This is a genomic window from Catellatospora sp. NPDC049133, from assembly GCF_040648455.1.
GTDB lineage: Bacteria > Actinomycetota > Actinomycetes > Mycobacteriales > Micromonosporaceae > Catellatospora > Catellatospora aurea.
The window spans coordinates 1-54,890 of record NZ_JBEZDT010000027.1 but is presented as its reverse complement, the minus strand read 5'-3'; the positions used below and the strand labels follow the sequence as shown (position 1 = coordinate 54,890).

General features: G+C 71.6%; 56 protein-coding genes and 1 pseudogene (1 of these 57 running past the window's edge). 26 read left to right on the top strand and 31 right to left on the bottom strand.

The window, feature by feature from the left end; translation table 11 throughout:
- A protein-coding gene (locus AB0B35_RS27930; protein ID WP_361050556.1) for a Clp protease N-terminal domain-containing protein crosses the window boundary here: on the top strand, positions 1-90 show its end. It extends 1,164 nt beyond the left edge of the window; only the last 90 of its 1,254 coding nucleotides appear in the window; its start codon lies beyond the left edge, outside the window; the stop codon is at positions 88-90.
- Between the two features lie 24 nt (positions 91-114).
- On the opposite strand, the gene AB0B35_RS27925 is transcribed toward AB0B35_RS27930, so the two are convergent.
- Together AB0B35_RS27925 and AB0B35_RS27920 are read right to left on the bottom strand one after the other, a co-directional pair.
- Positions 115-432, bottom strand: coding sequence for a hypothetical protein (locus tag AB0B35_RS27925; protein WP_361050553.1), 318 nt, complete (start codon positions 430-432; stop codon positions 115-117).
- Positions 433-524: 92 nt separating this feature from the next.
- Positions 525-635, bottom strand: a complete 111-nt coding sequence (locus tag AB0B35_RS27920) for an SHOCT domain-containing protein (protein ID WP_361050550.1) — start codon at positions 633-635, stop codon at positions 525-527.
- 170 nt (positions 636-805) lie between these two features.
- Here AB0B35_RS27920 and AB0B35_RS27915 point away from each other — a divergent pair, with 170 nt between their 5' ends.
- Positions 806-1,972 (top strand): endonuclease, encoded by a 1,167-nt coding sequence (locus AB0B35_RS27915; RefSeq protein WP_361050547.1) that lies wholly within the window; start codon positions 806-808, stop codon positions 1,970-1,972.
- Positions 1,973-1,984: 12 nt separating this feature from the next.
- Here AB0B35_RS27915 and AB0B35_RS27910 read toward each other — a convergent pair whose 3' ends face one another.
- Both AB0B35_RS27910 and AB0B35_RS27905 read right to left on the bottom strand, forming a co-directional pair.
- A complete protein-coding gene (locus AB0B35_RS27910) occupies positions 1,985-2,665 on the bottom strand; it encodes a DUF1345 domain-containing protein (protein WP_361050544.1) in 681 nt (226 codons plus the stop codon).
- Positions 2,666-2,701: 36 nt separating this feature from the next.
- Positions 2,702-4,159, bottom strand: coding sequence for a GGDEF domain-containing protein (locus tag AB0B35_RS27905; protein ID WP_361050541.1), 1,458 nt, complete (start codon positions 4,157-4,159; stop codon positions 2,702-2,704).
- 180 nt (positions 4,160-4,339) lie between these two features.
- Here AB0B35_RS27905 and AB0B35_RS27900 point away from each other — a divergent pair, with 180 nt between their 5' ends.
- Entirely contained in the window at positions 4,340-4,489 is a 150-nt protein-coding gene (locus AB0B35_RS27900; RefSeq protein WP_361050538.1) for a hypothetical protein, read from the top strand.
- Between the two features lie 120 nt (positions 4,490-4,609).
- Here AB0B35_RS27900 and AB0B35_RS27895 read toward each other — a convergent pair whose 3' ends face one another.
- From AB0B35_RS27895 to AB0B35_RS27885, 3 genes are all read right to left on the bottom strand, one after another.
- On the bottom strand, positions 4,610-6,952 hold the full coding sequence (locus AB0B35_RS27895; RefSeq protein WP_361050535.1) for a hypothetical protein: 2,343 nt from the start codon (positions 6,950-6,952) through the stop codon (positions 4,610-4,612).
- A 151-nt stretch (positions 6,953-7,103) separates the two neighbouring features.
- Positions 7,104-8,534, bottom strand: a complete 1,431-nt coding sequence (locus AB0B35_RS27890; RefSeq protein WP_361050532.1) for a GH1 family beta-glucosidase — start codon at positions 8,532-8,534, stop codon at positions 7,104-7,106.
- A 28-nt stretch (positions 8,535-8,562) separates the two neighbouring features.
- Positions 8,563-9,585: a LacI family DNA-binding transcriptional regulator gene (locus AB0B35_RS27885; protein ID WP_361050529.1), complete on the bottom strand. Its 1,023-nt coding sequence runs from the start codon at positions 9,583-9,585 to the stop codon at positions 8,563-8,565.
- Between the two features lie 394 nt (positions 9,586-9,979).
- Here AB0B35_RS27885 and AB0B35_RS27880 point away from each other — a divergent pair, with 394 nt between their 5' ends.
- The 4 genes from AB0B35_RS27880 (at position 9,980) to AB0B35_RS27865 (ending at position 14,776) form a co-directional block, all read left to right on the top strand.
- Positions 9,980-11,290 carry a sugar ABC transporter substrate-binding protein gene (locus AB0B35_RS27880; protein ID WP_360534870.1) on the top strand — a complete coding sequence of 437 codons (1,311 nt, stop codon included), beginning with the start codon at positions 9,980-9,982 and terminating at the stop codon, positions 11,288-11,290.
- Positions 11,291-11,423: 133 nt separating this feature from the next.
- Entirely contained in the window at positions 11,424-12,386 is a 963-nt protein-coding gene (locus AB0B35_RS27875) for a sugar ABC transporter permease (protein WP_361050526.1), read from the top strand.
- Between the two features lie 15 nt (positions 12,387-12,401).
- Positions 12,402-13,301, top strand: a complete 900-nt coding sequence (locus tag AB0B35_RS27870) for a carbohydrate ABC transporter permease (RefSeq protein WP_361050523.1) — start codon at positions 12,402-12,404, stop codon at positions 13,299-13,301.
- Entirely contained in the window at positions 13,298-14,776 is a 1,479-nt protein-coding gene (locus AB0B35_RS27865; RefSeq protein WP_361050520.1) for a trehalase family glycosidase, read from the top strand. The genes AB0B35_RS27870 and AB0B35_RS27865 overlap by 4 nt, the downstream gene beginning before the upstream one ends.
- A gap of 576 nt (positions 14,777-15,352) precedes the next feature.
- On the opposite strand, the gene AB0B35_RS27860 is transcribed toward AB0B35_RS27865, so the two are convergent.
- Both AB0B35_RS27860 and AB0B35_RS27855 read right to left on the bottom strand, forming a co-directional pair.
- A complete protein-coding gene (locus AB0B35_RS27860) occupies positions 15,353-16,609 on the bottom strand; it encodes a GDSL-type esterase/lipase family protein (RefSeq protein ID WP_361050517.1) in 1,257 nt (418 codons plus the stop codon).
- A 182-nt stretch (positions 16,610-16,791) separates the two neighbouring features.
- Complete coding sequence (locus AB0B35_RS27855) at positions 16,792-17,568, bottom strand: pirin family protein (RefSeq protein WP_360534858.1); 777 nt, start codon at positions 17,566-17,568, stop codon at positions 16,792-16,794.
- A gap of 92 nt (positions 17,569-17,660) precedes the next feature.
- Here AB0B35_RS27855 and AB0B35_RS27850 point away from each other — a divergent pair, with 92 nt between their 5' ends.
- The 3 genes from AB0B35_RS27850 to AB0B35_RS27840 are packed head-to-tail and all read left to right on the top strand — an operon-like array spanning position 17,661 to position 19,489.
- The gene (locus AB0B35_RS27850) at positions 17,661-18,116 is read left to right on the top strand and encodes a MarR family transcriptional regulator (protein WP_360534856.1); all 456 of its coding nucleotides are present in this window, start codon (positions 17,661-17,663) and stop codon (positions 18,114-18,116) included.
- A 24-nt stretch (positions 18,117-18,140) separates the two neighbouring features.
- Entirely contained in the window at positions 18,141-18,953 is an 813-nt protein-coding gene (locus tag AB0B35_RS27845) for a DNA-formamidopyrimidine glycosylase family protein (RefSeq protein WP_361050514.1), read from the top strand.
- Positions 18,950-19,489 (top strand): DUF1697 domain-containing protein, encoded by a 540-nt coding sequence (locus AB0B35_RS27840; RefSeq protein ID WP_361050511.1) that lies wholly within the window; start codon positions 18,950-18,952, stop codon positions 19,487-19,489. Before AB0B35_RS27845 ends, AB0B35_RS27840 begins: the two co-directional genes overlap by 4 nt.
- Before the next feature lie 139 nt (positions 19,490-19,628).
- Here AB0B35_RS27840 and AB0B35_RS27835 read toward each other — a convergent pair whose 3' ends face one another.
- From AB0B35_RS27835 to AB0B35_RS27775, 13 genes are all read right to left on the bottom strand, one after another.
- Positions 19,629-20,666 (bottom strand): family 2 encapsulin nanocompartment cargo protein polyprenyl transferase, encoded by a 1,038-nt coding sequence (locus AB0B35_RS27835; RefSeq protein WP_361050508.1) that lies wholly within the window; start codon positions 20,664-20,666, stop codon positions 19,629-19,631.
- Positions 20,667-20,757: 91 nt separating this feature from the next.
- A complete protein-coding gene (locus AB0B35_RS27830) occupies positions 20,758-22,152 on the bottom strand; it encodes a family 2B encapsulin nanocompartment shell protein (protein ID WP_360534850.1) in 1,395 nt (464 codons plus the stop codon).
- 214 nt (positions 22,153-22,366) lie between these two features.
- The gene (locus AB0B35_RS27825) at positions 22,367-23,563 is read right to left on the bottom strand and encodes a hypothetical protein (RefSeq protein ID WP_361050506.1); all 1,197 of its coding nucleotides are present in this window, start codon (positions 23,561-23,563) and stop codon (positions 22,367-22,369) included.
- Positions 23,550-24,059 carry a SigE family RNA polymerase sigma factor gene (locus AB0B35_RS27820; RefSeq protein ID WP_361050503.1) on the bottom strand — a complete coding sequence of 170 codons (510 nt, stop codon included), beginning with the start codon at positions 24,057-24,059 and terminating at the stop codon, positions 23,550-23,552. The genes AB0B35_RS27825 and AB0B35_RS27820 overlap by 14 nt, the downstream gene beginning before the upstream one ends.
- 68 nt (positions 24,060-24,127) lie before the next feature.
- Positions 24,128-24,526, bottom strand: a complete 399-nt coding sequence (locus AB0B35_RS27815) for a hypothetical protein (protein ID WP_361050500.1) — start codon at positions 24,524-24,526, stop codon at positions 24,128-24,130.
- On the bottom strand, positions 24,504-25,286 hold the full coding sequence (locus AB0B35_RS27810; RefSeq protein ID WP_361050497.1) for an SDR family oxidoreductase: 783 nt from the start codon (positions 25,284-25,286) through the stop codon (positions 24,504-24,506). The genes AB0B35_RS27815 and AB0B35_RS27810 overlap by 23 nt, the downstream gene beginning before the upstream one ends.
- A 165-nt stretch (positions 25,287-25,451) precedes the next feature.
- Complete coding sequence (locus AB0B35_RS27805; RefSeq protein ID WP_361050494.1) at positions 25,452-26,258, bottom strand: family 1 encapsulin nanocompartment shell protein; 807 nt, start codon at positions 26,256-26,258, stop codon at positions 25,452-25,454.
- Positions 26,255-27,355, bottom strand: coding sequence for a Dyp-type peroxidase (locus AB0B35_RS27800; protein WP_361050491.1), 1,101 nt, complete (start codon positions 27,353-27,355; stop codon positions 26,255-26,257). The genes AB0B35_RS27805 and AB0B35_RS27800 overlap by 4 nt, the downstream gene beginning before the upstream one ends.
- A gap of 258 nt (positions 27,356-27,613) precedes the next feature.
- Complete coding sequence (locus AB0B35_RS27795; protein WP_361050488.1) at positions 27,614-28,150, bottom strand: hypothetical protein; 537 nt, start codon at positions 28,148-28,150, stop codon at positions 27,614-27,616.
- Positions 28,151-28,265: 115 nt separating this feature from the next.
- Positions 28,266-28,544: a DUF1622 domain-containing protein gene (locus AB0B35_RS27790; protein WP_361050485.1), complete on the bottom strand. Its 279-nt coding sequence runs from the start codon at positions 28,542-28,544 to the stop codon at positions 28,266-28,268.
- Positions 28,541-28,939, bottom strand: coding sequence for a DUF1622 domain-containing protein (locus tag AB0B35_RS27785; RefSeq protein WP_360534832.1), 399 nt, complete (start codon positions 28,937-28,939; stop codon positions 28,541-28,543). The genes AB0B35_RS27790 and AB0B35_RS27785 overlap by 4 nt, the downstream gene beginning before the upstream one ends.
- A 153-nt stretch (positions 28,940-29,092) precedes the next feature.
- Positions 29,093-29,500 carry an OsmC family protein gene (locus tag AB0B35_RS27780; protein WP_360534830.1) on the bottom strand — a complete coding sequence of 136 codons (408 nt, stop codon included), beginning with the start codon at positions 29,498-29,500 and terminating at the stop codon, positions 29,093-29,095.
- Between the two features lie 64 nt (positions 29,501-29,564).
- Positions 29,565-30,140: a YdeI/OmpD-associated family protein gene (locus AB0B35_RS27775; RefSeq protein WP_361050482.1), complete on the bottom strand. Its 576-nt coding sequence runs from the start codon at positions 30,138-30,140 to the stop codon at positions 29,565-29,567.
- Positions 30,141-30,355: 215 nt separating this feature from the next.
- On the opposite strand from AB0B35_RS27775, the gene AB0B35_RS27770 reads away from it, so the two are divergent.
- The 7 genes from AB0B35_RS27770 to AB0B35_RS27740 all read left to right on the top strand — a co-directional run bounded on the left by AB0B35_RS27770 (position 30,356) and on the right by AB0B35_RS27740 (position 34,763).
- Entirely contained in the window at positions 30,356-30,994 is a 639-nt protein-coding gene (locus AB0B35_RS27770) for a nucleotidyltransferase family protein (protein ID WP_360534824.1), read from the top strand.
- A gap of 47 nt (positions 30,995-31,041) precedes the next feature.
- The gene (locus AB0B35_RS27765; protein WP_360535016.1) at positions 31,042-31,251 is read left to right on the top strand and encodes a hypothetical protein; all 210 of its coding nucleotides are present in this window, start codon (positions 31,042-31,044) and stop codon (positions 31,249-31,251) included.
- On the top strand, positions 31,248-32,030 hold the full coding sequence (locus tag AB0B35_RS27760; RefSeq protein WP_361050479.1) for a metallophosphoesterase: 783 nt from the start codon (positions 31,248-31,250) through the stop codon (positions 32,028-32,030). The genes AB0B35_RS27765 and AB0B35_RS27760 overlap by 4 nt, the downstream gene beginning before the upstream one ends.
- 15 nt (positions 32,031-32,045) lie before the next feature.
- Positions 32,046-32,414, top strand: coding sequence for a hypothetical protein (locus AB0B35_RS27755; RefSeq protein ID WP_361050476.1), 369 nt, complete (start codon positions 32,046-32,048; stop codon positions 32,412-32,414).
- A 106-nt stretch (positions 32,415-32,520) separates the two neighbouring features.
- Entirely contained in the window at positions 32,521-32,946 is a 426-nt protein-coding gene (locus AB0B35_RS27750) for a cytochrome c oxidase subunit 4 (protein ID WP_361050473.1), read from the top strand.
- A gap of 71 nt (positions 32,947-33,017) precedes the next feature.
- Positions 33,018-33,254 (top strand): CsbD family protein, encoded by a 237-nt coding sequence (locus AB0B35_RS27745; RefSeq protein WP_361050470.1) that lies wholly within the window; start codon positions 33,018-33,020, stop codon positions 33,252-33,254.
- Between the two features lie 183 nt (positions 33,255-33,437).
- Complete coding sequence (locus AB0B35_RS27740) at positions 33,438-34,763, top strand: wax ester/triacylglycerol synthase family O-acyltransferase (protein WP_361050467.1); 1,326 nt, start codon at positions 33,438-33,440, stop codon at positions 34,761-34,763.
- 1,004 nt (positions 34,764-35,767) lie between these two features.
- Here the strand turns inward: AB0B35_RS27740 and AB0B35_RS27735 are convergent.
- Positions 35,768-38,989 (bottom strand): annotated as a pseudogene (locus AB0B35_RS27735) (S8 family serine peptidase); the annotation flags it as partial.
- Positions 38,990-39,099: 110 nt separating this feature from the next.
- Positions 39,100-39,378 (bottom strand): hypothetical protein, encoded by a 279-nt coding sequence (locus AB0B35_RS27730; RefSeq protein ID WP_360534813.1) that lies wholly within the window; start codon positions 39,376-39,378, stop codon positions 39,100-39,102.
- Between the two features lie 288 nt (positions 39,379-39,666).
- Here AB0B35_RS27730 and AB0B35_RS27725 point away from each other — a divergent pair, with 288 nt between their 5' ends.
- Together AB0B35_RS27725 and rnhA are read left to right on the top strand one after the other, a co-directional pair.
- Positions 39,667-40,116 (top strand): DoxX family protein, encoded by a 450-nt coding sequence (locus AB0B35_RS27725; protein WP_361050464.1) that lies wholly within the window; start codon positions 39,667-39,669, stop codon positions 40,114-40,116.
- Positions 40,117-40,254: 138 nt separating this feature from the next.
- Complete coding sequence (rnhA, locus tag AB0B35_RS27720) at positions 40,255-40,719, top strand: ribonuclease HI (protein ID WP_361050461.1); 465 nt, start codon at positions 40,255-40,257, stop codon at positions 40,717-40,719.
- 7 nt (positions 40,720-40,726) lie between these two features.
- Here the strand turns inward: rnhA and AB0B35_RS27715 are convergent, their stop codons facing one another.
- Entirely contained in the window at positions 40,727-41,326 is a 600-nt protein-coding gene (locus AB0B35_RS27715; protein WP_361050458.1) for a putative glycolipid-binding domain-containing protein, read from the bottom strand.
- Positions 41,327-41,484: 158 nt separating this feature from the next.
- On the opposite strand from AB0B35_RS27715, the gene AB0B35_RS27710 reads away from it, so the two are divergent.
- The 4 genes from AB0B35_RS27710 (at position 41,485) to AB0B35_RS27695 (ending at position 44,824) form a co-directional block, all read left to right on the top strand.
- Entirely contained in the window at positions 41,485-42,267 is a 783-nt protein-coding gene (locus tag AB0B35_RS27710; protein ID WP_361050455.1) for an SGNH/GDSL hydrolase family protein, read from the top strand.
- A gap of 65 nt (positions 42,268-42,332) precedes the next feature.
- The gene (locus AB0B35_RS27705; protein WP_361050452.1) at positions 42,333-43,289 is read left to right on the top strand and encodes a hypothetical protein; all 957 of its coding nucleotides are present in this window, start codon (positions 42,333-42,335) and stop codon (positions 43,287-43,289) included.
- Between the two features lie 99 nt (positions 43,290-43,388).
- Positions 43,389-43,880 (top strand): DUF402 domain-containing protein, encoded by a 492-nt coding sequence (locus tag AB0B35_RS27700; RefSeq protein ID WP_361050450.1) that lies wholly within the window; start codon positions 43,389-43,391, stop codon positions 43,878-43,880.
- A gap of 101 nt (positions 43,881-43,981) precedes the next feature.
- Positions 43,982-44,824 (top strand): hypothetical protein, encoded by an 843-nt coding sequence (locus tag AB0B35_RS27695; protein WP_361050447.1) that lies wholly within the window; start codon positions 43,982-43,984, stop codon positions 44,822-44,824.
- A 92-nt stretch (positions 44,825-44,916) separates the two neighbouring features.
- Here the strand turns inward: AB0B35_RS27695 and AB0B35_RS27690 are convergent, their stop codons facing one another.
- Positions 44,917-46,212, bottom strand: a complete 1,296-nt coding sequence (locus AB0B35_RS27690; protein WP_361050444.1) for an amino acid permease — start codon at positions 46,210-46,212, stop codon at positions 44,917-44,919.
- A 71-nt stretch (positions 46,213-46,283) separates the two neighbouring features.
- On the opposite strand from AB0B35_RS27690, the gene AB0B35_RS27685 reads away from it, so the two are divergent.
- The gene (locus tag AB0B35_RS27685; RefSeq protein ID WP_361050441.1) at positions 46,284-47,258 is read left to right on the top strand and encodes a helix-turn-helix domain-containing protein; all 975 of its coding nucleotides are present in this window, start codon (positions 46,284-46,286) and stop codon (positions 47,256-47,258) included.
- Between the two features lie 61 nt (positions 47,259-47,319).
- Positions 47,320-48,066, top strand: coding sequence for a hypothetical protein (locus tag AB0B35_RS27680; RefSeq protein ID WP_361050438.1), 747 nt, complete (start codon positions 47,320-47,322; stop codon positions 48,064-48,066).
- Between the two features lie 49 nt (positions 48,067-48,115).
- On the opposite strand, the gene AB0B35_RS27675 is transcribed toward AB0B35_RS27680, so the two are convergent.
- The 4 genes from AB0B35_RS27675 to AB0B35_RS27660 form a co-directional block, all read right to left on the bottom strand.
- Positions 48,116-48,682 (bottom strand): GNAT family N-acetyltransferase, encoded by a 567-nt coding sequence (locus AB0B35_RS27675; RefSeq protein ID WP_361050435.1) that lies wholly within the window; start codon positions 48,680-48,682, stop codon positions 48,116-48,118.
- Positions 48,683-48,782: 100 nt separating this feature from the next.
- The gene (locus tag AB0B35_RS27670; RefSeq protein WP_361050432.1) at positions 48,783-49,640 is read right to left on the bottom strand and encodes a hypothetical protein; all 858 of its coding nucleotides are present in this window, start codon (positions 49,638-49,640) and stop codon (positions 48,783-48,785) included.
- 326 nt (positions 49,641-49,966) lie between these two features.
- On the bottom strand, positions 49,967-50,395 hold the full coding sequence (locus tag AB0B35_RS27665; RefSeq protein ID WP_361050429.1) for a hypothetical protein: 429 nt from the start codon (positions 50,393-50,395) through the stop codon (positions 49,967-49,969).
- A gap of 143 nt (positions 50,396-50,538) precedes the next feature.
- Positions 50,539-52,284 (bottom strand): glycosyl hydrolase family 18 protein, encoded by a 1,746-nt coding sequence (locus AB0B35_RS27660; protein WP_361050426.1) that lies wholly within the window; start codon positions 52,282-52,284, stop codon positions 50,539-50,541.
- Between the two features lie 203 nt (positions 52,285-52,487).
- Between AB0B35_RS27660 and AB0B35_RS27655 the strand changes: the two genes are divergently transcribed.
- Positions 52,488-53,309 (top strand): NAD-dependent protein deacetylase, encoded by an 822-nt coding sequence (locus AB0B35_RS27655; RefSeq protein ID WP_361050715.1) that lies wholly within the window; start codon positions 52,488-52,490, stop codon positions 53,307-53,309.
- A gap of 150 nt (positions 53,310-53,459) precedes the next feature.
- On the opposite strand, the gene AB0B35_RS27650 is transcribed toward AB0B35_RS27655, so the two are convergent.
- A complete protein-coding gene (locus tag AB0B35_RS27650; protein WP_361050423.1) occupies positions 53,460-54,719 on the bottom strand; it encodes an FAD-binding protein in 1,260 nt (419 codons plus the stop codon).
- Positions 54,720-54,890 lie beyond the last annotated feature (171 nt).

The window sequence follows — 54,890 nt, the reverse complement described above, 5'->3', positions numbered from 1 at the left end:
ACCCACCCGCCCTATGCCTGGCGGCTGTGGCTGGCCCGACGAAGCCGCGGCCCGGTGTACGGCCCGAAGCCCGACCTCCTCGAACCGTGACCATGGTGATCACCGCTCGTGGCGTCAAGGCGGCGACACCGGTCTGACGATCATGATCCTGCCGTGGCGGCGGAAGCGGGGCGCGCGGTACTCCACGACCGTCTGCGCGCCCAGCTCGACGACGGCGCTCGCCTCGGCCTGGCCGAAGGGCTCGCCGTTCCTGTGGACCACCCGCACCCCGACCCGGTGCGGACCGGCGGCGACGGACACGGTGTGGGTGCCCCAGCTCTGGATGAGCTGGTCCACCCCGTCGATGCACAACCGCGGCGTGCTCGTCCGGTACACCCGAGTGAGGTGCGGGTGGGCCAGCGTCACCCGCAGCGTTCCCTGCCCGATCGACACGATCACTCCCCTCCGGCACCATTGTCTCCGCGACAGGCCGACCGCGGGCCTGATCGCCGTCGTCGCCGGGCGAGCGGCGGGAGACGGCGGCGTCACGCGCCCAGGATGCGCGCCTTCTGAGCCTCGTACTCCGCGTCGCTCAACGCGCCGGCCTGCTTGAGCCGGTGCGGCTTCTCCAGCAGGACCACCGGATCCTCGCCCACTCTCTTCGCCAACCAAGGGGGCGTCACCGCAGCGGGTGGGCCCCTCATCACGCTATGACCAAACTGGAATGGATCCCGGACCAGTGCGAACGCGTTCCGGGAGAGTGAACTGTCTTGATGCGACAGCTCGGCTCTTCTGCCCGTGCGCCGCGACCCATAGCATTCTGGCCATGAATATGTCGAAGCTGACTTCCGTCGGCGGCAAGCGGCTCGTCGCCGCGCTGGCCGCCGCGGTCGCCGTCGCCACGGGCGTCGCCACCATGTCGGCTTCGGCGGCGGCCCCGCTGACAGTGGTGGCCGCACTGTCCGCACAGGACGGACGCACCGCGACCGTGCTCGGCTACATCGTCGGGCAGCCCACCGCGACGAACACGGTGATCAAGTCCGGGTTCACCGGCGACACCGCGATCGCCATCGCCGACTCGGCCGCCGAGTCGAGCACCTCACGCATGCTGTACGTGCAGGTCACCGCCGCCTACCGCAGTGCCTTCGGGCTGCAGAGCAACCCCGGGCTGATGGGCCGGCAGGTGACCGTCACCGGGACGCTGACGGCGTACTTCTCCCACGGCGGGCTCAAGGACCCGACCGCGATGAGCCTCGGCGGCGGCTCGACCCCGTCGCCCGCGCCCAGCACGTCGAGCGGACCGTACGACCCGACGTACTACGCGAGCGCGCTCGGCAAGACCGGCCCGGCGCTGCGCACCGCGCTGCACAACATCATCAAGGTGCAGACGAAGATCACGTACGCGCAGGTGTGGGACGGGCTCAAAGCCACCGACCAGGACCCCAACAACGCCAACAACGTCATCCTCATCTACAGCGGGCGCTCGCAGAGCAAGACCACCAACGGCGGCGGGGTGAACGACTGGAACCGCGAGCACGTCTGGGCGCAGTCGCACGGCGACTTCGGCACCGCGACCGGACCCGGCACCGACCTGCACCACCTGCGGCCCGAGGACGTGACGGTCAACTCCACCCGCGGCAACAAGGACTTCGACCTCGGCGGCTCCGCGGTGGGCGAGGCGCCCGGCAACTACACCGACACCGACTCGTGGGAGCCGCGCAACGCGGTCAAGGGCGACGTCGCCCGGATGCTGATGTACATGGCCATCCGGTACGAGGGGGAGGACGGCTGGCCGAACCTGGAGCTGAACAACTCGACCAGCAACGGTTCGGTGCCGTACATCGGCAAGCTGTCGGTCCTGCTGCAGTGGAACCTGCAGGACCCGCCGGACGCCTTCGAGAAGCGCCGCAACCAGGTCATCTTCGACAGCTGGCAGGGCAACCGCAACCCGTTCATCGACCACCCGGAGTGGGCGACGGCGATCTGGGGCTGACCGCCGGGGTGGTCAGCGGACCAGGCCGGCGATGAGGTTGATGGCGCCCGCCACGATGACCACCCCGAACAGGTACGCCACCAGCGCGTGCACCAGCACGGTCCGCCGCACCCGCCGGTCGCGCAACGTCGTGTCCGACACCTGGTACGTCATCCCGATGGTGAACGCAACGTACGCGAAGTCGCGGTAGTCGGGCTGGTCGGACTGCTCCGAGCCGAACTGGATCGCGCCGCCCGGCGAGCGGAAGTACAGGTGCGCGTAGCGCAGCGTGAACACCGTGTTGACCACGACCCACGAGACCAGCACCGTCGACCCGGCGATCACGACGTACAGCCCGCGCAGCGAGCCGCTGGACAGCCCGGCCAGGCGCAGCGCGACGAACACCCCGGTCAGGCTGGCCACGCTGGCGGCGAGCAGCAGCAGCGTGGCGGAGCCGCGGGTCTCGTCCTCCCGTACCGCGAGCTTGCGGGTGGCAGCGCCGTTCGCCCGGAGAATCATCGGCCAGGTCGCGATCAGGAAGGTCAGCGCCATCACGTTCCAGCCGCCGATCGCGGCCAGCTCCCAGGTCGTGGCCATCGCCAGCCCCGCCCCCGCCAGCAGCCCGAGGCAGGCGACGACGGCCGCGCGCCGCAGCGCGGGGGCGTGCCAGCCGAGCCAGCGGTGGTAGAACGTCGGGGACGGTATGCCGGGCATGCGTCCAGTCTCCACGGTCGGCGGTGCTCGCGCCGGTCACTCGGCGGGCCACACCGCGTACTGCGGGTCCTGTTTGGCCGTGTACATGGCCAGGTCGGCGCGGCGCAGCGTGGCCTCGGCGGGCTCGTCGGGGCGGCGCAGCGCCACCCCGACGCTGACCGCGCTGCCGCTGTCCCGGGCCGCGGCGACCAGCCGGTCGGCGACCCGGATCGCCTCGGCGTCGTCGCGTACCTCCAGGACCGCGACGAACTCGTCGCCGCCGACCCGGAACAGCTCGTCGCGCTGGCGCAGGCAGTCGCGCATGCCCGTGGCCAGGTCCACGAGCAGCCGGTCGCCCGCGGCGTGCCCGAGCCGGTCGTTGACCTGTTTGAAGTTGTCCACGTCGATGACCAGCAGCGCGGTGCGGCCGGCCCGCGCGGCGGCGAGCCGCTCGGTGAACGGGCCGACGTGACGCAGCCCCGTCAGCGGGTCGGTCTCGGCCAGGGCCTGCATCTGGTGCAGCGCCCCGAGCCGGTCGTAGCACTCGGCGGCGTTGGCCATGAGCAGCTCCAGCACGGTGACCGTGCCCGCGTCGACGCGCACCTGCAGCTCGTCCATGACCAGCATCGCCACCTCCAGCCGCGGATCAGGGGCTGTTCCGCGTACGGGGAAGGCGAGCAGCGTGCGGACACCCGCCTGCACGAGCGGTTCGAACCCGCGTACGTCCTCGCCGGACGGGTCGCCGAGGGTGTGGGAGGCCCCGTGCCGGCACACCGCGTCCACGAGCGCCGACAGCACGTCGGGCGGCAGCTCGGCGACGCGGGTCGGCAGGTCGGATGCCCCGGCGGCGGTGTGCACGGCGGTCTGGCGGAGCGGGTGCTGCGGCTCGCCACGCGGGGTGGCGCGCCGCGTGAGCACCGTCGCGCCGCCCAGGCCGGTGAGTTCGACCGCGGCGCGGCAGGCCATCTCGGCCAGCTGCACGCCGCTGTGCGCGGTGGCGAACATGAGGGTGTGCCGCAGCAGCAGCTCCGCCCGGGACTCGGCGGGCAGGCCGCCCAGTTCGTCGATGCGCCGCCGCAGCCGCAGGCCGACCTCGGCCAGCTCCTCCGCCCACAGCACCGGGTCGGTGACGACGTGGTCGAACTCGATGTTGACCACGCCGATGGGCGGGTCGGGCCGCTCGCTGAGCGGGGCGCAGACCACGGAGCCGACGGGACGTCCGGCGTGCAGGCCCGAGTACGCGATCGAGGCGTCGTCGATCGCCGCCGGGCGGCCCGTGGCCAGCACGTGGCCGACGACGCCGTAGTGGCTCGGCACCGCCGCCGGGGCCTGCCAGGCGCCGCTGAACGCGACCACCGACAGCTGGCCCGGACCGAGCAGCAGCACGTCGACGGCCGCGCCGGTGTGGCCGTGCAGCACCGACACCGCGGCGTTGCAGGCACGCGCCACCGAGTCGCAGCCGGCCGCGACCTGCGCCACGTCCTCGATGACACCTTTACCGAGCCGGGGAGCCATCACATCCCGCCATGCCACGCCGCCTGCCGCGGACCGACCTCCAGCCTAATCCCGGGCACCTGCCCGGCGGCCCGGTTCCGGCTCGGCCGCCGCCCCACCGATGCGGGCCCGGTGGCTATTCTGCGCCGATGACGGGTTCCACGGACCGGCCGCTGGGCCGCGGGGCGGGCGTTCGTCTGGGTGGACGACGAGCTGACCGACCACGACCGTGACTGGGTGGCGGCGCACCACGAGGGCCGGGCGCTGCTGCACCGGGTGAACCCCCGCCGGGGCCTTCAGCCCGCCGACTTCGCCGCCATCCGCGCCTGGCTGGTGGCCCTGGAACGGTGAAGATCGCCGTTTCCGGTCGGAAGATGAGGTCGGACCTCACTTCCTGACCGGAAACGGCGATCTTCGTCCAGCCGGCCCGCCCACGGCCCGGGGGAAGGTGGGACGTGGGCGGGCGGCGGGTCAGATGCGGTAGATGGCCAGGCCCATGACGGCGGGCTTGCCGTACGCGCCGGTGACGTCGATGTTGAGCACGCCGTCGGACACCGTCACGGTGTACGCGCCGTTCTCGCGCCAGTGGCTCAGCGCCAGGTCACCGAGGTTGCTGGCCTTGAGGATGCCCTCCAGGGTGATGTTGAACCGGCGCGTGTTGCCCTGCACCGACTCCATCTCCCAGACGTACACCTGGTAGGTGCCGTTGGCGACGGTCTGCGACATGGTGATGGTGCCCAGGTCCGTGCCGATCAGGCCGGTGTGGAGCATGTCCACGGTGGCCGTGTCGGGCAGCGGGCTGGGCGTGACGGTGTTGGTGTGGGCGGTGCCGCCGGACACGGTGAACCCGGTGGACTGGGCCGTGGTCTGGCTGACCCACTGGTTGCCCTCGATGACGACCGCGGGCCCGTTGAGGTTGATGCCCTTGACGAAACCGGTGGCCGGTGGCGTGGACGGGGACGGCGAGGCGGGCGGTGCGGACGGCGACGGGGAGGTGGTGGACCCGCCGGTGACCACGGCCCGGTCGAGGGTGACGACCGTGCCGGAGGCGCTGGCGTTCTTGGTGCCGGTGTTGCGGATCCGCAGCGTGTGGTTGCCCGCGGCCAGCACCGGGCTGGTCCAGACCGCCACGTCGCCGGTCTTGGCCGCGGCGTACAGGTCGACGTTGACCTCGGTGCCGCCGTCGATCGACACCGCGGCGATGCCGTGGTGCGAGCCGGTCACGGCCCGGTAGACGACCCGGGTGCCGTTGAAGGCCAGCGTCGCGGTCTCTCCGCTGTTGAGGCTCCAGCTCTGCGAGGCGTTGTAATACACCGCCGGGGCGGTCTCGTCGCAGCCGGCGCAGTGGTTCCAGCCGCTGTAGTTCCACTGGTTCTGCCCGGTGCCCTGGGTCGCGTCGTCGACGTTGACCGTGCCCGGCGGCTGCGGCGACGCGCTGGGCGACGGCGACGGCGAGGCCGGGGGAGACGGCGGCGGCGACGACGGCAGGACCCCGCCGTTCTTCGCGATCAGGCGCGCGGCCTGGGTCGCGAACATCTGGTACGCCGGGTCGTACTGCGACTTGGTGGTGTCGGGTTCGCCGTAGATGGAGAAGCCCTCGCCGTTGTCGGGCGGCCAGATGAACGTGGCCGGGTCGACGGTGTCGTCCTGCGGGTGCGGCCTGGTCGCCGGGGGCACGACCTTGCCCTCGACCCGCCAGGACAGCCAGCCGGCGCAGTCGTTGTTGTTGTAGATCGTGTCGGCCCAGCCGCTGTAGATGCTCGACCGGGTGACCTTCTCCGCCGCGCTGCGGGCCGGGTAGGCGAACTCCTGCATGAGGACCGGTTTGCCGGAGGCCACCGCCGTCGCGCAGTGCTGGGTGATCAGGTTGTTGACCTGCGCGGGGGAGATGTTGTGGTACGTCGGGTAGGTGTGCCAGGTCTGGAAGTCGATCGCCGGCACGTTGGCGGCCTCGGTGTTCGGGTCGGAGCCCGCCTGCCCGCCGTAGAAGCCCTCACTGCCGGTGGTGACCAGCTGCTGCGCGCCCTGCGCCTTGATGTAGGACGCCATCTCCTGGTACCAGCCCTGGGCCAGGGACACCGAGCTGACCTCGGGCTCGTTCATCAGGTCCCAGGCGAAGATCGTCGGATCGTCCTTGTACTTCACACCCGTGATGCTGTTGGTGCGGTTGAGCACGAAGCTCACCCAGTCCTTGTACAGCTGCTTGGTGCGGGAGTCGCTGTAGAAGAACGTGTAGCGCTGGGCGTGGCTGGACCCGTTGTAGCCGGGGATGTACCACGAGTTGATCTGCTGGGTGCCGCCCGCCCACTGCCAGAAGTCCATCATCGCGATGTTGAGCTTCAGGCCGAGCTGCCCGGCCCTGGCGATGACGTAGTCCCAGCGGCCCAGCCCGTTGGTGGTGCTCGGGTTGAAGGCGTAGGTGTTGGTGGCGGTGTCCCAGTAGATCAGGTACGTGCCGTGCATGCCCATGTTGGACGCGTCGCCGGTGCTGGCCGGGTTCCAGATGTGCGGCTTGGTGGTGCCGTCCAGCGACCCGATGACCGAGTGCAGGATGCCGCGTACGACGTTGTAGTTGCTCGCGTCGGCGTAGCCGAGCATCGAGTCGACCTCGGCGCGGGTGCCCCAGCCTAGGTAGTGGCTGTTGGTGCCCGCGACGTAGAACGGCTTGCCGTCGAGCATGAACTTGGTGCCGGAGGTGGTGACGAAGCCGGGGGCGGCGTTCGCCTTGTTGCCGACGAGCAGGGGTAGTGCCACGGCGAGGACCATCGCAATCATGAGCGGGATGGCGAGCCGGTTGAGCCGAAGAGCTTTCATGCCAGGTCTCCTACCTGTGTCTCTCCTGGTGCTCTGGGGGGGAGCGCCGCGTCCGGGGCCGGGCGCCCCGAACGCGACGTGCTTCGATTAATGCGCATCTTTCAACCATCACGGACACAGGCGTCCCCGGGTCCGGTTCTTGCGACGCCCGTCAGCCGGCTGCGGGCGGGTCCAGTGGAGGGATGGCGTTCGCGGCGATGACCTGCCGGAACCAGTGGCCGCTGTCCTTGACGGTGCGGCGCTGGGTGTCGCGGTCGACGTGGATGAGGCCGAAGCGCTGGCTGTAGCCGTACACCCACTCGAAGTTGTCGATCAGGGACCACATCACGTAGCCGCGCACGTCCACGCCGTCGGTGATCGCGTCGTGCAGCGCGGCCAGGTGCGCGTGCAGGTAGGCGACCCGGCCCGCGTCGTCCACGCGCCCGTCCGGGCCGACCGTGTCCGGTGAGGCCACCCCGTTCTCGGCGATGACGATCGGCACCGGGCCGTAGTCGTGCCGGATGCGGTTGAGCAGCTCGCGCAGCGCGGCAGCGTCGACGACGCCGTGGATCGTGGACGGCCCGTCGGCGGGCGCGATGTGCACCAGGCCGTCGCTGCCGACCCACCGGTTGTACGGGTCGGCGGGCCCGGGACCGGCGGCGACGTACAGCGGCGTGTAGTAGTTCACGCCCAGCACGTCGATCGGCGAGGTCGCCGTCGCCAGGTCCCCGTCGCGCACGAAACCCCAGTCGGTGATGTGCGCCGTGTCGGCGATCAGGTCGGCCGGATACTGCCCGCGCAGCAGCGGGTCGAGGAAGATCCTGTTGCGCAGGGCGTCGGCGCGGCGTACCGCGTCCTGGTTTTCCTGGGTGTCCACCGGCGTGCGGACCGGGGCCGGGTTGAGCGCGATCGAGACCTGTGCGGTGCCCGGCAGCGCGGCCCGCAGCGCCTGCACGCCCAGGCCGTGGGCGAGGTTGAGGTGGTGCGCGACGGTCAGCGTGGTGGCGTCGTCGGCGACGCCCGGGGCGTGGATGCCCGAGGCGTGGCCGAGGAACGCGGTGCACCACGGCTCGTTGAGGGTGACCCACAGCGGCACCCGGTCGCCCAGGCGCGCCGCGACCAGGGCCGCGTAGTCGGCGAAGCGCTCGGTCATGTCCCGGTTCGCCCAGCCGCCCGCGTCCTGCAGCACCTGCGGGTGGTCCCAGTGGTAGAGCGTCAGCATCGGCTCGATGCCGTTGGCCAGCAGCTCGTCCACCAGCCGGGAGTAGAAGTCCAGCCCCTTGACGTTGGCCGCGCCGCGCCCGTCCGGCTGCACCCGCGGCCAGGACACCGAGAAGCGGTACGTGTTCAGGCCCAGCTGCGCCATCAGCGCCACGTCGTCGCGGTAGCGGCGGTAGTGGTCGACGGCCAGGTCGGCCCGGTCGCCGTTGTCCACCCGCCCGGGGACTGCGGTGAAGGTGTCCCAGACCGAGGGCGTGCGCCCGTCGGCGTCCAGGGCGCCCTCGACCTGGAACGCCGCCGTCGCCGCGCCCCAGCGGAACCCGGCGGGGAACTCCGGCGGTGCGTGGCGGCGGTCGGGCGCGGTCTGGCTGGGGGCGGTCATCGGCGGCACTCCTTGCGGGTCAGGGCGGTCAGGACGTGCGGTATTTCCCGGTACTGCCGCGCGGCAGCAGCCGGTAGGGCTCGGCGGGCTGGGAGTCGGCCCCCGGCCCGCCGTCGATGGCGGCGAACAGCATGCGCGCCGCCTGCGCGCCCCGGCCCGGGATGTCGTGGGCCAGCGCGGTCAGCTTCGGGTTGACCAGCCGGCACAGCCGGGAGTCGTTGAACGCGACCAGGGACAGCTCGTCCGGAACGGACAGCCCCATCTCCAGGGCGACCTCCAGGCCGGTCACCGCGGTCAGGTCGGTGTGGTAGACGATCGCGGTCGGCCGGTCCGGGGAGGCCAGCAGCCGCCGGGTGGCCTGTGCGCTGTCCTCGTCGGAGTAGTCCGCGCGCACCGTGACCGGTTCGGGCAGGCCGCGCAGGCGGCAGACCTCGTGCAGGGCGGTGGTGCGGTCGACGATGTGGCGCATGTCCGGGTCGCCCGCGACGTGGGCGAGCCGGCGGTGGCCGAGCGCGGCCAGGTACTCGACGACGTCGGTCATGCCGGCCGCGTCCTGCGACCAGATGCTCGGCAGCGAGCCGGTCCCGGCGGGGCCGCCGATGACGACGGCGGGCAGGTGCAGGTCTTCGAGCACCCCGACGCGTGGGTCGTCGTCGCGCAGGTTGAGCACGATGACGCCGTCGACGCGGTGCTCGGCCCACCAGCGGCGGTAGGTCGCGATCTCGGCCTCGGTGTCCTCGACGACCTGGAGGTTGAGTCCGCAGGAGCGGGCCGACAGCTCGGACTCCAGACCGCTGATCAGCTCCATGGTGAACGGCTCGGCCCCGAGCAGCCGCGCGGGGCGCTGCAGGGCCAGGCCGATCGCGCCGGCTCGGCCGCCGCGCAGGGCACGGGCCGCGCTGTGCGGCCGCCAGCCCAGCTCGGACGCCACGGCCAGCACCCGCTGGCGGGTCTCCTCGGAGACGCCCGGCTGGTCGTTGAGCGCGAAGGAGACCGCCGACCGGGAGACTCCGGCACGGCCGGCGATGTCGGCGATGGTGGGGCGCTTCACGGCCGTCCTCCGTTCCGCATGGGCAGCTCCCTGGTCGTTGGCACTAAACCGATTTTGTTACGGACCGGGACAGTAGCAGCGCGCTCCGTCGCGCGGAAGACCCCGGTCGATCCAGCCGTGGCCCGGCGGGATCTGTTGAACCACGGGAGATGTCTGCTCATCTGCGGTGATGCTCCTCTGAGGATGTGGCGGAAAAGTTTCCGGCGTAACACGGTGTTGACGTACCTGTGGGGGCGGGCTATGGTCCCGGTCACTGTTTCGATTTAGTTCGCCATCGCGTCTAGATGGATCGCGACAGGACCGCCGGGGCACCACTCCGGGGGCCCGCCCGATGCCGGCCGGACGCAACGCTTCCGCACCTCTCCACGCGCATCGCACCTCACAGGAGTTCACTATGGAGCATGCTCGATCCAGGAAGTCCCGCCGGAGGCCCGGCGTCGTCCTGAGCGCGCTGCTGCTGGCCGCGTCGCTCGTCACGGCGGCCTGCGGCGGCGGTGACGAGCCCGAGGCCGCCGGCGGCCCGGTCACCATCAGCTGGGGCTGGTGGAGCAACACCCCCGAGAAGGACGCGCTCTACCGCAAGTGGCTCGACGGCTTCGAGGCCGCCAACCCCAACATCAAAATCAAGTCCGAGTTCCTGCCCTGGGACGCGTACTGGGACAAGGTCAAGACCACGACCGCGGGCGGCAACGCCTACGACGTCGTCGGCCTGTGCTCCTGCTTCGCGGCGTCGTACTTCGACAACGAGGTCTTCGCCGACCTCAAGAAGATGGACGGCTACGCCGACGCCGTCAAGGGCGCCCAGCCCGGCCCGGTCGGCGTCTTCGGCTGGCAGGACAAGCAGTACGCGATGCCCGTCGGCATCTCCGTGCCGCTGGTCGGCTACAACAAGGACCTGTTCAAGGCTGCGGGCGTCGCCGACCCGGACCCGGCCGTGCCGATGACCCTGGACGCCTTCAAGGAGATGGCCAAGAAGCTCACCAAGGTCAACGGCTCCGGCAAGGTCACCCAGTACGCCCTGCACCCGGGCAGCCTCAACTTCTGGGAGTCGCTGATCGCGATGCGCGGCGGCTCGATGTACGACAACTTCGTCAGCCCGACGAAGGTCACCATCAACACCCCGCAGGGCATCGCCGGCCTGGCCGACTACGCCGGCCTGTTCACCGACAAGATCGTGCCGCCGATCGACGAGCAGCGCGAGAACCAGTGGCTCAACGGTGACCTGGACAGCCTGCGCACCGGCAAGGTCGCCATGGCCCGGGTCGGTCCCTGGAACTTCGCCGACATCGCCGCCAAGTCCCCGAACATCGGCGTCTTCCCGCTGCCGAAGGTCGGCGACAGCCTGGTCCTCTACTCCGGCGCCAACGGGTACGCGATCTCCGCGGAGAGCGAGCACCCCAAGGAGGCCTGGGCGTTCCTGAAGTGGATGCTCAAGACCGAGAACCAGGTCGAGTTCGCCAAGTTCAGCGACGTGCCGGTCGACGTCGAGGCGCTGAAGAAGCTGCCGGACTTCATCACCCCGAAGGACTTCGCGCCGACCCTGCTGGCCTCCGTGCCGGCCTTCCGCCCCGGTCTGCTGACCGTCAAGGAGGAGCTGGGCAAGGACGTCGGCCTGATCATCGACGACCTGGGCCGCGGCAAGCTCACCCCCGAGCAGGCCGCCGCCGAGATCGAGAAGAAGGGCAACGCGCTGCTGGCGCAGTGACCCGTCCCTGCGGCGACGCCCCACACGCGCGGGGCGTCGCCGCCCGGGCCCGGCCGCCACGGGGGCGGCCGGGCCCACCCCGCCCGACCCCATCCGCGCCCGTTCCCGCAGGTCCCGACCGGAGGCGTACCGCATGACCATGGCTCTTAACCCGCAGCGGCCCAAGCGCCGCTGGTGGCGGCGGGAGGGGGTGCAGGGATACCTCTACATCAGCCCGTGGCTGCTGGGCTTCCTGATGTTCGGCGTCGCGCCGCTCATCGCCGCGTTCATGACCAGCCTGTCCAAGGCCAACGTGTTCCGCACGATCCGGTTCGTGGGCACCGACAACTACGAGAAGATCCTCACGAACGACCCGGTGTTCGCCACCATCGCCGGGAACATGCTGATCTACGTGATCGGCTCGACGATCATCTCGATCGGCCTGGGCCTGATCCTGGCGCTGCTGCTGTTCAAGGACTTCCGCGGCAACCACGTCTTCCGCACCCTGATCTACGTGCCCAGCCTGCTCGTCGGCATCGCCACCGCGTACCTGTTCAAGCAGGTGTTCCGGGGCGGCGAGGTGGGCCTGGCCAACATGTTCCTCAGCCTGTTCGGCACCGAGCCGGTGAACTGGCTCGGCGACTCGGACAAGCCCTGGCTCGCGCTGGTCGCGCTGATCCTGGTCAACGTATGGTTCGCCGGCGGCACCATGCTGATCTTCCTCGCCGGGCTCAAGGGCATCCCGGCCAGCTACTTCGAGGCCGCCCGCGTCGACGGGGCCGGGCCGTGGCAGATGTTCCGCAAGGTCACCCTGCCGCTGCTGTCGCCGGTCATCGTCTTCAACACGGTCATGGCGCTGATCGGGCACATCCAGGTCTTCGAGACCCCGCTCGCGTTCGCCAACAGCGGCGGCGTCGCCACCGGCAACCCGCTCGGCTACGAGAACAGCCTCGGCACCTTCGTCACCTACCTGTACGTCAAGGGCTTCGTCTACCAGGACATGGGCTACGCCTCGGCGCTGGCGTTCATCATGTTCGCCGCGACCCTGCTGCTGACCGGCCTGGTGCTCTGGCTGGCCCGGCGCTTCACCGCGTACGGCGACGCCGACCAGAACTGACCCCGGAGGACTGTCATGCACGACGTGTTGGAGCGTCCCGCCGCGACGACGCCCGCCCCGCCCGCCGCGAACCCGGTCAAGCGCCGCCGCAACAGCCGCACGCGCTGGGAGCTGACCGCGCGGATCACCGCGCTGAGCCTGTTCTGCCTGCTGCTGCTGTTCCCGTTCGTGTGGCTGGTGTCGCAGTCGCTCAAGGACACCAACCAGTACTTCGCCGTGCCGTTCGAGTGGATCCCCAGCCCGTTCCGCTGGGAGAACTTCACCGACGTCATCTTCAAGTACGAGTTCCTGCACTACATCGGCAACAGCCTGTGGCTGGCGGTGTACGCCGTCGTGGTCAACATCCTGTCGTCGTCGTTCGTCGCGTACGGCTTCTCGCGGTTCCGCTTCCCCGGCCGCAACGCGCTGTTCATGGTCGTGCTCGCCACCATGATGCTGCCCGGCCAGGTCATGACGATCTCGCTGTACCGCTTCTACCGCGACATCGGCTGGATCGACACCTTCTACCCGCTGCTGGTCCCGAAGCTGTTCGGGGCCGCGTTCGAGATCTTCCTGTTCCGGCAGTTCTTCCTCAGCCTGCCCCGCGAGATCGACGAGGCCGCCCGCATCGACGGCTGCGGCACCCTGCGCACCTGGTGGCACATCATCCTGCCGCAGTCCAAGCCGGTCATCATCGTCGTCGCCGTGTTCACGTTCCTGGGCAGCTGGCGGGAGCTGTTCGGCCCGCTGATCTACCTCACCGGGGAGGAGAACCGCACCCTGCCGCTGGGGCTGCTGTACTTCACCTCGCCGTTCGGCTCGTCGCTGCCCATGCTGATGGCCGCCATCGTCATCTCGCTCATCCCACCCGTCGTCCTGTACGCCCTCGGGCAGAAGTACATCGACAAGGGCGTCGCCATCGCGGAGATCAAATGAACCTGCCCCAGCCTGTCGCTCTTCGCCGGCCGTTGGACCGGGCCGCGCTGCCCGCCCCGGTGCTGGACGCCGAACCCGAGCTCGTCGAGCTGTACTGGGCCGCGTGGGAGCTGGCGTACCAGCACGTCGTGACGCGGGAGGGGGCGCCGCGCTCGCCGTACATGGACGAGGGGTTCGATCCGGACACGATCTGGATCTGGGACACGTGCTTCATGGCGCACTTCTGCAAGTACGCCCCCGACCTGTTCCCCGGGGTGGAGAGCTTCGACAACTTCTACCGGCCGATGTACGACGGTTCGCCGACGTCGTTGAAGATCCATCACCCGGACAACCCGCCGCTGTTCGCCTGGTCCGAGGAGGAGTACGTCCGCCACACCGGCGACCTGGACCGGGTCCGGTGGCTGCTGCGCGATCGCCGCTACCTGCAGCAGCACTTCGCGTTCATGGAGGGCACCCCGGCCGGCAGCCGCTTCCCGCACAGCAACATCCTGACCACCGTGCAGCGCGTGCCGCGCGGCTACCTGTGGGAGGGCGTGACCAGCGGCATGGACAACACGCCCCGCGCCCCGATCCAGGGTGAACACGGCACCTCCGGCGGCATCCTGTGGTTCGACGTCGCCGCTCAGCAGGCGTTGTCGGCCCGCTCCATCGCCACGCTCGCCAGGCTCATCGGGGATTCGGCCCTCGCCGAGGAGTACGACGCGCACCACGCGCGGCTCGTCGCGCTGGTCGACGACTTCTGGTCGGCCGAGCACGGGTTCTACCTCGACCGCTTCGCCGAGGAGCCGTACAACTTCCACCGGGTACGCACGCCCGCGGCGTACTGGCCCCTGCTGGCCGGGGCCTGCGACGCCGCCCAGGCCGATGCGCTGGCCGCAGCTCTGGCCGACCCGAAGTGCTTCGGGGGACCGGTGCCCTGGCCGTCGGTGGCCCGCGACGACCCGGAGTTCCGCTCCGACGGCATGTACTGGCGCGGCGGGGTCTGGATCCCGGTCGCCTACGCGAGCGCCCGTGCCCTGGCCGACTCCGGCCACCCCGGCCTGGCCCACCGCGCATCCCTCGACCTGATCCGCCACATGGCCGCCACCTGGTCGTCCTACTCGCCCCCGACGATCTGGGAGGCCTACTCACCCACCCGCCCGGCCCCCTCGACGGCCAAGGACGACCGCACCCCCGTACGCCCCGACTTCTGCGGCTGGTCCGCTCTGGCGCCGATCTCCATGCTCATCGAACACGTCCTCGGCTTCCGTGTCGACGCCCTCACCCGCACCCTCCACTACCGCCCCCACCTGCCCGGCCGCACCGGCATCCGCAACCTCCGCCTCGCCGACACCCGCATCACCGTCATCGCCGACGACACCACCCTCACCGTCGACACCGACGGCCCCCTCACCCTCGCCCTCCCCGACCGCACCATCCCCCTCACCCCCGGCCACCACCGTTTGGAAAGGAAGGGCACCTTCACATCGCCATAGGTAGAGCAGGGGCACCTTATTAACGCGGCATGCCTGCTGAGCTGCGGCGGAAGCACGCTGCTGGTAGGCAGGGCGTGGGCAGCGCGAGGAGGGCAGGCGGCCGCGCCGTGCGTCACGCCGTCTTTGCCGGCCATGGTGCGGGTGAATTCGGCGGCGAGGTCGAAGCCGTACATCCCGCAGATCTGCAGCGCTCGCTCCTGCAGGCTCTCCAACTCCGTCATGGTCTGCCCGTCTGCTCCGTCGCGACGCCGCACGGTATCGCGTCGCCCGCCCGCCATGGGGCGCAAGCACGCAGGTGGCCGCAGGTGAGGAGTTAAGAAGGTGCCCTTCCTCTACGAAAAGCGATGTGAAGGTGCCCTTCCTTCATGCAGTGGCGGCGCACCCCTCAGGGGTGCGCCGCCGCCGTTGTGTCAGAGGCCCTGAGCGGCCTACTCGAGTGCGAACTCCAGCGCGTACTCGAGAGCGAACTCCAATGCGGACATGGCGAACACCACCTTTCCGAGGACTGCCTGACGTGCGTGGACTCAGCTTCCTGCCCTCGCAACAAAGTGTCAAGCAACTCTATATTTAGATTGATTACGATCCGGTCAACAGATCCAGTGGCACGGCCTTCGCGATCGCCTCGTTGCCCGCGTCGTTGGGGTGGATGTGGTCGCCGCTGTCGAATGCCGTGCGCAGTTTGCCGGACGCGTCGGGGTCGCGGAGCACGGCGTCGAGGTCGATGACGTCGTCGAACTGGTCGCTGTCGCGCAGGTACGCGTTCACCGCGAGCCGGGTGTTCTCCTTGCCGGGTGTCCACGAGCTGAAGCCCTGGAACGGCCCCAGCGTGCAGGCCAGCACGCGCAGGCCGAGCTGGCGGGCCTGGGTGGCGAGCTGGCGCAGGCCGAAGATGATGCGCTCGGGGGAGTCGTCGTAGATCTGGATGTCGTTGATGCCCAGCGCGACGACGACCGTGTGCACGCCGGTCTGGCCGGGGGCGTCGCGCAGGAAGCGGGCCAGGCCGTTGACGCCGAGTTCGGGAAAGCCGATCTCGGAGCCGTCGTGGGTCAGCGCGTTGCCGGCCAGGCCGAGGTTGAGCACGGCCGGGTCGGCGTCCGCCGGGTCGTCGTGCAGGCGGGTCGCCAGGTAGTCGGTCCAGCGCCGGTGCAGGCCGAGCGTGGAGCCGTTGCCCGCGGTGAGCGAGTCGCCGAGGACCGCCACGGACCCGGCCGCGTGCTTGGCGCGCACGTCGACGCCGCTGAGGAAGAACCAGTAGTTGCGGCTGTCGGTGACCGTGTACTCGGCCTTGGCGGCCTGGTCGCCCGCGCCGATGTACGCCGGCTCGCGGGCGTTGAACTGGAACGTCACCGGGCCGGTCGCCGCGGGCAGGAAGACGCTGACGGTCAGCTCCTGCAGCGCCTGCACGGGCATCGGCACCGGGTCGCTGAGCACCTGGCCGCCCTTGGGCACGGTGACCTGCTGGCGGCCGTCGAAGGTCAGCTCGCGCAGGGTGGCGGGCTGGATCTGCGGGGTGTCGTTGGCGACCGGCAGTGCCAGCGTCGCCCGGCCGATGGTCAGCGGCTGCGTGCCGTACGCGTTCGACAGGCGGATGCGGGTCTCGTCGCCGCCGACCGAGGTGCGCACGGTCATGCGTACCGTCTGGTTGGTGAAGCCCTTGCCGGCGATGCCGCCACCCGCCGGGGCCAGCGCGGCCGCCCACGTGCCCACCCAGCCCTCGCCGGGCGCGGCCTCGGCCGGCGAGCCGGACCGGCCCCACGCGACGGCCAGCGTGAGCGCGGTGGCGACGAGCACGGCGGCCGCGACGACGACGCGCCGCTGCGAGGGATTGGCCACGGACATCGACCTTCCAGGCGGGACGCCGCACCACGTCGCGCGATGTCCGGGTAGGAGGCCATCAAAGTCCTGTCAGCGTACGTACGTCAATACGTCGATCACCCGACAGGCTTGGCGGGGTGGAAGCCGGACCTCCGGCCGCATTGGGGCGCAGGGTCGGAGATCCGGCAGCTGTGGGGCCGTCAGCCGGCGATGGTGGCGTGCATCTCCCAGATCATCACCTCGGCGGGGCCGCTCGCGGTGATGCGCTGGCCGCCGCTGCCCGTCAGGCGTACGGCGTCGCCCTGGGCCAGGGGGCCGGCCTGCTCCATGGTCACCGAACCGCGGGCCACGAACAGGTGCAGGTACGGCGCGTTCGGCAGCTCGACACTGCCGCCCGCCTCCAGCCGGGCGACGTGCAGCGCGGCGTGCCGGTTCTTGATCCGGATCGCGGCCGCGCCGTCGTGCTGCTTCATGCCGGAGGCCACCGTCACCAGGCCGCCGCGCAGCAACTCGTCGTCGATCTCGAGCTGCTCGTAGCCGGGCTTGATGCCGTCGGTGTCCGGGACCACCCACATCTGGATGAAGTGCACCGGGTCGGCGTGCTTGCTGCCCTCCAGCCGCCAGGAGTCGTTCTTCTCCGAGTGCAGGATGCCCTTGCCTGCGCTCATCCGCTGGGCCAGGCCCGGGTAGATGATGCCGGAGTGGCCGGTCGAGTCCTGGTGCACCAGCGAACCGCGCAGCACCCAGGTCACGATCTCCATGTCGCGGTGCGGGTGCGTCTCGAAGCCCATGCCGGGCTTGACGATGTCGTCGTTGTTGACCAGCAGCAGCCCGTGGTGGGTGTTGCGCGGGTCGTAGTGGCGACCGAACGAGAACGAGTGCTTGGAGTCCAGCCAGCCGATGCGGGTCTTGGCCCGCTCGTCGGCGTACCGGACGTCGATGAGCTCGCGGCGGGGCTTGGCGGTGGAGGTCTTCACGGCCGTGCCTTTCGATCAGGTCGTTGCGTTGTCAACGAGTGCAGCATACATGACATTGTTGCGCGGTCAACTATTCCCGGTAGACTGCAGCCATGGCTGAGACGCGCTGGCTGGACGACGACGAGCAGGCGACCTGGCGGGCGTACCTGGAGGGCACCCGGCTGCTGATCCACGCGCTGGACCGGCAGCTCGAAACGGACTCCGGGGTCTCTTTCGCCGATTACGAGCTGCTCGTCCTGCTCTCCGAGGCGCCGGGACACCGGCTGCGCATGCGTGATCTGGCCGACGCCAGCTTCACCTCCCGCAGCGGGGTGACCCGTGCGGTGACCAGGCTGGAGGACGCAGGCTGGGTGCGCCGCGTCGAATGCGACGCCGACCGGCGCGGCATGCACGCCGAGCTGACCGAGGCGGGCGCGGCCAAGCTCGCCGCCGCCGCGCCCGGCCACGTCGGCGCGGTGCGCGAGCACATGTTCGACCACCTCAGCCAGGCCGAACAGGAGCACATCCGCGAGGCGTACACCCGGATGCGGGCGCATCTGCGTCCCTGAGCCGGCCCCGGATATCGTGTACCGATGCCCGAGGGTCACACCGTACGCCGGCTCGCCGAGCGGCACCGCGAGCTGTTCGCGGGGGAGCCGGTCGCCGTCACCAGCCCGCAGGGCAGGTTCGCCGAGGGCGCGGCCCGCATCAGCGGCGCGGTCCTGCTCGACACCGAGGCGTACGGCAAACACCTGCTGCACCACTACGGCGACGTCAGCCTGCACGTGCACCTGGGGCTCTACGGCAAGTTCGCCGACGGCGACCTGCCCGTGCCGGCGCCCGTCGGCCAGATCCGGCTGCGTTTGGCCAACACCCGGCACTGGCTCGACCTGCGCGGCCCGACCGCCTGCGAACTGCTCGACCCGCCCGAGGTCGACGCGCTGCGGGCCCGGCTGGGCGCCGACCCGCTGCGCCCCGACGCCAAACCCGAGCAGGCGTACGAGCGCATCCGCCGCAGTGACCAGGCTCTCGCGGCGCTGCTGCTCGACCAGTCGGTCGTGGCGGGCACCGGCCTGATCTTCGTCCTGGAGGCGCTGTTCCGGGCCGGGCTGGCCCCGACCACGCCCGGCCGCAGGCTCACCCCCGCCGGGTGGCGGGAGCTGTGGGCCGACCTGGTCGACCTGATGGGCAAGGCCGTGGTCAGCGGCCGGATCGACACGGTACGCCCGGAGCACGAGCCGCAGGCGATGGGCCGTCCGCCACGGGTCGACCGGCACGGCGGCGAGGTCTACGTGTACCGCCGTCCCGGCCTGCCCTGCCTGGCCTGCGGCACCGAGGTGAGCCGTGGGGAGCTGGCCGGGCGCAATTCGTACTGGTGCGCGACGTGTCAGAAGGGGGCGGCGTGACGCGGTACGCCGGGTTGCTGCGCGGGATCAACGTGGGCGGCAACAAGAAGATCGCCATGGCCGACCTGCGCAAGCTGGTCGAGGGCCTGGGCCACGCGGACGTGAGGACGCTGCTGCAGAGCGGCAACGTGGTGTTCGGCAGTGACTCCTCGGACCAGGCCGCCCTGGCCGTCGAGCTGGAGCGGGCCATCGAGGCCGAGCTGGGTCTGTCCGTCGGCTGCCTGGTGCGCGACGGGGCCGACCTGGCCCGCATCGTCGCGGCCAACCCGCTCGGCGAGATCGCTGACAACCCGTCCCGCCAGTTCGTGGTGTTCCTGTCCGGCCCGGTGGACCCGGCGAAGCTGACCGAGGTCGAAGCGCTGGCCAAACCGGGGGAGCGGCTCGCGGCAGGGGAGCGCGAGGTCCACATGTGGCTGCCCGACGGCGCGGCCGAGACCAAGCTGACCCACCTGCTCTTCCAGAAGCGCCTCGGCGTCACCGTCGCCACCGCCCGCAACTGGAACACGGTGACCAAACTCTCCGCCCTCCTCACCTGACCCCGCCCTGCCGCGTCGAGCTGCCCCGCGCCGTCCACCCCGTTCCGTCGTAGACGCCGGCCTGTCACATCGAAGATCCGTGCCTCGGATTCGATGAGACAGGCCAGCGTCCACGTAAATCGGGCCGCGGGGGCGGACATCAGTGGTGGCGGTGGGTGGCCAGGCGGGCCAGGGCGTGGAGCTGGGAGGCGGGGGCCAGGGCCAGGTCGGCGGCGTGCAGGCGGCGCAGGGCCTGGGCGAGCAGGGCGTCGGCGCGGGCGCGGGCCCAGGCGCGGGCGCCGGCGGCGTCGACGAGTTCGGCCGCGCGAGTCAGGTCGGGGCCGTCGAGGGGGCCCTGGCGCTGGTACAGCAGGGCCAGTTCGTGGCCGGCGGGGGTGCCGGAGGTGAGCGCGGCGACGACCGGCAGCGACTTCTTGCGGCTGGCCAGGTCGGAGTGCACCGGTTTGCCGGTGACCGCGGGGTCGCCCCAGATGCCGAGCAGGTCGTCGACGAACTGGAAGGCCAGCCCCGTCCGGCGGCCGAACTCGGTCAGCGCCGCGACCTGCTCGGCGGTGCCGCCGCCGAGCAGGGCGCCGAGCGCGCACGCCCCGCCCAGCAGCGCGGCCGTCTTCGCCTCGGCCATCGACAGGCACTCGGCCAGGCGTACGTCGTCGCGTTCCTCGAACTCCAGGTCGGCGCTCTGGCCGTCGAGCAGTTCCTGGACCGCGATGTTGAGCAGCCGGCCCGCCTCGGGCACCGCCGCATGCCCGCAGCCGGCGAGCACGTCGAAGCCGAGCGCGAGCAGCGCGTCCCCGGCGAGGATGGCCGGGGCCTGCCCGAACACCGTCCACGCGGTGGGCCGGTGCCGCCGGGTGACGTCGCCGTCCATGATGTCGTCGTGCAGCAGCGAGAAGTTGTGGATCAACTCCACCGCCACCGCCGCGGGCACCGCCTGTGCCGCGTCGGCGCCCACGGCTTCGGCCGCCACCAGCGCCAGCGCGGGCCGGATCGCCTTTCCGGCGTCACCGCTGGCCGGGGTGCCGTCGGCGTCCCACCAGCCGAAGTGGTACCCCGAAATGCGGCGCATCGAGGGCCGCAGCGTGCCGACCGCGGTTCTTAACGCGGGGTCGACGAGGGTGCGGCTCCACGCCAGCACGTCCCGTGCGGACTGACCGCGTGCCATCTCCACAGTGCTCATGGTGCTACCACCTCTCCGAAGGGCTTACGACAGGAAACGCCGGGCACCCTGTCCAACGTGCGCACACGCCCGCAAGGTGCCCGGCGGCGGGTCAGTGGCCGAGTTCCACGTTCTCCAGCACCCCGAGCGCGTCGGGGACCAGCACCGCGGCCGAGTAGTAGGCGCTGACGAGGTACGACAGAATGGCCTTGTCGTTGATGCCCATGAAGCGCACGGACAGGCTCGGCTGGTACTCGTCCGGCAGGCCGGTCTGGTGCAGGCCGATGACGCCCTGTTCGGCCTCGCCGAGGCGCATGACCAGGATCGAGGTGGTCCGGGTCGGGCTCACCGGGATCTTGTTGCACGGGAGCAGCGGCACGCCGCGCCAGGCGGGCACGGTGCTGCCGTTGATCTCCACGCCCTGCGGGTAGATGCCGCGGCGGGTGCACTCGCGGCCGAAGGCGGCGATGGCCTGCGGGTGCGCCAGGAACAGGTGCGAGCTGCGCCGCCGGCTGAGCAGCTCGTCCAGGTCGTCGGGGGTCGGCGGCCCGGACCTGGTGTGTATGCGCTGCTTGAGGTCGGCGTTGTGGAGCAGGCCGAACTCCCGGTGGTTGATCAGCTCGTGCTCCTGGCGCTCCTTGAGGGCCTCGATGGTCAGCCGGAGCTGCTGCTCGATCTGGTTCATCGGCTCGTTGTAGAGGTCGGCGACCCGGGTGTGCACCTGGAGCACGGTCTGCGCGACGCTGAGCTCGTACTCCCGGGGGGTCAGCTCGTAGTCGACGAACGTGCCGGGCAGCTGCGCCTCGCCGACGTGGCCGGCCGAGATCTCGATCGCGGCCTCGCCGTGCTTGTTCTGCGGCGGGACCGGGTTGGCCTGGAACCGCCGCACGTGGTCGCGCAGCAGCTCGGACTGCCCGACGACCTCGTCGAACGCCGCCCGGCTCATGGACATGACGATGCAGCTGGTCACCGCCTTGACGGTGACGTCCCAGGTGCTGCCGAGCTTGGTCAGCGACTGGTCGCCGAAGTACTCGCCGTCGGCGAGCACGCCGAGCACGATGCGGTCGCCGTACTTGCCGGTGCCCATCTTGTTGACCTTGCCGTGCGCGATCAGGTGCACCTGGTCGGCGGGGCGGCCGGCCTCCACGATGACGTCGCCGGGGGCGTACTCCGCCTGCGTGAAGCGGTCGGCCAGCGCGCCCAGCACGCCTAGGTCCTCGAAGTCGCGCAGCAGGGGCAGCTCACAGAGCTCCGGCGGCACGACCTTGACCTGCGCGCCGACTGTCGTGAAGCTGACCCGGCCGTCGCCGACGGCGTAGCTCAGCCGCCGGTTGACCCGGTAGGTGCCGCCCTTGACCTGCACCCACGGGAGCATGCGCAGCAGCCACCGGGACGAGATCTCCTGCATCTGCGGCGCCGACTTCGTCGTCGTCGCCAGGTTGCGAGCCGCGGCCGTGGCCAGACTCGATCGTGCCTGTCCACTCTCGACTTCCGCGGAGGAATCCACAGACACCACCATCACCCACCTCTGGTAGTACGAACCGGCGGGAGTCTTCCCGCCGGTGTGTCCGGTTCGCACTAATTCTTAGTGTTCAAGTGGTATGAACGAAAGGTCTGGAAGTGGTGATCGTGCTCTGCTAGGGTGCGGCCGCCCCCGGACATGACCAAGGCTCCGTCCTCGCCGGGTGAGCGGCGTGAACGGAGCCTTGATCGGTGCCCGGCTACAACTTCAGCTCGGTCCAGGTCAGCCCGTCGGGGGAGTGCTCGTAGGGACCGGCGGACCCCTTCGGCCCGGCGCCGCGCAGGTAGCGGCCCCCGGCCCGCTGCCAGAGCGGCACGTCGCCGACCCTGCCCAGCTTCGCCTCGGACGGCATGGCCCGGTAGACGGCGCCGGACAACGGCTCGTACACCAGCAGGGTGCCGTCGAAGCAGGCCACCGAGCCCAGTCCCGCCTCTCCGCTGGGGTCCGGCGGCAGGTCCCTGCCCAGGTCGGCCCAGTGCGCGCCGTCGTCGGTGCTGCGCCAGACCCGGCGCTTCGGCGACGATTCCACGACGTACAGGATCCGGCCGTGTTCGACATGCGGCCCCCGGCCCGCGCCGGCCCGCGCGGCGTCGCCGGGCAGCGGCACGTCCCGCCAGGTGCGGCCGCGGTCGCGGCTGACCCACAGCCAGGTCCTGGTGTCGTCCCCGCCGTGCACCCAGAGGCTGCCGTCGTCGGCGCGCAGCACATTCGTCCACATCGAGGTCAGTGGCCTGGTCGGCGGTGGCGTCGCGAGCAGCGCCGAGCTCCCGTCCGGGCGCAGCACCACGATGTCGATGGGCTTGCCGGTATTCGACCGGACCTGGGCGAGCCCGCCGTCGGGGATCTCCTCGACCGTGCCCAGCGGCTCCAGCGGAGGCGAGGTCCAGCTCTGGCCGCCGTCGGTGGTGAACTTGCGGCGCGTGCCGTCGAAGCTGTCCAGCGCGACCGTGGTGGCGCTCAGCACGCGCAGGGTGAGCTGCGGGCTGCGCTGGTCGGCGGGCATCGTCTCGCCCGGCACGGCGTGGTGCTGCCAGGACGCGCCACCGTCCGCCGTGCGCGCCAGATAGAGCTGGCAGGGGTCCGCCGGGCACGACCTGGCCAGCGCGAACCCGTGGTCGGCGTCGGCGAACCCGACCTCCGGTGGCTCGGTCAGCGACACCGGGCCGGCCGGCGACGGCGGCACCGCCGGCGGCACCGAGCCCGCCGTGGGCCGCAACACGGAGATCGTCCCGGCCAGCGTGGCCAGCACCGCGACCCCGCACAGCGCCGCCACCGCGGTGATCCGCCGCCGGCGGCGCAGGCCGTGCACCGTGGTGACGACCGCGGCCGCCGAAGGGGCGGGCAGCTCCGAGCGACGGTTGAGCTCGTCGCGCAGCAGTCGCTCAACGTCGTGCATACCGGCCGCCCTCCACCTGGTCGCCGTCGAGCTGCCGGCGCAGCGCCGCCAGGCCCCGGTGGCGCAGCGAGCGCACCGTGGCCGGGCGGCGGTCCAGCATCGCGGCGATCTCCTCATCGGACAGATCGTCGAGAAAACCGAGCACCAGCACCGCGCGCTGGGCCCGCGGCAGCGCGTCCAGCGCCCGCCGCAACTGATCACGCACATCGACCGGGCCGTACGCGTCAGGCCCAGGCCAGTCGACCTCCAACGGCACGCTCGCGGGCCGCCTGCGGCGCATACGCCACGCGCTCAGGTACGTGTTGAGCATCGTCGTGCGCGCGTACGCCAGCGCGCTGCCGTCGCGGTTCACCCGCCGCCACGCTCCGGCGACCTTGACCAGGGTGTCCTGGATCAGGTCCTCCCCGGCCACCCGTTCGCCGGTCAGGGCGTACGCGTAGCGGCTGAGCGCGGGCAGGGCGGCATGGACGAAGTCGTCGAACGAATGATCCGGCACCAGTCGCCACCTCCACCCGGTAAGTACGCCGGAGGCAGGCGGCCTGTTGCACCGTCACCCGGAAGATCTCAGCCGGTCTTGAGCCAATCCTCCACGGACTGCATCGAGTCGAAGTACCCGGTCGGGAACGAGGCCGGTCCCTCGGGCACCGGCTCGGCCTCGGCCGCCTCGGCGGGACGCGTCAGGTAGGCGAGTTTCGCCAGCCCGGCCCGGTCGAACGAGGGCACGACGTGCTGGTCGTACCAGCTGTCGAAGTCGGCGTCGGGCCGGTGGCGCAGCTCGCGCGCGTCGACCACGGCGTAGCGGGTGGGCAACTGCTCGGCGGTCTGCGCGAAGCGCGAGATCAGCGCCTTGAACTCGGCCTCGCTGATGTGGTCGGTGGCCGGTGACCAGGTCAGCTCCAGCAGCGAACGGCCGTCGTCGCGGCTGATCGTGCCGTATTCGTCATGGTAGATCGAGTTCGACATGGCGCTCCTTCCTCGGCCCGCGGGCGGCCACGGCCTCGCTGAGCCCGTGCTCCCCGCCGCTGACCTCGATCACCTGTCCGGTCACGCCGCCGGACGCGTCGGACGACAGCCAGGCCACCGCCCCGGCGACCTCGTCGGCGGTCACCGGCCGGCCCAGCGCGTTCTCGTAGTACATCGGGCCGCTGGACAGCCGGGTGGCCCGCACGTGGTTGACCCGTACCCCCGCCGGGCCGTACTCGCTGGCCATGCTGCGCGACAGCGCCTCCAGCGCGCCGGCCACCGCGCCGAGCGCACCGGTGTGCGGGCGGCCGCTGCTGCCGTTGGTCGAGCCGACCGTGATGATCGAACCGCGCCCGGCCGGGACCATCACCCGGGCCGCCTCCCGGGCGGTCAGGAACTGCCCGCCGATCACCTCGCCGAGGGCCTCGGTGAGCACGGCCGGGTCCAGATCGCGGTAGGGCACGCCGACGCCCGCGGCGTGCGCGGGCAGCTCGAAGCCGTTGAAGCACACGTCGACCGGGCCCTTCGACGCGACGGCGGTGACGTATTCGCGCACGTGGTGCGGGTCGCAGGGATCGACGGTGGCCGGGTGGGCCTCGCCGCCGTCGGCATGGATCTTCTCGGCGAGCGCCTCGACGGCCTCGGTGTCCAGCCCGCTGACCCACACCTCGGCACCCAGCTTGCCCAGGTGCCGGGCCACGGTCTCGGCGAGCCGCTCGTCGGCGGCGAAGACCAGGGCGCGTTTGCCGGAGAGCAGCATCGAAATCCCCTCACGCGGGCGGGCGCGTCACCGCACGCCTCCTCACCGGAATCGTGCCACGTCCGCCGCCTCCCACCTGCCGCAACTCTTAAAAAGCCGCGGTCTTGAGCGCCCCGTGAGACCGCAAGTTTTCAAGAGTTGCGGTAAGGGGGCGGCGGCGGGTGGTCAGGCCGGGGTGAGTTCGACGCCGGCTTCGGTGGTCTGGGTGAAGAAGGTCAGGGACTCCTGGAAGTACAGCTGGACCGAGGACGCGTCGTGGGACAGGTAGCCGATCGACAGGTCCTGGCCCAGGTGCAGCTCGTAGTCGCCGCCGCGGGCGGACAGCAGCAAACCGCCGGTGAGCGCCGGAGCCCAGATGATGTGGCTCTCCTTGCCCAGCACTCGCGAGATGTGCTCCCGGATCGGGTAGCCGTGGTCGGTGGTCTCCGCGACCGCCGTGTACGCGTCGGCGCTGAGCAGCAGTGTGTACGGGCCGGCCACCCCGGCCAGGCGCAGCTCCGTCATCGCCTGGGCGACCGCGTCCGGGTACATCGCGGCGTCGGCGGGCAGCGCGATCGGCGGGTTCGACGCCGCCTGCCTGATGCCGACCACCCCGGCGTCGGCGAAGCCGTCGAAGACCATGCCGTCCTCGGCGAACGCGATCTGCTTCGCGGCGTCCTTGACCGGCTGCCAGTCCGGGTCCTTCGCCCCCCGGGCCACGTCATCGACCGCCTGCCGGCTCACCGTGAACGGCGCCCGGAACTCGACCAGCGGCCGGGCCTCGCGTACCCGTGCCTGCACCGCGCCGCCGGAGCCGTCGGCCGGACGCAGGTGCCCGGTGCCGACCGCGGCCTGCGCCAGGCCCCCGGGCCCGATCACGTCGACGGCGCGGCGGCCCGCCACGTGCCGGGTGAAGGTGCGCCGCGCCTCGGCCTCCAGGTCCTCCCACGCCTCGTCCGAGATCGGGGCGAGTTCACGATGCAGGTTGTTCATGCGCGGCTTCCCTTCAGACTCCCGATGCCCAGCGAGGTGTCGCCCGGCTCCGCCTGTTCCGCCGTCGCTGCCGTGCCCCGGGCGACGGCCAGCGCGCCGGGCACACCCACCGGCCCGAGTTCCACCGCCGGGGCCGCGTCCGCCGCCTGACCGGCCCCGGCCCCGGCGGACGGTGGCAGATCGTCGAGCAGGTCCGCCGACGGCACGAAGAACAGGCTGCCCGTCACCGCGGTGGAGAAGTCCAGGATGCGATCGGTGGTCCCGGGCGGGTCGCCGAGGAACATGTTGCGCAGCATCTGCTCGGTGACCTCGGGCGTGCCCGCGTACCCGATGAAGTAGGTGCCGAACTCGCCCGCGCCGGGCGAACCGAACGGCATGTTGTCCCGCACGATCTTGCGCTCGGCGCCGTCCGCGTCGGTGATCGTGTTCAGGGTCAGGTGCGAGTCGGCCGGTTTGGCCTCGTCGGGGAACTCGATGTCGTCGAGCTTGGTCCGGCCGATGACCCGCTCCTGCTCGGCCACCGAGATCGCGTTCCAGGCGGCCATGTCGTGCAGGTACTTCTGCACGATGACGTAACTGCCGCCGGTGAAGTCCGGATCCTCGTCGCCGATCAGGGCGGCCCTGGCGGCGGCGAGGCCGGTCGGGTTCTCCGTGCCGTCGACGAATCCGAGCAGGTCCCGCTCGTCGAAGTACTTGAAGCCGTGCGTCTCGTCGGCGACGTCGACCCGGCCGTCGAGCCGGGCCATGAACTGTTTGGCCAGCTCGAAGCAGAGGTCCATGCGCCGGGCGCGCAGGTGGAACAGCAGGTCGCCCGGGGTGGCGACGGCGACGTGGCGCGGGCCGGTGAGCTCCTGGAACGGGTGCAGGCCCGCCGGCCGCGGGCCGCTGAACAACCGGTCCCACAGCAGCGAACCGATGCCGACCACGCACTGCAGCTGACCGTCCGGCACCCGGAACCCGACCGCCCGGGCCAGGCTCGCGACATCGCCGAGCAGGTCCCGGACGTCGTCCTCGGCCCCGTCGCGCACGGTGACCACCAGGAACACGGCCGCCTCGGTGAGGCCCGTCAGCACCGGCTGCGACTCGACACTGCCCACAGGACCTCCCGATCAGGACAGTCAGGCGACGGGGGCGGGCCGCGGTCGCCATCCGGCCGAGCACCGTCGCGCGGCAGGTCACGGCCCTTTCCGGATCGTGTCACGTCGCGTCCGCTCGTAACCCCGGAATGTGCGAAAGGAAGGGCACCTTCCCATCGCTACGCGATGTAGAAGGTGCCCTTCTTAACCACTTAAGCCCGCGGCCTGCGGCGATGGGTCAGAGAGTCGCGGTTTGGGCGTAGCCCGTCCGGGCCGACGTCAGGCGGTCAGCGGCTCGTAGACGTCGCCGAGGTCGCTGACCGGCAGGTAGCGTTCGTCGGCCGCCGCGGTGTGCAGTCCCGCCAGCAGGCCGGCCGCCTCGGGCAGGCCCAGGGCGTCACGCAGCCGGGCCCGGTCGTCGTCCAGGTCGGGCCAGTCCTCGCGGATCTCGTCGTCGGCGAACGCGAGCCACTCGCGCAGCGCCGCGCCGTCGCCGTACGGCATCGAGGTGGCGTCGTGCAGGCTGGGCAGCCCGACCACCAGCGCCAGCGCCGTGCGCAGATCCGCGGCGATCAGCCCGCCCTCGCCCTCGGAGCCCGCGTAGACCACCGGCCGGTTGTCGGCCGGTGCCCCGGCCAGCAGGAACGCACCGCCGGACGCGTCACCGGCGATCATCTCCAGAGCGCCGCCGTCCGCCAGCCGCACCGCCTCGACAGGCCCGTTGGCGGCCCGCCGAAGGTCGAAGTCGAAGCGGGCGAGCAGCTCGGCGATCCACTGCTCGTCCTGTATCTGCCGCAGCAGGTCCTCATCACGCATGCGAGGCACCGTATCGGCGACCCCCGTCAGTCCTTCCTCGACGCGGCATCCGCCGCGCGGCACGGCGTGGCGGGGCAACGGTCTGACGGCCTGTCGCCGTGAGCGCCCAGTCGCCTCAGCCCGGCCGGTCTCCGGCGGCCGGGTGTGCGCCCTGTGCGAGGGCCAGCTTGAGCATCCGGCGCAACCCCACGATCGCCGCCGCGGCCAGGATCGCCGTCCACGTCGTGGCCACGGACAGGGTGAGCAGTCCCGCCGCCAGCCAGAAGTCCAGCGCCACCGCCAGGGCCATCCGGCCGGAGCGGCACCGCGCGAACATCAGCGCCCCTGCCGTGAAACCCGCAGCCACGCAGAGCTGTGCCGCGCCGCGTACCACCTCTTCCGGTAGCAGGGTCACGGCGTGCCCCGCGCCGGGCCGGGCGCGGTGACCTCGACGCGGCCGCTCAGCTCGGCGCGGGCCTCCTGGATCTCCTTGGTGAGGAAGTAGTTCAGCGCGGTGCGGATCGTGGCGATCGCGGCGAGTTCGGCGATCTCGCGCAGGGTGGGCGAGACCGCGGTGCGCAGGATGTCGCCGGCGAGCTGGAACTCCAGGCCGAGGGTGAGGAAGCGGCCGAGTCCCAGCCGGATCGGTACGAAGTCGACGGTGTGCCGCCCGCGGATCGCCGAGCCGACGAACTGGACGAACGCGACGCTCGCGCCGATGAAGATGACGATCGCGCCGGCCGCCTCGACCAGCATGACCAGCAGATCGACCAGGTTGGCCAGCGCGGCCTGGCCCCACGGGTGCTCCATCGACCGCCCCCACCGGTCCCTTGTGTGCCCTCACGCTACGCCGCGACCCGCCTTGATCGTCGGACTTGCCGGGCAGTCGTGCGTATGAGCGCTCAAGATACGCACAGGTGCCGGGCAGGTCCGACGATCAAGCGGCGCGGGCGGGCCCGGCGGTCAGGCGGCGCGGGGCGGGAGGATCTGGATCGTCTCGGTGCCCTCGCGCAGGGCGCGGCCGACGGTGCAGTGGTTCTCGTGCACGCGGTGAGCCACGGACTCGAAGACCTCGGCGGCCTTGTCGTCGCCGGGCGGCAGCTCGATCTCGTACGTCGCCGTGATCGGCCCGAGCTTCGTCGGCGCGACCTTCTCGGCGTCGACGCGTACCGCCAGCTTGACGAGGCGGTGGCCGCGCTTGGCGGTCAGCGGCTCGACGGTGACGATCTCGCAGCCGCCCAGGGCCACGAGCAGCAGCTCGACCGGCGAGAACACGCCGTCCTGATCGGAGCTGCCCACGGCGACCGAGGCCCCGCGCTCGTTGGTGGCGATGAAACCGTCGTCGGTGCGTTCGACCCTTACCGTTGCCATGATCGCCATGCTACCGGCGAGCCGCCGCCCTGGCGTGCCTGGCCGCGGCCACCGGTGCCGGGTGTCACGGGTAGATCTTGCGGCCCTCCGCGAGCATCTCGACGTACTGGGCGATCCGCCTGGCCCGGGTCTCCGGTCGCTTGGCGTCCTGGACGCGGTACAGGATCGCGTACCGGTTCTGCCGGTCGACGGTGGCGAAGAAGTCCCGCGCAGCCGGGTTCGCGGCGAGCGCCTCGGCGAGATCGTCGGGGACCTCCGCCGTGCGCATGCCGTCGTAGGCGGCCTCCCAGCGCCCGTCGGCCTGCGCCCGTTCGATCTCGGCAAGCCCTGCCGGACGCATCCGGCCCGACGCGATCAGCGCTGCCGCCTTGTCGCGGTTGATCTTCGACCAGCGGCTGCGGGCCCGGCGCGGGGTGAACTTCTGCAGCCAGTACACGTCGTCGACACCTGATTTCGGCCCGTCGATCCAGCCGTGGCACAGCGCCACGTCGAGCGCCTGCGCGTAGTCGACCGACGGCACGCCGGAGGCCTTCTTCGCCAGCTTGAGCCATACGCCGGCGCTGCCGGCGGGCTGGGCGGCGAGCCACTGCTCGAAGGCGTCGGCGTTCTCGAAGGTCAGCGTGGGTGTTTCGGCGGCCATCGGGCCAGTCAAACACGCGGGACCGACAGTCCCGGCGTTCAGGCGGCGGCGCGGTCCGGGCGGTGCGGGAACGCGCCGGAGCAAGCGATCATGCCACTCATGGCCGGTCAGCGCGGCCCAGGGTTAAGAAGGTGCCCTTGCTCTACGTATGGCGATAAGAAGGTGCCCTTCCTTCGTCAGGTGTGAGGGCAGGGGGGTTGGGGTATAGCGACCCCATGCTCAGCGAGATCAGTGCAGAGCTCCTGGAGACGATGAAGCGTGCGGCCAGCGTGCTGCGCCGCGCCGAGGTGCCCTTCGCACTGGCGGGCGGTTTCGCGGTCTACGCCCGTGGCGGCACCTCCAGCGAGCATGACGTGGACTTCGTCATCCGTGAGGAGGACGTCGAGCGGACCCTGCAGGCGTACGCCGAGGAGGGCTTCCGGACCGAGCGTCCCCCCGAGGACTGGCTGGTGAAGGTGTACGACGAGGACCGGCTGGTGGATCTGATCTTCCGGCCGGTGCAGCGTCAGGTGACCGAGGAGGTCCTGGCGGAGAGCTCGATCGTGCCGGTCGGCGCGCTGCACATCCCCGTGCTGTCGGCGACCATGCTGATGGAGCACAAGCTGCTGACCTTCTCCCAGCACCACTGCGACTACTCCCGGGCGCTGCCGCTGGCCCGCTCGCTGCGCGAGCAGATCGACTGGGAGCAGGTGCGCCGCGACACGGCCCACTCGGTGTACGCCGAGGCCTGCCTCTACCTGCTGAGTCTGCTGGAGATCATCCCGCCGGCGGCCGAGGGCGGCGCGCACGAGCAGCACGAGCGACCCACGCAGGCGTCGGTGCCTGCCGGAGCGGACAGGACGGGGGCATGGTGAGCGAGCCCAGAGTGGTCGACGAGTACGCCGACGCCGAGGTGCACCGCATGCTGACCGAGGACGGCACGATCTGCGAGCAGGGCATCGAGGTGATCCGCCGGGACGGTGCGGTGCTGCTGCGCGGCCAGGTCGAGACGGCGCACCGGCGCGACGCGATCGGGGAGCGGGTGGCGGCGATGTTCCCGGACAAGCACGTGCACAACGACATCGTGGTGACGGCGGTGGCAGGACCGTCCGAGCCCGAGGTGATCACGTGATCCGGGTGGCGGCGGTCGGCGACGTGCACATGGACGTGGACGTGCTCGGCCGGTACCGCCCGTCCCTGGAGCAGCTCGGCGAGCGCGCCGACGTGCTGCTGCTGGCCGGCGACCTGACCCGGCACGGCACCGTCAACGAGGCCGAGTGCGTGGCCCGCGAGTTCGGCGGCCTGCCGGTGCCGGTCGTGGCCGTGCTGGGCAACCACGACTACCACAGCGACCAGCAGCGCGAGGTCACCAAGGTGCTGGCCGCCGGTGGCATCACGGTGCTGGAGGGCGACGGCATCACCATCAGCTGCCGGGATGTGAAGCTCGGCGTGGCCGGGATCAAGGGCTTCGGCGGCGGCTTCGCGGGGCGCTGCGCGTCGATGTTCGGCGAGCAGGAGATCAAGGACTTCGTGCGGACGACCGAGAAGGCCGCGACCCGGCTGCAGGCCGCCCTGCTGTCGCTGGACGCCGACGTGCTGGTCGCGCTGACGCACTACGCGCCGGTGCCGGACACGCTGCTGGGCGAGCCCCTGGAGATCTACCCGTTCCTCGGCTCGTACCTGCTGGGCCAGGCGATCGACTCGGCGCCCACCTCGCTGGCCGTGCACGGGCACGCGCACGCGGGCGTGGAGCGCGGGGTGACCCCGGGCGGGGTGCGCGTGCGCAACGTGGCGCACCCGGTGATCCGTCAGGCCTACAGCGTCTATCAGCTCGAAGCGGCCCCACCGGCCCGAACGCCCGTTTCGCAGGGTGCGGGCCGGGGTATCGACACGATGTCGCACGACGTCTGACGTCAGGAGATCATGATGTTCCTCCGTACCCGGAACAACGACAGTGTCGCCTCGGCCACCTGGAACGAGTTCCTGCACGGGTTGGGCAGCACCCGTGACGTGGCAGCCGAACGGGCGAGGGAGAAGGCGGGGAGCATGCGCAGCACGCTGTCCGGCACCGGCTCCGAGGCGCGGCACCGGGCCTCGCTGGCCCTCGACGCGCTCGCGGGCAGGCCTGCTCCGATGCGCTGGGGATGGGTGGTGGCGGCTGCCGGGATCGGCGCGCTGGCCGGCTTCGCGGTGGCGGAGCTGCTGCGCGGGCACCCGGTCGACGAGGCGGTCGCCTCGCTGCGCCGCCAGCTCAGCCACAACAAGGAGCAGTCCGAGCAGCTGTTCGTCGGCTGACACGCCGAACCGCCGGAACCCGGGCGGGCGAGGTGGGACCGGTGCTAGTTTGCACTCGCCCCCCACGCCCGCCTCAGCGTTTCCGCAAGCCTTCCGGGGGATCGCGATGAAGACCGAGTACCGGCTGTTTCTCGGGGTGGCCGCGTTCCTGTTCGTGACCGCGGTCGTGTACTGGTTCTGGAGCGGGGCGGCGCTGCCGCAGTACGACTGGATCGGCACCACCGCGCTGACCCTCAGCGGCCTGCTGTGCCTGATGTGCGGCGGCTACTTCTGGTTCGTGTCCCGCCGCATCGAGCCGCGCCCCGAGGACCGCCTCGACGGCGACATCGCCGAGGGCGCCGGCGAGATCGGCTTCTTCAGCCCCGGCAGCTACTGGCCGTTCGGCATCGCGCTCGCCGCCCTGATCGCCTCGCTGGGGCTGGTGTTCTGGATGTGGTGGCTGATCGCTGTCGGGATCATCGCGACCGTCGTGACGGCGTCGGCGCTGCTGTTCGAGTACTACACCGGCACTCGCCGGACAGCCGAGCACTGAAGCCCCGCACGCGCCACAATCGAGGAGGGGACGCAATCGCGCCGGTGGAGCGCGGAGCGGAGGCGGGGGCGATGGGATTCGACGAGAAGATCCACAACATGTCTCAGCGGGTGGTCGGCAAGGCCGAAGAGGTGGCCGGCAAGGTCACCCACAACGAGCGCTGGGAGCGCGAAGGCCGGGCCCGGGTGGCCGCGGTCGACGAGGACGAGGCCCGGCAGCGGGCCAAGGACGTCGCCAAGGCGCAGGAGGCGACCGGGCACATCAGCCACGACGAGCGGCTGCGCCTGGAACGCCGCGACGACGCCTAGCAATCCACCAGCGATGATGCGATCCGGGGGTGTTCGGCGACACCTTCATACAGGCCTGTAACAGCGCCGACAAACCGCAGCCTTAACGTGGTCTCAGACGTTGTATCAAGGTCAGGTCGCCTCGACGCGGCAGCGCAGCCGCTCGGCAGGCCGACCACGTCACCCGACGACGCGAGGATGGCCATGGTGGACGGGCGGCTCAGCGCTCTGGACATGTCGTTTCTGTGCCTGGAGAACACCGCTTCGCCCATGCATCTGGGCGCGGTCGCGGTGTTCCACCCGGCGGATTCCGTAAGCCCCGACGAACTGGTGGCGCTGCTCGCGCAGCGGGCCGGCCGCGTGCCCCGGATGCGGCGCAAGATCGGCCCCGCCGGGCTCGGCGGCGCGGCGTGGAGCGAGGACCCGGTCTTCAACGCCCGCAACCACATCTTCCACCACCGCCTGGAGGCCGGCGGCCGCGACGACCTGGCCGCGCTGGTCTCCGACCTGATGACGGCCCCGCTGGACCGCAACCGCCCGCTGTGGCAGCTGCACCTGGTCAGCGGCCTGGCCGGGGGCCGGTTCGCGCTGCTGGCCAAGATGCATCACGCGCTGTGCGACGGTCAGGGCGCGGTCGGGATCGGACTCGGCCTGCTCGACGGCGGCGACCTGCTCGCCGACGAGCCGCCGCGGGCTCCCCAGAGCGCGCCGTCGGCGCTGTCGACGCTGGCCCGCCAGGGGGCCGAGCTGATCACCCGGCCCGAGCACGTCGTCGGCGACGTCGTCGGGCGGGCCGGCAGGATGTTCGACATCGCGTCGGCGATCGTCGGGCAGATGCGCGCCCCGGCCCCGACCCCGCTGCTGGCACCCCCGTCCGGCACCCGCCGGGCCGCGTTCGTCAGCCTGGAGACCCGCGAGCTGCAGCGCATCCGCCGCAAGCACGGCGGCACACTCAACGACCTGCTGCTGACCGTGGTCGCCGGGGCGCTGCGGCACTGGCTGCTCGGCCACGACCGGCCGGTCGACGTGCTGCGCGCGCTGATCCCGGCCAGCCAGCGGCTGCGCTCGGGCGGCAGCGACGACGCCAACCAGCTCTCGGCGTACCTGCTGGACCTCCCGGTCGGCGAGGCCGACCCGGCCACCCGGCTGACCCTGGTCCGCGAGGCCATGGACCGCAACAAGGCCGCCGGACCGAACCGCGGCGCGGGCGCGATCCCCGTGCTGGCGGGTTTGCTCCCGTCCGCCCTCAACCGGCTCGCCGCGCCCTTCGCCGCCCACGCCGCCCCGCTGCTGTTCGACATCGTCGTGACCAGCGTGCCGCTGCCCCCGCTGCCGCTGCACCTGAACGGCGCCCGCCTGGAGGAGCTGTACCCGATCGCCCCGCTCGCCAGCGGCCACGCCCTCGCGATCGGCCTGTCCCGCTACCGCGACGGCGTCCACATCGGCCTCTACGCCGACGGCGCGGCCCTGCCCGACATGGAGAAGCTCACCGAAGCCCTCCCCCTCGCCCTCGCCGACCTCGACGCCTAGAACGAAGGAAGGGCACCTTCACAACGCTCCGCGTTGTAGAAGGTGCCCTTCCTAACAGCCCAGCGTCAGAAGCGCAGGATGGCGTGGGTCTTGGCCGACCCGTCGCCGGGGTAGCCGTAGACCACGAAGCCGCCGTCGTCGGTGACGTCGGCCGCCTCCGCGACGTAGAACACGTCGTATCCGGCCATGCTGGTCAGGTCCCACAGGCGGCCCTGCGGGTCCCAGGCGACCACGTGCGTCTCGTACGGCACCACGTCCGCCTCGCCGATCACCCAGCCCGCCGCGTTGATCCCGACCGCTCGGGAGTGGAACCCGAAGTCCGGCAGCCGCTTGATGCCGCCGGCCGCGGTCCAGATCGCGGCCCGCTCGCCGCTCTCGCCGACGGCGGTGCCCGCGTCGTTGACCTCCACCAGCACGCTGCGCTCGCCCTCGGCGACCGGCCCGATCCGGTGGATGGCGCCCGCGGCGTCCCACCACACGGCCGTGGCCTGTCCGTTCTCGAACGAGGAGCCGACGATGACGCCGCTGCCGTTGATGCTCAGCGGCTCGGTCTGCTCCGGATCGCCGGTCAGGTGCGGCAGGCGCACGTACCCGCCGTCCTCGGTCCACCGGTACGGCTCGTTGTTCCAGTGGTATTGCGCGTCCGGCCGGTAGGCGGTGATGTTGCCGACCACCGTGCCCTTGTCGTCGATGGCGAACGCCCGCCCGTAGATCGCGTCGGCCATCCACGACGGGATCGGCAGCTCGGTGACCGTGCCGTCGGCGTGGAAGATGCCCGGCACCGTGGGCGTCTCGGTGTGCTCCGACTGGCCCACCCCGTCGCCGTGGCGGTTGATGTCGAAGATGTGCCCCTGGTATCCGGTGTACCCCTGGACGCCACCCTGCGGCGTCCAGCGGGCCGGGGTGCTGATCGCGTCTATCTGCGCCGACCCGGCGACGACGCCGTCCTGCGCGGTGAACGCCGCGAACGGCCCGAACGTGGTGTCGACGCGCACGGACGGGCCGTGCACCGCCTCGATGGTGACCCCGGCCTGGCCGACCACCGCACCGTCGGTGTTGACCAGGTCCAGGCCGCCGTACAGCTTCCGGCCGGCCGGCGCCAGGCCACCCGCGGTGACCTCCGCGGTCACCGTCCTCGTCTCGTCGCGGGCCAGGGCCAGCGGCGCGGCGAACGTGGTGCGCACGGTGCCCATCGAGGTGGTGCTCACCTCGTCGCTGTAGTCGAACGCGGTCGAGCCCGCGGGCACGGCGTACCCGTCGATCCAGACCGTGTAGTAGCCGGCCGGCGGGTTGTCGATGACGACGGACTCCTCGGAGTCGCCGTCCGCGCTCGCCCCGAGCACGACGCCGTTGGCCACGACGATGAGGTCGAGGTCGGCGGCGGGGTCGGCCGGATTGCCGATGCGGGCGGAGAAGCGGCCCGCGCCGATCGGCACGACCACGTCGTACGCCTTCTGCGCCTTGTCGGCGACCTCACCGCGCTCGGTGTACCGGCTGCTCAGCGGCGAGGTCGACGCGGCCAGCCGGACCGCGCCCAGGTGGTTGGTGACCTCCCAGCTCACCGGGGCGGGCTCGTGCAGCTCCAGCGTGCCGAGTCTGGCCTCGGCGGCGGCGCTCGCGCCGAACACGTTCACGGTGAGCCGGTAGTCGTTGCGCTCCGTGGGGGAGGTGCGCGACGCCTCGACGGTGATCTCCCACACGCCGGGCAGGGGGTCCTTGAAGCTGCGCAGGTTCGGGTCGCAGCCCTGGGCGTCCATGTTCGTGTAGCAGCCGTCCTCGACCGGCACGCCGTACGGGTGCTGCGCGACGAACCTGACCCGGTCGCCCGAGTCCACCCCGTCCAGCTTCACCTGCAGCGTGCGGGCCTTCTCCGGCACGGTGACCAGGTAGGACGCGGTCTGTGCCCGGTCCACGCGGCCGGTGTGGACGCGCGTGTAGGACGGCGCGGCGAGGGCGTCGGCGACCGCGACGGTCGCCATCATCCGCGCGTCGACCCCGCGCGTCGCCGGGTCGTCCAGCGTCATGATCGCGCTGTGCACCCCGTTGCCCTTCGGCTTCACCCATACCAGCACGGGGGTCGGCTTGTTCAGCGGCAGCAGCACCGTGCCGCGGTATGCCTTGAACGTGCCGTCGTCGCCGGTCCAGCCGATGCGGTGCAGCCGGTCGCCGACCGGGCCGCTGGTGCGGGTGACCGTGACCGACCGCAGCCGGGCGACGTCGCCGCCGCACCGGTCGTACAGACCCGCGCCCCGGTTCGGGGTGGGCAGCACGGCCGAGATCGGCGTGCAGACCGGCGCGTCGAAGGTGTACGCGTTGACGGCCAGGCCGCCCTGGGCCAGCGCCCGCCAGGCGCGTTCGACGTCGAGCAGGCCGTTGCCCTGCTCGTGGGCGTCCACGCCGGACAGGAAGCGGGCGCTGCCGTACACGGCCGCGCGCAGCTTCGCCGGCTTCGCGTCCACCTTGGTCGCCTTCGCGGCCGACAGCAGCAGCGCCGCCGCGCCCGCCGCCTGCGGCGAGGCCATCGAGGTGCCGTTGAACATACTGTAGCCGGGCGGCAGCTCGTAGCCGACCCCGGCGACCGGCGAGCCGGGCAGCCACATCGGGGTCGTGCTGACCGCCGCGCCCGGGGCGACGATGTCGGGCTTGAAGCCGCCGTCCTCCCGCGGGCCGCGCGAGGAGAACCCGAAAACGCCCATCTTGGTCTTCACCTGGCTGCCGTAATCGGCCGCCCAGGTGGCGCTGGACACCGACGCGCCGACCGCGACGACGTCACTGGCCACCGAGGGGTCGCCGATGGTGTTCAGCCCGGGCCCGGAGTTGCCCGCCGACAGGAACAGCTGCACGCCGAAGTCGTTGATGAGCGTGTTGTACAGGTAGGTACGCGCGTTCGCGCCGTCGTTCAGCGCGGGCAGGCCGCCGATGGACATGTTGACCACGTCCACGCCCCGGTTCACCACCAGGTCGATCATGCCCTCGGTGAGCGCGACCGCGGTGCAGCCGCCGCTCCAGGTGCACGCCCGCGACGACACGATCTTCGCGCCGGGCGCCGCGCCGTTCATCTTGCCGCCGAACAGGCTGTGCCCGGCCGCGATGCCCGCCACGTGGGTGCCGTGCGCGCTCTCGGGCAGCCCGATGCTGACGAAGTCGGCCGTGCCCGCGCGCCCGGCCGGGGCCAGGTCGACGCCGAGGCGGTACTCGACCGTGAACGGGATCGACTCGCTGACCGCCGTCGCCGGGTCGTCCACCCCGAACCGGCCCGCCTTCTGCTCCTCGCGGTACGGCCGCAGCAGCGGCTCGTCGGCGAAGGACATGTCGCCGTCGGCGTCCACCCAGATCGCCTTGTCGCTCGGGCGGAACAGCACGCCGAAGGAGTCCCAGGTGTCGCCGTCGCGGTTGACGTCGCCGCCGACGTCGTTGGGGCCCGCGGTGGCGTACTCGTAGAACTCGGCGAATCGGAACTCGCCCGCGGCGGGCCCGGTGTACCTACGCGACCAGCCCACGGTGAACTCGGGCGTGGCGGTGACCGTCTCGGTCAGCTCCAGCCAGGTGCCGTCGCCCTCGGTCAGCGGGTCGGTGGCGGTCACCCAGTCCACGATCTTGCGCTCGCCCGTGGTGGTGGTGGCCAGCGCCGGATGGTCCAGGTCCACCCCGGAGTCCAGGATGCCGATGGTGATCCCGCGGCCGTCCCAGGTCCGGTGGTCGGCGACGAAGTCCACGGCACCGGTCTCATGGGTCGGCAGGTACGGATTCGCCGCCGGGGTCTTCGCGCCGGGCGCCTTCGCGGTGCCCTGATGCCGGCCCTCCGCCGCCGGAACCGGGTCGGCGAGCCGGATCTCCTCGTCGAGGTCGACGGCCAGCACCGAGCCCTTCTGCGCCACGGTGTCGACCGCGCCGACGGGCACGCTGGCGCGCAGGTAGCCGACCTTCGCGTGCGCGCTGGCGACGGTGCCGCCGGCCGCCTCGACGGCCTTGCGAGCGGCGTCGAACTGGCCCGGCGCGACGGCCACCATCGCGGTGACCTTCTTCCTGCCGTCGCGTACGGCCTTGACGAGCAGCTCCCGGTCGTGCGAACCGAGTTTGTCCTTCTTGGCGAAGCCCGGTCCCTTGAGCACGCCGGGTGGGGCGGGCTCGGGTTGCGGGGCGGCGCTCGCCGCCGGCCCGGCGATCAGCAGCGCTGCCGTCGTGAGCAGGGCCGCGCTCAGGCGGCCGAATGTGGTTGCGGACATGGTTCCGCAGCCTCATCGGACGGTCGCGGCTCCACAAGATCTTCGCGTGGCGACTTTGTGCCACGGCGAATGTTCGCCACCTCCCCGCCGGGCGGGGTCCGCGCCGGCGGTCACGACTCCTTGGTGCGTTCCACCATCGCGTCGGGGGTGAGCAGCGCGGGCGGCTTGCCGCGGCCGCGGGCCGGCCAGGCGTAGTACTGCCCGTCGGACAGGTAGAGGTCGAGCTGGCGGCCGATGTTGCGGTCGCTGAGGTCGATGTTGACGGAGTAGACCACGTGGGGCTGGTCGTCCATGACGATCGCGAGGCGCTTGCCGCCGTCGTAGTCGGCCACCGTGCAGTGGTGGCCGTTGTACTCGAAGCGCCGGTTGATCAGACGATCGGACGACATCGGGTCCTCCGTTCTCCCCAGGTTGATGTTCATACGGCCACGTCAGGGTAAGCCGAATCGGCAGCGATGCCAACAGGATCGGCGAACCGGGCGCGATCCTGACGACCCGTACGCACCACCGCATCTCACCATGTCCGCGATCGTGGCGGGTACCCGGGCGACACATCCGTGCTCGTTTCGCGTGTCGCGCGCCGCCCGTGATCGCCGATATCACCACGAGACATGCCATAGCTGTGAAAAAGTGATGTTCAAACCATTCAGTACAGCCGACCGACCGGAGGCGGCGTGATGTTCGTCTTTCCCGCACAGATCCGCGACCTGGCCATCCTGATCGCCCGGCTCGGCATCGGCATCATCTTCTTCGCCCACGGCTGGCAGAAGCTGTTCACCGTCGGCCTCGGCCCCACCGCCGCCGGTTTCAAGGCGATCGGCGTGCCGCTGCCCACCCTGTCAGCCTGGTTCGCCGGCCTCGTCGAGTTCATCGGCGGGGCGATGCTGATCGTCGGCCTGCTCGTGCCGATCGCCGGCGTCCTGCTCTTCCTCGACATGCTCGGCGCCTTCTTCACCGTGCACATCGGCCACGGCCTGTTCGTCAACTCCGGCGGCTCCGAACTCGTCATCGCCCTCGGTGTGGGCAGCCTCCTGCTCGCCGCCGTCGGCGCCGGCCTCTACAGCATCGACCACGCCATCGCCGCCAACCGCGCCACCCGCCCCCACGGCCCCAACACGATCCCCTGACCCACCCCACCTCTCCGCCCTGCTTCACGCAAGATCACGACGATCTTGCGTGAACTGTGGCGCGTATGACCGGTGCGCCCGTGTCGTCCCCGCAGGTCGCGCAAGATCGTCGGGGGTGGGGGCTGGTACGGTGCCGGGGTGGGTGAGGGTGACGGGCGGGTTGTGGTGGTTTATACCGACGGGGCGTGCTCGGGGAATCCGGGGCCCGGCGGGTGGGGAGCGGTGCTGCGGTACGGGGGGCACGAGCGGGAGTTATGCGGCGGGGATGCGGGGCCGACGACGAACAACCGGATGGAGCTGACCGCGGCGATCGAGGCGCTGGAGGCGCTGACCCGGCCGGTCACGGTGCACCTGCACACCGACAGCACCTATGTGCGCGACGGGATCACCAAGTGGATGCACGGGTGGCGGCGCAACGGGTGGCTGACGTCGGAGCGCAAGCCCGTGAAGAACGCGGATCTGTGGCAGCGGCTGTCCGAGGCGGTGGCGCGGCACACCGTCGAGTGGCGGTGGGTGCGCGGGCACGCCGGGGACCCCGGCAACGAGCGGGCCGACGCGCTGGCCAACAAGGGCATGACGCAGGCCCGCGGGGCGGCCCGCTGACCGGGGTTCAGACCACCAGGCTCGCGTATCCCGGGTAGGTCACCACGAAGCCGTCCTTGTCGACGGCCAGGTCGGCGGTGAAGCTGCCCGAGGTGTAGCGGATGGTGTCGGCGTCGATCACCGTGTACGTCTGCTCCACCGGGATGACCTGCAGTGACGGCACCCGGATCCAGGCCATCGGCACGGTGTGGGTGGTGCCGGGCTCCGCCCCGAGCAGGCCCAGCCGCCGGATCGGCAGGGTGTTGGTCAGCGCGGTGGCCTCCAGGTCCACGTCGAGCACCCCGGCCAGCCGGCCCGGGTCGACGATGCCCGGCAGCTGCACCGAACCGAACTTGCCCTGCTCGCTGGTGGTCACCCGCCACGAGTCGCCCGAACGCTCCAGCCGCACCTCGCGCTGCCAGCCGGCGCCCTCGGACTCCACGGTCATGGTGTCGGTGGCGAAACCGTCCACCGTGGTCAGTTTGTAGCGGCAGGCGTGCGGCACCGGTTCGGCGGCGACCACCTGACCGTGGGCGAGCAGCTTGTCGGGACGCAGATCGACCAGGGCGATGTCGGTGCCGACCTCGACCATCCGGTCCCACAGCAGGGCGCGCGGCAACGGGCTCATGCCCTGAGATTAGTGACGCCGCGCTGCCTGTGGGGCGGATTCGCCGTACGCGTCCACAGCGCTCGGCCGACGGAGAATTCCGCCAGGTCATCTTCACGTTCGTGAATGTTTCTGACAGCATGTGCGCACCCGTCCCACACCCCCGTGATGGAGCCCCCATGGTGTTCCCGCTCCGCGCCGCCGTACCCCTGCTGGCGGCGCTCTCGTTCGTGCTGCTCGGCGCGCCCGCGCACGCCGCCGCCCCGACCTACACCGCCCTCGGCGACTCCTACGCCTCCGGCACCGGCACCCGCGAGTACTTCGACACGACCTGCCAGCGCTCCAACAGCGCCTACCCGAAGCTGGACGCCGCCCGGCTCGGCGCGACCCTCACCTTCGCCGCCTGCGCGGGGGCGAAGATTCCGGCCATCCTCAGCGGCCAGTTGGGCAGCCTCAACGCCGACACCCGCTACGTCACCGTCAGCGCGGGCGGCAACGACATCGGCTGGTCCTCGGTGATCGTCCAGTGCGCCAAACCCTGGCCGTACACCTGCTGGGGCGACATCGACAAGGCCGAGACGTACATCCGCGACACCCTGCCCGGTCAGCTCGACCAGCTCTACGCCCGCATCGCCACGCTGGCCCCGAACGCGACCGTGGTCGTGGTCGGCTACCCGCGGCTGTTCAACGGCGAGGAGTGCAACGCCATCGCCCGCATCTCACCCGGCGAGCAGGCCGAGCTGAACGCCGCCGCCGACCTGCTGGCCACCACGATCAAGGCCCGGGCGACGGCTCGCGGCTTCGGTTTCGTCGACGCCCGCGGCCCGTTCACCGGCCACGCGGTCTGCGACGACGTCGAATGGATCAACGGCACGTCCTGGCCCACCGGCGAGTCCTACCACCCGAACAAGGCCGGGCACGTCGGGTACGCGAACGCGGTGGAGGCCGCGCTGCGCGCCTGACGTTCATCGAAGTGTGTCCTCGCGCAGGCTGGTGCGGCCGACAGAGCGGCACTAGCCTGCGCGGGGTGGGCAGTAGGGTGAACCACGCCGTGATCCGCGACGGCTCGTGCACGCTGTTTTTCCCCGGCGACGCCGGGGACGGCCTCGACTACCTGCTCGCGCCCGGCCCCGACGTCGTGCTGCGGTGGCTGGCGCAGCTGGACGGGCAGGCCGCCGACCGGTGGCCCGCCGACCCGCGCTGCCCGGCCGGTGTCCTGATCGACCCCGACCGGCGGGTGGTGCTGCTGTTCGCCACCGCGCTCGGCTACTACGCCCACCGGGCGGCCGTGCTGGACGCCTACGCCCGCACCTGGTCGGGCTGGCAGACCCGCTGGGCCTACGACGGCCTCACCGACCTGATCGAGTACACCGGGGCCGACCACGGCGTGGCACAGCTGCCGCTGGATGTGCCACGGCTGCCGCGCTACGACGGCCACGACCCCGAACTGCCCCTGGCGGCGCTGGTCACGGTCGCGGGCGAGCACGGCTGCCGGGCGTACGGCCTGAGCCCCGACCTGGCCGCCGAGCAGCCGTTCCGGGCGGGCCCGGGGCTGGTGGACTGGCTCGCCGACGGCGAGCCGCTGGAGTGGTGCGACGAGATCCCCAGCGCCGGCCTGCATCTGGACCCGGCGACCCGCACCGCGGGCCTGTGGAGCATCCTGCCCCTGCACGGCCTGCGCGAGCAGTGGTCCGTGCTGTGGCCGGGATGGACGCTCGACTTCTGGGGCGACGCCTACACCAGGCAGGTGGCGCTGTGCCCCGACGTGCTCGACGAAGTGCCGCAGGTGCAGGTCGAACCCGGCCTGCGCGAGCTGGCCCGGCGGCTGGTCGACCGGTGGCCGGTGCGCTCCGCCCTGGCCGAGGCCGGGCTCGACGTGGACCGGCTGCACGTCCAGGACGTCGGCGGCATGCGGGCCATGCTCGACGTCGGGCTGACCGCCGACGAGCTGGCCCGGACCGTCGACGCCGTCATGGGGCGCTGAAAACCCCGGCGAGCGCCACCGGGCGGCCGGTACGCTGCGTCAGCTGGAGATCATTCTCGCGGGCCGTGCACCGTCCCGCGGCAGGTGGGGGGCGACGCGATGGGGCAGGCACTGGCCGTGGGCGACCGGATCGAGGTGCTCCTGCTCAAGGAGGAGCGCGAGAAGATCCGCTACACCGCGGACGTGCTCGCCGACGACGGCACGCACCTCGTCGTCCGGGCCCCGTGGGCGGGCACGCAGGCCCGCGACTTCGGCTTCGTGCGCTTCGAGCAGGGTGACGTGTTCACCGAGCACTTCTGGCGCGACCGCTGGTACGCGGTCAAGGAGGTGCGTGACGCGTCCGGCGTGCGCAAGGGCTGGTACTGCGACGTGACCCGCCCGGCGGTGCAGGACGGCGGCGTGCTCCGGGTCTGCGACCTCGATCTGGACCTGTGGGTGCCCGCCGGCGGCGGCGCGCCGCTGCGCCTGGACGAGGACGAGTTCCTCGCCAGTGGATTGACCGAACGCGATCCCTTCGCCGCCGCGCGGGCCTGGCAGGCACTGTCCGACCTCGAAGAACTGGCCGCGGACCGCTTCGCCGCCCTGGGCTGACCCGCGTTGCCCCGATCGGCGGAAAAGTTGCCGACGCCGGGAACCGAACCGGACCCGGCGCGGTCACAGGGGGCATGAAGGCTACGACTCTTGGACTCCGAGTGGCGCTCGCGTCGCTCGTGCTGCTGGCTGCCGGATGCGGGCGTGCGACCGACACCGCCGACGGCGAGGGCGGCGGCTATTCGTTCCCCGGCGGCGACACCGTCGCGGTGCGCGTGGACCACGTCGGCGGCTTCGTGCCCGCGACCGTCAACCTGACCCGGCTGCCCGCCCTCAGCGTGTACGCGGACGGCCGTGTGATCAGCGAGGGCCCCACGACCATGGAGTACCCCGGCCGCGCGCTGCCGAACATCCAGCTGCGCCGGATCTCCAGTGGCGACGTGCAGGCGCTGGTCGCCAAGGCGCTGGAGGCCGGCGTCGGCAAGCCGACCGACTTCGGCACCCCGGGCGTCACCGACCTGCCCAACACCCGGATCGTCGTCACCACCGCCGACGGCGTGAAGAAGGCCGAGGTGTACGCGCTGCTCGACGACATGAGCCACGCCGGGCTGACCCCCGCCCAGGAGCAGGCGCGGCGCAAGCTGCTGGATCTCATCAAGGCGCTGACCGACCTGGACACCACGCTCGGCGCGGGCAAGGTCGGCCCGGTCGAGCAGTACGTCCCGACGAAGGTCGCGGCCGTCGCCGCCGCATGGCAGGACCCGGGTGCCGGGGTCGACGCCGGTCCCGCCGTGGCGTGGCCGGGTCCGGCGCTGCCGGGCGCCTCGCTGGGCGAGGGCCTGAGCCTGGGCTGCGTGGTCGCCGACAAGGACGCGCCTGCGGTGCTCGCGGCCGCCGCCAAGGCCACCGCGATCACCAAGTGGACCTCGGGCGGCAAGGACTGGACCGTCACCCTGCGTCCGCTGCTGCCCGACGAGACCGGCTGCGAGTCCCTCGGCAAGTGACCGAGGCCGCCCCGCGGCCCTTTGACGAAGCCCCGCCCAGGCTGCCTCCCCGGCCCGGACGGGGCTTCGCCCATTCCTGACCGACCTCGGTCTCAGGCGGGGTCGGCCGTGGTGCGGTGGCGGTGGTAGAGCAGGGCGCCGGCGGTGAGGACGAGCGGCCAGAGCAGGTACCAGCCCGTGGCGGCCAGCAGGCCGACGACCGCGATCAGCGCGACGGCCGCGTGCTTGCGGGCGGTCGAGCCGCGCGGCAGCAGCCGCAGGGCCGAGGCCGCGCCCAGGGCGTACACCGCGACGAACGCCCCGGTGGCCAGCAGGACCAGCGGCTGCGCCCCGGTGCCGGTCAGCGCGACCACGACCATGGCCACCGCGGACAGCCCCGACGTCACGGCCAGGCTGCGCCGCGGCACGTCACCGGCGCTCGCGCCGCGGGCCAGCCAGGCGGGCAGCGCCCCGTCGCGGCCCAGCGCCGCGCCGAGCTTGGCCGCGCTGCCGTAGTAGGCGTTCATGGTGCCGAAGGTCAGCAGGAGCGCGGCCGCCGCGGCCAGCGCGCTCGCCGGGCCACCGAGCCCGATGGCGAGCAGCCGGGCCAGCGGCGCGTCGGCGGTGGCGTCGGGGCCGAGCACCAGGATGCCCGCACCGGCCACGGCCAGGTACAGCACGCCGACCACCGCGACCGCGATGGCGGCGGCGCGGGGCAGGTCGCGCTCGGGTCGCCGGAAGTCCGCGGCCAGGTGGGTGATCGCCTCCCAACCGGCGAAGCTCCACACCAGCAGCGCCGCCGCGGGGGCGATCGCGAGCCAGCCGTGCGGGGCGAACGGGCGCAGGTTGGCGGTGTCGCCGTGCGGGGCGGCGCTGAGCACGGCGGCGAGCAGCAGCACGACCAGCAGCACCGCGAGCACGAGCTGGACCTTGCCGGAGACGGTGACGCCGAAGACGTTGGTGACGGTGACCGCGAGCATCAGCGCGGCCGCGGTGAGCAGCACGGTGCGCTGGCCGCCGCCGATCGCGGCCTCGACGTACGCCCCGGCGAACATGGCGGCGGCGGGGGCTCCGGCGGGGACCGCGAAGTAGAAGCACCAGCCGATCGCCCCGGCGGCGCGCGGGCCGAAGGCCAGCCGGACGTAGGTGGAGACGCCGCCCGCGTCGGGGTGGCGGGCGCCGAGCGCGGCGAAGGTCATGGCCAGCGGGATGGACAGCAGCACCAGGCCGAGCCAGGCGATCAGCGAGGCGGGCCCGGCGGCCTGCGCGGCGAGTGCGGGCAGGGCGATGACACCGGTGCCGAGCACGGCGCCGACGTAGAGCGCGGCGCCCTGGGCCGTGGTGAGCCGTCCGGCGTGCGCGGGGCCGGCCGCGGTGGGGGTCTGCGGCCTGGCGAGGGTCTCGGTCATGCTGTACAGCCTGTCTTGCGTGGGGTGAGCACAACAGTGGCAGGAATGCCGCAGTGCGATAGGATTCTGCCATGAAGCGGCACGTGGTCGCCCTGGCGCTGACCGACGACATCCCCGTGTTCGAGCTGGCGGTGCCGTGCGAGGTGTTCGGCATCGACCGCTCCGATCTGGTGGATCCGTGGTACGAGCTGCGCCTGTGCGCCGCCGAGCCGGGTCCGCTGACGGTGCGCGGCGGGCTGACCGTGCAGCCGCGATACGGACTGGAAGGGCTCGCCGACGCCGACACGGTGATCATCCCGGCGTGCAACCGGATGGTGCAGTGCGGTCCTCCGCCGCCGATCGTCGAGGCGGTGCGCCAGGCCCATGCCCGGGGCGCGCGGATCGCCTCCATCTGCAGCGGCGCGTACGTGCTGGCCGCGGCGGGCCTGCTCGACGGCAGGCGGGCCACCACGCACTGGATGAACATGGTGGACTTCGCCAACCGCTTCCCCGACGTGAAGGTCGACCAGGAGGTGCTCTACGTCGACGAGGGCGACGTGCTCACCTCGGCGGGCACCGGCGCGGGCATCGACCTGTGCCTGCACCTGGTGCGCAACGACTTCGGCGCGGCCGTGGCCAACGAGGTGGCCCGGCGCATGGTGGTGCCCCCGCACCGGGAGGGTGGGCAGGCGCAGTTCGCCCACCCGCTGGCGCGGGGCGAGGCCCGCTCGGAGATCGCGCCGGTGCTCGACTGGGCCCGCGGCCGCCTCGACCAGCCGCTGACCGTCGCGCAGCTGGCCCAGCAGGCGCACCTGAGCCCGCGTACGTTCGCCCGCCGGTTCCGCGACAACCTGGGGGTCAGTCCGCTGCGGTGGGTACTGGAGCAGCGCATCCGCCGCGCTCAGGAACTGCTGGAGACGACCGACGAGCCGGTGGAGAGGATCGCGTGGCGCACCGGGTTCGGCACGGCGGTCAACATGCGCCAGCACTTCCGCCGCTTCACCTCGATCTCCCCGCAGACCTACCGCCAGACGTTCCGTCGCACGCAAGGCCGCGCCGCCGGATAACAGTTAGGAAACTTTAGCGAAGGACCCCACCGCGACCCGGACCCACCGGGTCGAGGCCGGTATGAGAACAACGTGGAAGACCGCCGCCCTGGTGGCGCTGGCGGCGACGGTGCTGGGCCTCGGCGCGTGCGGCGGCGAGCAGCCGGCGACCCCACCCGATTTGGCCGCCGCGGCGCGGCAGCGGGTGATCGACGACGCCGACGCGCCGTGCGTGAGCGACCCCGGCCAGCTCGTCGTGATCGAGAACGCGAAGCACGACCTGACCGCCGCCTGGCAGACCGGGCAGGGCGACACCGGCGTCGTGCTGCTGCACCAGGTCGACGGCGGCATCTGCCAGTGGTCGGCCTTCGCCCGGCTGCTGGTCGAGAAGGGACACCGCGCCCTGTCCGTCGACGTGGCCTCCCGCGACGCGGTCGAGTTCGCCCAGGCCGCCGTCGCCCACCTGCGCGAGCAGGGAGCCAAGCGGGTCTTCGTCTTCGGCGCGTCCCGCGGCGGCACCATCGCCCTGGCCGCGGCCGCGGGCGTGACCCCGCCCGTGGACGGGGTGGCCAGCCTGTCCGCGCCGACCGTGTACGACGCCGACGCCCGCGCCGCCGTGGCGAAGCTGCCCGTCCCGGTCGTCTTCGCGGCGGGCGCGAACGAGGCCCGCTTCGCCGACGCCGCCCGCGAACTGCACCGGCTGTCGGTCTCGGCGCACAAGAAGCTGGTGCTGCCCAGCTCCTCCCGGCACGGCGTCGGCCTGCTCGACGACGCCATGAACACGCTGCTGCTGGCCTTCCTGGCCGATCCGGCGGCGGCGACCGCCTGACGGGGCCACACCGGGCCGGTCGGATCGGCGGACCGACCGGCCCGAGCGCTCACCCCGCGGCGCGGCCCGCCGCCCACTCGTCGTACCGCAGCTCGTACTCCACGTCGCCGTGCTCGCCGCCCTCGATCTGGTCCGGCCAGTCGAGGAAGAACGTGCGCAGGAAACGCAGGCCGGTCTTCTCCATCACCCGGCGCGAGCCGGCGTTGACCGTCATCGTGTTCGCCGTGACCCTGCGCATGCCCAGCTCCGCGAAACCCTTGTCCACCAGCGCCCGCGAGCCTTCCGTGGCGTAACCCCTGCCCCAGGCCGCTCGCCGCAGCCGGTAGCCCAGCTCGGCGGTGCCGGGTTCGGCCGGGTCGGCGGTCAGCGCGAACCAGCCCAGGAACGCCCCCGTCGCCTTCTCGACCGCCGCCCACCGGCCGAAGCCGGGAAACTCGCCGTACTGGGCGAGCCAGCGGGGGAGCAGCTCGTCACGGATCTCCTCGCGGGGCGTGGGCCTGCCGCCGTTGAGGTACCGGGTGACCGCCGGATCGGCATCGAGGTCGTACAGCGCGTCCACGTCGTCGGGGGTGAACCGGCGCAGGATCAGCCGCGCCGTCTCCAGGTAGCTCGCCACCGGCGCATCCTCGCACGCCCATGGCCCGCCGCCACGTGAGACAAGCCGGACGGCCGCGTCCCGGCGGTGGGACGCGGCCGTCCGGCCGTGCGGGGTCGGCTCAGGAGAACATCTTCTTGAGCGCGGCGTCGACCGAGGCGGTGTCCGGCGACGCGTACGACTTCAGCGTCTCCTTGTTGTAGGTCAGGAAGGACGGGCAGCGGTTGGCGGGGGCGTTGACGGTGCCGCCGTCGCCGATCTTCTCGCCGGTCCGGGCGTTGTGGAAGGTCAGCGTGTAGCGCGAGGACAGGTAGTCCACGGTCAGCTTCTTGCCGTCGCTGGCCTTGACGTCGCACTTCTGGCCGGCGGCCTCGCTGCCCTCGACGTAGCGCAGGCAGCCGACGACACTGACCTGCGCGTAGTCGGCGGACTTCGCGTAGTACGGCGCCCGCGAGTCGATGGATTTGTAGCTCCAGCCGGTCAGCCGGGTCGGGCTGTTGGCGAAGACGTACGCCTTCGCCGAGGCCGGGGTGGTGTACTCGGCCGCGTTGAGGATCGCGCCGCCGGAGCACACGTCGCCGAAATCGCTGGAGGAGTCCGCGGTGATCGCGTTGTTGTTGCCGGGCGGCGGGGCCGCCGCGGACGTCCCGGGTGTCGAGGTTCGCGTCGGCGTGGTCGGCACGACCGGGTCGTCGTCGGCGTTCGCGAGCACCGCCACCCCGATCGCGCACAGGATCAGCAGCAGTACCGCGGCGACGGCGATGATGCCGATGATGAGGCCCTTGTTGGACTTGGCCGGCGGCTGCTGCGCGTAACCGGGCTGGCCGTAGGGCTGCTGCCCGTAGGCGGGCTGCCCGCTGTACGGCTGGCCCGGCGCGCCGTACTGCTGCGGCGGGACGGGTGGCGGCGAGACCGGCTGCGCGTACGGATCGCCGGGCGGGCGGTACGGGTCGGGCTGCTGGGCGTAGGGGTCGCTCACGTGTGGGTCCATTCACCTGATCTGCGGGGTTCAAACCAACGTCTGAGGACCGTAATGAACCCGTGCCACCGCTGATGACTCCGCAACGACGCCGATCGGCGGGAGGCCATTTCCGGGGTGGGGTGACGGCCGGCCCGCGCGCGGCAGACGCGTGTTCGGCACCTCGACCGTAAGGGCAGGTAGACGCTGGAGGAGGGGCACGCGTCGGTGGGGATCGGACATTCCTGCGCGGCTTGTCGGCCGCGGTTCACCGTCATGGCGAAAAGTGACAGAGGTCACTTCATTCGGCGGCAGATTCTTCCGACCTGTGGGACGTCGTCCACCGGTCAGGAGTCGCCCCACGGGTTCAGTGCCCCGGTGGCCTCACCGCAGGTGGCGCTGACCCAGCCCTGCGGCTGGCCGTAGTAGTTGGTGGTGACGGCGCGGCCGTTGCCGTCCTCGTCGACCGTCGCGGTGTACGCGCCGAAGAAAGTCGGGCCTTCGGCGCTGTCGAAGGTGCAGCGCACCGCGCTGCCAGGCGTGAAACCGGTCAGCTGCAGGCCGACGTAGGCGCACGCGGATCCGGGACAGTTCGGGTTCTGCGGCGGGCCGCCGCGGAAGACGGTGACCGTGGGCGTCGCGCTCGCCTGGAACGGCGGCCACTTCACCGCGGCGGCCAGCGACAGGTAGGCCAGGACGGTGCCGACGACGGTGGCCACGAGCGTGACGATCGCGCTCGTCCGCTTCAGCGGGGTGGGGGATTCCGCGCTCGACATCTGCTGACTCCTGGTGACGAAGGGCTGACCGGATCGTACGCAGCGCACGCGCTCAGCCGTTCGGCCAGGTGTTCGTCCACCGGGGACGGGAGAGCGGCAGGCGCCCCGTGGGAAAGGCGCCTGCCGCTCCGATGTGGGGTGCGTCAGCCGAGGCCGTTGCGCATGGCCGTGATCAGTTCACCGTTGGTGGTGTCGCCGGACAGCTCCCAGAAGAAGCCGCCGCCGAGGCCCTGGTTGTTGGCGTACGACATCTTCCCGCCGATGGTGGCCGGGGTGTCGTAGCTCCACCAGTTGCTGCCGCACTTGGCGTACGCCGTGCCCGCGATGGTCCCGGTGGCCGGGCAGCTGTTCTTGAGGACCTTGTAGTCCTCGATGCCCGCCTCATAGGTGCCCGGTGCCGCCCCGGTGGCGGTGCCGCCCGGCGTGGCCTGGGTGACCCCGGTCCAGCCGCGGCCGTAGAAGCCGATGCCCAGCAGCAGTTTCGCCGCCGGAACGCCCTTGCCCTTGAGTTTCTGAATGGCGGCGTCCGAGTTGAACCCGGCCTGCGGGATGCCCGTGTACGACGTCAGCGGCGAGTGCGGGGCGGTCGGCCCCTGCGGAGCGAACGCGCCGAAGTAGTCGTAGGTCATCACGTTGTACCAGTTGAGGTACTGCGCGGCGGCGTTGTAGTCGGTGGCGTCGATCTTGCCGCCGCTGCTGCCGTCCGCGGTGATCGCGGCGGTGACCAGGTAGCTGCTGCCGAACCTGTTGCGCAGCGCCTGCATCAGGTTCCGGAAGGCCAGCGGTCCGCTGCTGTCACAGGACAGGCCGCAGGCGTTCGGGTACTCCCAGTCGATGTCGATGCCGTCGAACACGTCGGCCCAGCGCGGGTCCTCGACCAGGTTGTAGCAGCTGTTCGCGAACGCGGTGGGGTTCGCCGCGGCCTGGCCGAAGCCGCCGGACCAGGTCCAGCCGCCGAACGACCACAGCACCTTGATGTTCGGGTACGCCTTCTTGAGCTTGCGCAGCTGGTTGAAGCTGCCACGCAGCGCGCCCGCGTCCCAGGTGTCGGCGACGCCGTCCACGCTCTCGGCCGCGCTGTAGGCGCGGTCGTAGTCGGCGTAGGAGTCGCCGATCGTGCACTGCCCGTTGGTGACGTTGCCGAACGCATAGTTGATGTGCGTCAGCTTCGCGGCCGAGCCGCTGGTCACCATGTTCTTGACGTGGTAGTTGCGCTGGTAGACGCCCCACTCCACGAAGTAGCCGAGCAGCTTCTTGCCGCCGGGCGGCGCGGTCGGCCCGGACGGGGACGGCTGCGGCGGGGAGGGCGACGTGCTCGGCGAGGCGCTCGGCCGCGGCGGGCTGGGCGACGCGGTCGGGGTCGGCGGGTTGCTCGGCGGGGTGCCGGGGCCGTCGAGGGAGAAGTCGTCGGCCTGGTACGCGGCCAGGCCGTACCAGCCGTGCACGTTGACGGTCAGCGAGGTCTGCCCGGCGGCCGTCGTCAGGTTCAGGCTGAGCTTGGTCCAGGCGTTCGCGGCGGCCGGGTTCCAGGTCTCGGTGCCGCCGGTGTAGCCGAGGTACACGTAGCCGCCGCCGCCGCGTACCCAGGCGCTGAGCACGTACGCGGTGTTGGGCAGCACGGTGACGGTCTGGCTGCACTGGGCGTGGTTGGAGCCGTTCGGCGTGCCCTGCAGCGCCCGGGTGCCGGCGTGCACGGGGGTGGTGACGACGCTGCCGAGCCCGGCGCTGCAGCTCCACGGGGACAGGCTGCCGGACTCCAGGCCCGGGTTGGCGATCAGGTTGGCCGCGTTGGCGGCGGACGAGATGGCCAGTGATGCGCCCATCGCGACGACGGTGGCGGCCGCGGCCGCGAATATCCGGGTGCGAAGGCTCTGAACGGGGCGTTTCATGAGCTACCACCTACCTTGGGGGAGTGCAGGCTTACTTCATGTAATCGCCAACATAAATTAAACAAACCTAATAGTAAAGACGGTCATCAATGATCTATTGCGATGTGCCCCGCGCGTGACGCCCGCCGCTGGTCACGCGCCGAGCGTCAAGGCAGCATGGTGGAGTGCATGCCACGAAAGAGCGCGTCGCGGAACTCGCCGCGATGATGGCCGAGGGCGGCGTCGCCGTGCTCAGCGGCGCCGGGTTGTCCACCGAGTCCGGCATCCCCGACTACCGCGGCCCGGACGGGGTGCAGCGCCGCCACGCGCCCATGACGTACCAGGCCTTCACCCGCGAACCGCAGTCCCGGACCCGCTACTGGGCGCGCAGCCACCTCGGCTGGCGCACCATCGCCCGCGCCTCACCCAACACCGGCCACGAGGCGGTCGCCGCGCTGCAGCGCCATGGCGTGCTCTCCGGCATCGTCACCCAGAACGTCGACGGCCTGCACCAGGCCGCCGGGGCCGAGGGTGTCATCGAGCTGCACGGCAGCCTGGACCGGGTGATCTGCCTCGGCTGCGGCGAGGTCACCCCGCGCGCCGACCTCGATCGGCGGCTGCACCGCGCCAACCCCGGCTTCTCCGCCCGCATCACCGCTGTGCACCCCGACGGCGACGTCGAGTTCGGCGACGACGAACTGGCCGGCTTCGGCACCGTCGACTGCGCCGGATGCCCCGGCGGCATGCTCAAGCCCGACGTCGTCTTCTTCGGCGAGACCGTGCCGCCCACCCGCGTACAGCAATGCTTCGACCTCGTCGAACGCTCCCGCCTGCTCCTGGTACTCGGCTCCTCCCTGACCGTCATGTCCGGCCGCCGCTTCGTCATCCGCGCCGTAAAACTCGGCATCCCCGTCGCCATCGTCAACCGCGGCGCCACCCGCTCCGACGCCCAGGCCACCCTGACCCTCGACGCCCCCCTCGGCCAGGCCCTCCCCGCCCTCGTCCACCACCTCTCCGGCCACCACCTCACCCCCCTCCCGGGTTGATCATGAACTTATGGGCAGGTTCGACGGCGTGTCGCGCCCACAACTTCATGATCGACTAGTGGGTGGCCAGTGGTCGGGTGAGCCGGAAGGCTGCGGTGATCATGAAGTTGTGCTCACGGCGCGCCGTCGAGCCGTGCCATAGGTTCATGATCAACCCGGGAGGGTGGGGGTGGGCAGGTAGCGGGCCAGGAACGGGTTGCGGAACTTGGCGGCGGGGTCGAGGCGGGTGGCCAGGGCGGTGAAGGCGGGCAGGTGGGGGTACTGGGCTCGGACCAGGGCGGGTTCGAGGCCGAAGACCTTGCCCCAGTGGGGGCGGGCGCCCAGGGGGATCAGGCGGTCCTCGACGGCGGCGACAACCGGGGCGACGGCGGCCTCGTCGGCGATCCAGGTGAAGTGGAACGCGATGCTGTCGCGGCCCTGAGCGGGGCTCAGCCAGAGGTCGTCCGCGGCGATGCTGCGGATCTCGGACACCTGCACCACCAGCGCGATCCGGTCGGCGATCGTGTCCAGGGCGGCCAGGGCCTCCAGCGCCCGCGAGCGCGGCACGAAGTACTCCGACTGCAGCTCGTCGCCCGCGCTCGGGGTGAAGTCGAGCCGGAAATGGGGCAGCCGCTCGTGCCACGGGCCGGGCTCGCCCTGCTGGGCTGTGCAGTGCACCGGCGACATCGTGGCGATCGGGTGCCGGGGTCCGTCGGCCGGGCGCGCCCCGAACAGGTCCGCGCCGAGCGGCGCGGCATCGGCCCGCTGCTTGAGCCACACCTGCTCGACGTCCGGCCCGCGCCAGCGGGTGAACAGGCTGACGCTGTACGCCGCCCCGAACACCTCGTCGAAGTGGTCCTCCAGCGCGGTGCGGGGCAGGCGCTCGTACACGTGCTGGCGCACGTCGAACGCCGGCACGACGTCGAGGGTCAGCGCGGTGGCGACGCCCAGCGCGCCGAGCGACACCACGCTGCCCGGCAGGTCGGCGTCGTCGACCTCGATCAGGTCGCCGTCGGCGGTGACCAGCTCGACGCCGCGTACCGCGGTGGACAGGTTGCCGTTGCGGTCGCCGGAACCGTGCGTGCCCGTCGCGACCGCGCCCGCGATCGAGATGTGCGGCAGCGAGCCCAGGTTGTGCAGCGCGTACCCGTGCCGGTGCAGGTACGGCGCGAGCTCGCCGTACCGGGTTCCCGCCGAGACGCGCACCGTGGAGCGCCCGCGGTCCAGGTCGGCGATCCGCGGCAGCCGGGCCGCGGTGACCAGGTCGTGCGGGGTGTCCGCGATGCGGTTGAACGAGTGCCCGGTGCCCAGCGCGCGCACGTGGCGCGCCCCCGCGACCGCGGCCCGCAGCTCGTCCACCGTGGACGGCCGATGCAGCCGCGCCGCACTGAAGGTGACGTTGCCGGCCCAGTTGGTCCCGTCGGTGGCCATGACACGTGAGCCTAGATCACATCCTGCCCCACCGTCCTCTCCCTGCCGCAACTCTTGAAAAGTCGCGCCCTCGCGACGCCCCCGAGGGCGCGGCATTATAAAAGATGCTGCAGGTTTTCGTGGGGGGGCGGCGGGGCGTCGCCGATGAGGCAGAAGATCCCGCCCGGCGCC

Bases quoted from the DNA above. Each gene is read 5' to 3' on its own strand.
- AB0B35_RS27805 (WP_361050494.1), bottom strand. From the start codon at position 26,258: ATGAACAACCTGCATCGTGAACTCGCCCCGATCTCGGACGAGGCGTGG.
- AB0B35_RS27775 (WP_361050482.1), bottom strand. From the start codon at position 30,140: ATGGCCGCCGAAACACCCACGCTGACCTTCGAGAACGCCGACGCCTTC.
- AB0B35_RS27870 (WP_361050523.1), top strand. From the start codon at position 12,402: ATGCACGACGTGTTGGAGCGTCCCGCCGCGACGACGCCCGCCCCGCCC.
- AB0B35_RS27680 (WP_361050438.1), top strand. From the start codon at position 47,320: ATGAGAACAACGTGGAAGACCGCCGCCCTGGTGGCGCTGGCGGCGACG.
- AB0B35_RS27880 (WP_360534870.1), top strand. From the start codon at position 9,980: ATGGAGCATGCTCGATCCAGGAAGTCCCGCCGGAGGCCCGGCGTCGTC.
- AB0B35_RS27730 (WP_360534813.1), bottom strand. From the start codon at position 39,378: ATGTCGTCCGATCGTCTGATCAACCGGCGCTTCGAGTACAACGGCCAC.
- AB0B35_RS27710 (WP_361050455.1), top strand. From the start codon at position 41,485: ATGGTGTTCCCGCTCCGCGCCGCCGTACCCCTGCTGGCGGCGCTCTCG.
- AB0B35_RS27850 (WP_360534856.1), top strand. From the start codon at position 17,661: ATGGCTGAGACGCGCTGGCTGGACGACGACGAGCAGGCGACCTGGCGG.
- AB0B35_RS27750 (WP_361050473.1), top strand. From the start codon at position 32,521: ATGAAGACCGAGTACCGGCTGTTTCTCGGGGTGGCCGCGTTCCTGTTC.
- AB0B35_RS27665 (WP_361050429.1), bottom strand. From the start codon at position 50,395: ATGTCGAGCGCGGAATCCCCCACCCCGCTGAAGCGGACGAGCGCGATC.
- AB0B35_RS27725 (WP_361050464.1), top strand. From the start codon at position 39,667: ATGTTCGTCTTTCCCGCACAGATCCGCGACCTGGCCATCCTGATCGCC.
- AB0B35_RS27755 (WP_361050476.1), top strand. From the start codon at position 32,046: ATGTTCCTCCGTACCCGGAACAACGACAGTGTCGCCTCGGCCACCTGG.
- AB0B35_RS27890 (WP_361050532.1), bottom strand. From the start codon at position 8,534: ATGACCGCCCCCAGCCAGACCGCGCCCGACCGCCGCCACGCACCGCCG.
- AB0B35_RS27780 (WP_360534830.1), bottom strand. From the start codon at position 29,500: ATGGCAACGGTAAGGGTCGAACGCACCGACGACGGTTTCATCGCCACC.
- AB0B35_RS27765 (WP_360535016.1), top strand. From the start codon at position 31,042: ATGCTGACCGAGGACGGCACGATCTGCGAGCAGGGCATCGAGGTGATC.
- AB0B35_RS27865 (WP_361050520.1), top strand. From the start codon at position 13,298: ATGAACCTGCCCCAGCCTGTCGCTCTTCGCCGGCCGTTGGACCGGGCC.
- AB0B35_RS27795 (WP_361050488.1), bottom strand. From the start codon at position 28,150: ATGCGTGATGAGGACCTGCTGCGGCAGATACAGGACGAGCAGTGGATC.
- AB0B35_RS27810 (WP_361050497.1), bottom strand. From the start codon at position 25,286: ATGCTGCTCTCCGGCAAACGCGCCCTGGTCTTCGCCGCCGACGAGCGG.
- AB0B35_RS27815 (WP_361050500.1), bottom strand. From the start codon at position 24,526: ATGTCGAACTCGATCTACCATGACGAATACGGCACGATCAGCCGCGAC.
- AB0B35_RS27845 (WP_361050514.1), top strand. From the start codon at position 18,141: ATGCCCGAGGGTCACACCGTACGCCGGCTCGCCGAGCGGCACCGCGAG.
- AB0B35_RS27650 (WP_361050423.1), bottom strand. From the start codon at position 54,719: ATGGCCACCGACGGGACCAACTGGGCCGGCAACGTCACCTTCAGTGCG.
- AB0B35_RS27655 (WP_361050715.1), top strand. From the start codon at position 52,488: ATGATGGCCGAGGGCGGCGTCGCCGTGCTCAGCGGCGCCGGGTTGTCC.
- AB0B35_RS27690 (WP_361050444.1), bottom strand. From the start codon at position 46,212: ATGACCGAGACCCTCGCCAGGCCGCAGACCCCCACCGCGGCCGGCCCC.
- AB0B35_RS27715 (WP_361050458.1), bottom strand. From the start codon at position 41,326: ATGAGCCCGTTGCCGCGCGCCCTGCTGTGGGACCGGATGGTCGAGGTC.
- AB0B35_RS27660 (WP_361050426.1), bottom strand. From the start codon at position 52,284: ATGAAACGCCCCGTTCAGAGCCTTCGCACCCGGATATTCGCGGCCGCG.
- AB0B35_RS27825 (WP_361050506.1), bottom strand. From the start codon at position 23,563: ATGCACGACGTTGAGCGACTGCTGCGCGACGAGCTCAACCGTCGCTCG.
- AB0B35_RS27685 (WP_361050441.1), top strand. From the start codon at position 46,284: ATGAAGCGGCACGTGGTCGCCCTGGCGCTGACCGACGACATCCCCGTG.
- AB0B35_RS27895 (WP_361050535.1), bottom strand. From the start codon at position 6,952: ATGAAAGCTCTTCGGCTCAACCGGCTCGCCATCCCGCTCATGATTGCG.
- AB0B35_RS27770 (WP_360534824.1), top strand. From the start codon at position 30,356: ATGCTCAGCGAGATCAGTGCAGAGCTCCTGGAGACGATGAAGCGTGCG.
- AB0B35_RS27745 (WP_361050470.1), top strand. From the start codon at position 33,018: ATGGGATTCGACGAGAAGATCCACAACATGTCTCAGCGGGTGGTCGGC.
- AB0B35_RS27875 (WP_361050526.1), top strand. From the start codon at position 11,424: ATGACCATGGCTCTTAACCCGCAGCGGCCCAAGCGCCGCTGGTGGCGG.
- AB0B35_RS27915 (WP_361050547.1), top strand. From the start codon at position 806: ATGAATATGTCGAAGCTGACTTCCGTCGGCGGCAAGCGGCTCGTCGCC.
- AB0B35_RS27910 (WP_361050544.1), bottom strand. From the start codon at position 2,665: ATGCCCGGCATACCGTCCCCGACGTTCTACCACCGCTGGCTCGGCTGG.
- AB0B35_RS27835 (WP_361050508.1), bottom strand. From the start codon at position 20,666: ATGAGCACTGTGGAGATGGCACGCGGTCAGTCCGCACGGGACGTGCTG.
- AB0B35_RS27700 (WP_361050450.1), top strand. From the start codon at position 43,389: ATGGGGCAGGCACTGGCCGTGGGCGACCGGATCGAGGTGCTCCTGCTC.
- AB0B35_RS27785 (WP_360534832.1), bottom strand. From the start codon at position 28,939: ATGGAGCACCCGTGGGGCCAGGCCGCGCTGGCCAACCTGGTCGATCTG.
- AB0B35_RS27905 (WP_361050541.1), bottom strand. From the start codon at position 4,159: ATGGCTCCCCGGCTCGGTAAAGGTGTCATCGAGGACGTGGCGCAGGTC.
- AB0B35_RS27740 (WP_361050467.1), top strand. From the start codon at position 33,438: ATGGTGGACGGGCGGCTCAGCGCTCTGGACATGTCGTTTCTGTGCCTG.